Source organism: Soonwooa purpurea (assembly GCF_053891095.1).
The window spans coordinates 1-57,671 of sequence record NZ_JBSSMA010000015.1; the positions used below are offsets into that span (position 1 = coordinate 1).

Genomic DNA, 57,671 nt, shown 5'->3' on the forward strand with positions numbered 1-57,671 from the left:
GCCGATTTGCGAGTGCAAAAGTAAAAACTTTTTCCCAATTGACCAAATGTTTTTGAAAGTTTTTTTTAAAAAAATTTTCAAAACTATAATCAATCTCTAAATTTATTTCCATCCTCTTCTGCGCTGCAAAACACTTCTGATTTGCGAGTGCAAAAGTAGAGGCTTTTTTATTATCACACAAACTTATCGGAACTTATTTTTTAATTATATCCTAACTTGCTTGTTTTCAAGTTCGTTTTTTTTTAGAATCAAGAATCAAGAGTCAAGAACCAAGAATCAAGAATAAACATGAAACAATGGTATAAAAGGATTTAATGAATAATTCAACGATTAAACAATTCAACAATTATACAGCTTGACAATTGAACGCTTTTACAAATTTAAATTTATAGAGGTCCTTATCATTCATAATCTACAAATCCCTCCCCCTCGCAATAAGGATGGAAGCGGCATCCTTGTGGAGCGCAGCGAGGCGACGGTCTTCGAAAGGCGAAGCCTTGAGAAGATAGTCGTCCGAGCGGAGCAAGCAAGATACAGCGAACAGCCCGGCCGCCGAAAAGAATTAGAAAAGGAGGCGGATTGCCAGGAAAGAATTTATTTTGAAAAATATTGAGATATTCGGTTATACACCAAAATTGCAATACTAAAACCTAACATGTCAGCAAATAGGTCTAATATCTCTAACGATCGTCCATAACCCATTATCTCTTGAAAAATTTCGGTAATCAGAGCATAAGCAAGGCCTATTAATAGATAAGTCGTTTTTTTAAGATTGGGAAAAGCGATAAGAATACAAAATCCAAGAAATCCAAAGATACTAAGATGGAGGACTTTGTCGATACCCGGGAACATGAATGGATATTCTTTGTTTTCGACACCTGGACGCAAAAGCATATACGTAAGAAATGCCCAATAGATGGGCATTATATACTTACGAAATATGTTTCTATATTTATCCAATGATTGCTTGATAATCTTCTGCTGTTAATAATGAAGATAAGTCTGCACCTTCTTTCATTTGTAATTTGATGATCCAACCTTCTCCATAAGGATCAGAATTAAGCAATTCTGGTTCATCTTCTAGTTTTTCGTTGAACTCGACAACTGTACCATCTATTGGCAAGAAAAGATCCGAAACCGTTTTCACAGCTTCTACACTTCCGAATACATCGCCTGCTGCAAGGTCATCATCCACAGTGTCAACATCAACAAATACGATGTCACCTAATTCGCTTTGTGCAAAATCTGTAATTCCGATTATTGCGATATTATCTTCAAATTTTACCCACTCGTGGTCTTTTGTGTACTTTAGTTCTGTTGGTGTATTCATTACGATTTATTGTTTGATACAAATTTAATTAGATTTTTTTATTCTCCAATAATAAAAAGCTAAATTATAATGATTTGAAATTAAGCCTTAACTTGTTTAAAATCAAAAAGTATAGAATCTTTTATCAATGAAAAGCTAATAACTGAATTAATAGCCTAGTACTTTTTTGGATTCCACACCCGCTTTATTCATTGCTAACATACATTCTTTAAAATTTTGACCTCCATTTCTTAAATCCCAAAAAGGCAATAAAACGATTGTTGTTACATCGGTTTGCGGATCATGCATCATAAGAGAAAGATAACCTTCGGTTGCGCCATTGTGTCCGTAACCGACATTTTCCAGATGGAAACAGCCCAATGCATAATTATTATCCGCCAAAGTTGTTGCCGGACCTTTTTTGTTCTTCATAAGCTCGACAGATTGTGCATTGAGAACATTTTCAGCTTTCATAAGACTTCTGATATAAGTCGCCAAATCTTTCATGCTACCTATGCCATTACCTTCTGCTATTTTCCCAGACACATTTTTTTTGTCGGTTATCTCTTGCTTGTTATCTTCTAAAATAAATCCTTTAATGTAAGGGCTTGGGATTTGTTGGTCTGTTGCTATTTCGGGAAATCTAATCTGGAGTGGAACTTTTGTATTAGGTCCCATGATATAGTCGTTGAGATAATGTGTCAATGTTTTTTCCGTTCCTTTTTTTATGGAATAAATTCTACGAATGATTTCTCCTAAAATTGAATAACCTGTATTAGAATAATGATAATGTTCATTTGGCAATCCATAGGTAAGATTATTTTGTGTTAAAACATTAATATATTCTGAGGTGGAAAATTGATGATTGGGATTCGCGTTCAATATATATTCTTCATAAGCCATAACTTCTCCTTCTACATTGTAGCTCAGTTGGCTGGTATCGTTTGTTAAATCATAAACGCCTGCATTATGTTGTAATAACTGAAGAATAGTAATAGATTGTTTGTTGGGAAAATCCCAGTCAGACGTATTTGGGGTGTACGCAATATTGGTTCCTGGAATATTAGCGGTAATAAGATCATCGATATTCAGCCATCCATCTTGCATCATTTTTAAAATCGCAGTGGCCGTGAAATTCTTTGTATTACTAGCAAACCGAAAATTGGTATTTTCTGTTACCAAATCCCCATTTTTTCCTTTAACACTACTAAAAAATGTCCCTTTTGGGGAGATTGTATAAACACTCAAAGATGGGACATCATAATTAATTTTGGTTTGAAGTTCCTGATGCACTTCTTTAATTTTATCATCCAACTGCGTTTGCAGATTTTCAACATCATTATTATTAGTACAAGAAATTAGTCCTAATAGCAAAATGAATCCGAAATAAAGTTTGATTGTATTTTTCATGGAAGTTATTTTAAAGTAAATTTAAACAAAAAAAGCATCAGAAAATTCTGATGCTTTTTACTTATTTAATGTATTCTACTTTTAGAATCCGCCTCCGCTTCCTCCGAATGTGAAGGTTGCTGTAAGACCAGCTCTCACTGTGGATAGAGGGAAAGCTGTAGAAATTTTGTATTTCGTTAGCATTTGATCATAAAAGAATTTAAGATTGAAATTCTGTGACATGTTATAATCCGCAGATAGTTTAACCGTCATCAATCTTTGACCTCCTGTTACTTGAGAATCGTCAATCAAGATATTGGTAATTCTTGTTCTGTTATCTCTAATTGATAAATCCGCACGAATGTTAAGATCACTCTTAATATCTCTCGGTCTTCCTTTAAAGTTGATTTTTAGTTTTAAATCTTTAAGAATATAGCCATAACCAATAACATATTCAGTGCCTGTATCTTCCGTTAAAGTATGGTTAACCAATCCTAACATATAAGAACGATCCTTGTTGTATGACGCACGGAACTGCATGTTATTACGCATCGTAACATCAATACCAATCAATGGAGAAAAGGCTTCCACATAACCAACTTGAGAGAAAGTGTATGGATTAACATAGTTACCATTAACATCTCTATCGCCAGCAGAACCTCTGTTGAAGTAGTCAACATTCGATTGTACACCTGCCATAGTATACGTTGATGTATAACCGTGCAACACATCAAACTTCGAGAACTGGCTATTAACAATCGGGATATTTTTCAGTCCACTATACGTCAATTTCCAGTTAGGCAATGGGAAAGATGATTTTCTTACGCTTCCTAATTGTTTCGGTGACTTCCCTTCTATCGCAGCTTTGAAAGCAGGAATCAACACATAAGCGTTCGAAATATCATAGCCATCGGCATAACCCGTTGCAGTTGCAGCGCCTCCTAATTCTTGAGAAATAATTCTCGCATTTTCTTTAATCTTATCATAAAGTGCCGCACCATCTGTGAAAGCTGTCCCGAAAGTCCATGCCGTGCTGGAGTGTGTGATCATTTCGGAACCAAATGAGAAGTTAGGATCTAGATTGACATTGAAACCGGTCTGCATAAAATTACGCGTGTAATTCTGCATCACATTAAAATCAATTCTAAAATCGTTAATTGGCATTATCTGTAGGTTAGCCATTAGATTTTTGGTGGTCATCTCGGTATAGGCATCCGTCATATAATCCGATCTCGAAATCCACGATCTCTCAATTGCAAGACGACGAATATCCGTTTGCGACCCTAATAAGAAACCAACTGTTGGACCTCCTAAAGTTTGCCCTATACCGTAGAAATTAGGTGCAGACAATAAGCCTGGTAACACAATACCATTGTTCTCATTATAGTTAACATCCAATTGTTTTATCGATGTTAAAGAATAAGCAATTGCCTGGAATGGGCTCAGTTTATTTTTAAACTTATAGGATTTAAATTCTTTCTTTTTACCTTTTTTAAGGAAATTTTGCGAGTAAGCATTATTTAACGAATCAATCTCTTGCTTACGCTTCGCCATCTTATCATTGATATTTTGGAAGAATTTAAACTTGTTCAAAAACTTCGGAATGTCAACGGTAGATGTTGCAACTATTGTGTTGGTATTTTGTCCTATATTTCCTAAATCTTCTATCGCTCCAGTATCTGGATTTTGGAAAGATCGTAATGCTGTAGATCTTGCATTCCAGTTGTATTGGAAACCATAACCCAATTCCGCATTAATGAAATCCAAGTATGGTAAATACTCAAACGGGAAACGGTAATTCAACTGTACTCTGTGGTTGTATTGCACAGGACGCCCCGCTCTGAAAGGATTTGAGAAGATACTACTGGTGTTCATGGTGTTCACTGTAATATTATCATTCAAAGTTCTGGTTTCAGAATTGATTTCCATTTTTAGAGATTTAGTAAAATTAAATCCTAAACTATACTGCCATCCGAAATAGAAAGTTCTGTTACGAATTACATCAAAATTAGTATCCGCATTTCCACTCAACAACGCATCGATATTTCTAAATTCTAACTCGTTGTAGTTTCTGTCCAACATGGTTCTGAAAGACAATCTTGTCGGTACTGGATTGAAGTTAACTTCTTTGATCCATCTCAGATATTTGTAAGATTTCGCTGTGTCGCTAATCATCTTATTGAACGGACGCAAAACAAATGGTTTGAAATTGTAGTTATACTCCACTGAGCCTTTCAGATATTGTCTGTAGTTACGTTTTGTATAGATGTCACGGAAGTAATCATCGTTATAAATCGTTGTTAAAGACAAGTTTTCTACATCATAGAATTTCGGCTTTTTATTAGGATTCATACGGTCTTTACGCATGTTAACCACCCCGATGCTACGTTGCTGGCTGTAGGTTCTCACCACTTTTTTAAGTTCAGCCTCATTCGGGGATTTGTTCAACTCAATATCATTATCCAAAGGATTGTATTTTGGATCTTCAATCGTCTGCGTGTAAGAATAGTTTAACGGAATTTTAAGCCCTACTTTTTCTGGTAAGAATTTGTCCACGTTAACCGTTGTGTTGATGCTAAAAGTCGAATTCGCAGTTTGCGATCTTTCCGAAGGTTTTTGGTCTATCGCACCAAATCCAACCGATGAGTAAGCTGCATTGGCATTAACTAAAGCAAAATCTCCCAGGTTAAAATTAAGCGATGCGTTACCTGCATAGCCGCCTTTATTCTCGATTTCCGATAAACGAATCTCGTTAACCCAAAGCACCAAATCTTTTTGCTCGCCAGCTTTCAAACTTCTATTGGATCCTGCTCCATTGTTATTTCTAACACCAATTAAGATATTGGTAACATTCCCCAAACTAGGACGACCTTTTACATAGATTTTCTTATTCTCGCCATCTGGCTTATAGTCTGGATATTCGTAACGCGTATCGAATTTAATTCCTGGCGCATTGTCTTTCACCAATTCGTCACGTTTCATTTTAGCATTTACAAATTCTTCGATTGCTAAATTAACCTGGTTTTCGTTTGGCCAAATATCTAATGGTGAAGTTGCATTCTGCGCAGTATATTTTAGTGAGGCTTCGTATTCGTAATAGTTGTCCGTAGCATCTGATCCGAAACGGATGAAGAATTTAGCATCTGGATCAACACTTGTGTTCATTACATTTTTAAGGTCTTCTGCGTGTACAAATAGTTCTAATTTTTTGTAACGACGCATATCCAAATTGGTATTTTTGAAAACCCCTCTTGCCTCGCGACCAAGATTGTTAACCTTCATATACAATGACGCTTCATTTTGTCTTTGTGCACCTGCGTTGCCACTCAACACCTGACGGTCAACTCCTGGAGGCAATACATAAGGCGGTTTTGCCATCGCATTTTCTTCCAAGTTAACACTTCCTACATCGAAAGTACTAATGTTGTTAATCGATTGTCCTTCGTTAATATCGTCTTGAGAATTGTTATACGCAAGTCTGTTGGTATATTTTCGCCAATCTGATCTTACTAAATCTAACGTACCAAATCTTAAAGTGGATGTTTGTTCAAATCCTTTAAGAATCATTCTCGCGAATCTAACGTTATTAAGAATCGATGGATCAGCATTACCACCCACAGATTTGTCATCGTATTGCGAAATCGGCACACGGAATAAATACCATTTTACTTTTGAGTTTTGCCCGTTTTCAAACTTAACATTAACTTCTTTGATGTCTACGATTTTGTTATCCGCATCAAGCGCTAATTTATCTTTTGATAAGTCAATAGTATATTGGTTGTAATCTTCACTTTGATCCAAGTTATAATCTCTATTAACATCTTCCGCATCTGGTAACTGCGTCGCCACTTCCAAAGTGTTAGCTTGCGAGTTGCCTTGTGGGTTACGGAAATAACGGTAACGATCAATCAACGAAGATGCCATCGCTCCTTGGAATTTGTCCGACATATAGAACACAAAGTTATCCGACGCTGGATCCAACTCATTAGTTACTGGGTTAATGAATGACACACCGAATCTAGCAGCTTCCATATCGTCATTAAGACCATCATAACCCAAATCCTGCTGCGCTCTTTCATCACCTTCTGTTGAGAAAGCATACAAAATCGGGAATTGTGTTGGCTGATCTCCCCAATTAGAATTCGTTGTTTGCGTTTGGTTGGACGAACTTGGCATTCCATTTTCGTAAAGAAGTTTCCCATCTTTAAGAACATCTTCGGAAACGTTACCTAATTGCAATAATAATTTTGGATTCGCTCCAAGGTCATTACCATCGGCATACGGATCCATCATCCAGAATTCTACATATTCGATATTAGAATTAACAAAGTTAGAAACGCCTATAGAACGCATCAACCCTCCCCAACGCATATTAGCAGCTTCATCTAGAGGATTTACGTTATAAGGACCTCTTTGGTTCGGGTAGAAACTCACGTCAAAAGTCGTCATCATCGTCTGCTCTCCAGCTACGAAATCTCTTTCGTTGTAAAGTTCTGACATCTGCACACGACGCGAGCGGTGATTGGATAATACCTGTGCATTAATGCCTGATGGCGCTTTCCCTCCAACTCCATAGAATCTTGGGTCAATATTATACCAAGATGTTAAGCCTCTGCCGTAACCGTTTTCAAGATTATCATTAAGCCCTGCGTTTGCAAAAACTGGATCCGTCTTGTTAAGCTCTGGTTTTGATGCAATGCTCCACAGCGCTGGCTCTTTTAATGAAATTTTTGAGGTCGTTTGTTCAAAATCGTCGATGTAAGATTGATCGTTCGTTCCTTTATTTTGTCCCGGAATCAGGTAAGCTGCTTCTGCTTTAAAATTTAAATTAGAAGGCGCTTCTGTATTGATAAAAGGAATCTTGTCTGTTAATCTGGTTAAGAAAGGTAATTCATTATTATACAAAATATTGAAACCTGCCATCGTATTGTTAACCGCTTCTTGACCAAAATTCACTTTTTGAGTTAGAGGTCTTTCGCCATAGTTAACCAAGGTTGCACCAACGGTCAAATGATCATTAAACTTACGCTCCAAGTTTAATCCTAAGAAACGTTTTCTTTGTGTGTTAAAGGTCATTTGGTTCTCCATCGAGATATTAATCGCTTGTCCCGACTGCTTAACTTGTTCGTTAATAATGGTTACTGCTCCCAACATATAATCCACGGTATAGTCAACACCTTCTGTCAACTGTACCCCATTGGCCGTCACACGTACCGAACCTTGCGGAACGTTGATCGCACCAAGAGAAATACCTTGTCCTTGGGCACCTTTGTAACGTCCTTCTATCGTATATCGTTGTGCGAGATTACTTTGTTTCGCTGTTTCTTTTAACTGGGTATATAGATCGGTATAGACATAATCTTTGGGGTCTGCACTACCTATTTGACTCGCCATATAAGTACCGAATGGCTGAACTTTTGTAAAGATTAATTTTCCTTGTTCTGGCTCAATTGTTATTCCAGGTACAAAGTCAAAAATACCATCACCATAAACACCGTTCTCCAGCTGGATATCATTGTTAAGGTTAAGACGGTCCCAGTTAAGGGTTTTCAATAAGTTTTGGTCTGGCGTTGTAATCCCAGGCAAGTAGTTAACTTTACCACCACTAGCATTATCACGATAATAAACATTCAGTAAGAAATCTTCCTTTTGAATCTGATTAGCATTCATTGGATAAATGTTCTTCATCATCAACCCCCACATTGGCGATGTCGTTTTCACCATGGTATTCGATTTCAACATCTTCGTTACCAATACAGAACTTTCTTCTGAAAATTCGCCGACTTTATAAACCTGATCTGATCCCGTTATTGTATATGAGTAAGAAACCGCTAAGAACTGATTGTCATTCAACCTTTGATTAAGGGAAATATATCCCAATTGCGGATTGAATTTGTACTCACCTTGATTAAGACGTTTTGCTTTTCTATTAAATATAAAGTTTTCACCGTCAATATAAGGGACCGTTCCACCATTAGCATCTGGTAAACTTTGTCCATTAATCGTATTGTAAGCGGTGTTAACATCACGCAAACCAGCACCCAAACCTGTTACGGCACTGTACACACCATTCTGATTATTATTAGGATATCCCGATGGTCCATCTCCTAAATCTCGGATACCGACAATACTTTTTTGATCCTGAAGATTACCAGAACCTTGATCCAAAACCCAAACTTCGAGTCTGGTCACATTAATCCTTGTACTTAGTGTAGGATAACTTTGTAAAGTTCTATCGTAGTTATCGTAGAAATAATGTCCCAAAAAGTAGTGTTGGTTATCTTCATAGTCAAACGCATTAACTTTAAAAGTGCTAATCGCGCCACCACCTTGCACAACGATATTACGCGCTTCACCTTGTTGTTGTGAAAACACAAAAGTACCAGTCGTTTTGCCCAACTGGAAATCTGTCTTAAGACCAAAAAGCGATTGCGCGCCACGAATCAAACTTGTAGAAAGTGGCATGCTCACATTACCGAATTCCACTTTTTTGATGACTTTATCTTCGCCGCCCGTTGTTTTGTCTTCAAGACCTTTACTTTGAAGATCCTTCCAACTTCCTTTGGCCTGCCACATCAAGTTCATTCGATTTTCGAAAGCGAATCCACTTTGTGTATCGTAGTTGGCTTTTAATTGTAAATTTTCTCCTACTTTACCCGTTAAACCCAATTGCATTCTTTGTTGAATGTCAATCGTAAAGTTGTTTCGGTTTTGTGGCAAAATCATTGGGTTATCTATCTTTTGAAGAAGAATACCCAAATCGAAAGAAGCATAGCCTTGAGGGATTAATTCAATTTTGTTACTTCCAAAAATGTTTTCAAAAATTTTGTTCCGAATGGTAATACTCGGCAAAAGTCCTTTCTTCTTTGCGTCAGTTTGATCTTTTCTGTTCGCAAGATTATGCGTGTCTGACTTTTCTTGAAAATAAGATTTCAACTGGTTTTGTAGCATATAATTACGATACTGCTCAAAAGTCATCACCAATGGATTTCCGACAGTTGTATTTCCAATTTTCGGATACAAATAATAAATACCCTCTTTGACATCGTAGAAGGCTTCATACCGAATAGGACTCGCTAAATTAAAATGATTTTTGATATTGACAGTGTCATTTGTTTTCTCTTGTGCAGAAATAGTTCCGCTGCCGATTAACAAAAATAACAATGCAAAAAACTTATAAAAGTAAAACTCTCTCCTCACTATCTTTTCTTTTTACATCTGCGTTTGTCTTAAAAACACAAAAAAATGTTAAATGTTTTTCAAAATTTCTTTCACTAATTCTTCTACCGAGATTTCTAGATTTTTCTTTTGAATGCGGTCCGCAATCTTCTCCGACATCTTTCTCGAAATACCTAAAACCTCTAAAGCAGTTAACGCTTCATCTTTAACTTTATTATCTACAAACTGAGAAATATTTTCGGAAGAAAGCCCAAATTTCGCGACCTTATCCTTCAAGTCCACGATAATACGTTCGGCAGTTTTTGTCCCAATGCCTTTCACTTTTTGCAGAATTAGACTCTGGCTATTTTGGATTGCCGAAGCCGTTTCTTCTAGGCTAAGTGACGACAACAAAATTAATGCGGAAACAGCACCAACACCATTAACACTAATTAAGAGATTGAACATTTCTTTTTCCAAAAGACTGTTAAAACCAAATAACAAATTGGCATCTTCCCGAATAATTTGTTGTATATATATTTTGTGGGTCGCACCCAACTTCAACATTTGCGAAGTTTGTAGGCTAATACCAACATAATAGCCCACACCATTAACATTAACAACAGCATTAGTGGGTGTCAACTCCTCTACAAGTCCTTGTAATGAATAAATCATATGTTTATAAACAATTTGCTAATATATTAATTCGAAACGAGAATTAAAAAACCTTGTTAAAATTGATAAAAATTCTTAACAAAAAAAGCGAAACCTGAGTCCCGCTTTTCATATTATTTAAGAATATTAAAATTACTTTTTCAGCTCGCGACGTTGTGCGTCCAAAACAGCAATAGTCGCCAAGTTCACGATTTCGTCCACGCTAGAGCGCATTTGGAGTACATGGACAGGTTGTTTTAGTCCCATCAAAATTGGTCCGACTACTTGTGCCATCTTCATCCCACGGATAATTTTATAAGACAAATTTGCACTTTCTAAATTAGGAAAAACAAAAACATTAGCTGGTTCTGTTCCTAATTTTGAGAAAGGATAATCGCTCAAATGGTCGCTATTCATAGCAAAATCTGGTTGAATTTCGCCATCTACAATCATTTTTGGATATTTTTCATGAAGAATAGAAACCGCTTTAGCAACTTTTTTCGATGTATCAGAAATTGACGCAAAGTTTTCGAATGACAACATCGCAATTCTTGGTTCTATTGCAAAAGTTTTGACAGTTAGCTCTGACATTCTCGCAATGTTTACCAAATCTTCCGACGTTGGATTTTGATTAATTGATGTATCTGCAAAGAAAATCGGTTTTTTCTCTGTTAAAATCATCATCATTGCGGCGACTTTATCAACACCTTTTTCCTTTTCAACAACTTCCAAAACAGGTTTCAGAACGGATGAATAGTTTTTAGAAAAACCAACAATCAAAGCATCTGTATCGCCATGTGACAACATCAAAGGACCGAAATAATCTCTTTGGCGAACAAAACGTTTTGCTTTATACTCATTCATACCTTTGCGTTGGCGAAGTTTCCAAAGTGTTTCACGGTACTTTATTCGGTTTTCCTCTTGGTCTTCATCTACAGGATCGATAATTGGCACATCGATATTGATGTTGTATTTTTCCATCTGTTGTTTGATGAATTTCTTTTCGCCCAACAAAATTGGTTTGGCAATTCCTTCTTCGTAAAGAATTTGTGCTGCTTTCAGAACATTATATTCTTCGGCATTGCCTAATGTTACACGTTTTGGATTGGACTTGGCACGACTCTGCATCATACGGATCAGCTTTTCATCGCGACCCATTCTATCCAAAAGATGGGTTTCATAAGCTTCAAAATCCTGAATAGGACTTGCTGCAATACCACTTTCCATCGCTGCTTTTGCCACCGCGATCGATACGCGTGTCAACAATCTGTTATCAAAAGGTTTTGGAATAAAATAATCTCTTCCAAAATGTAACTGTTTTAGGTTATAAGCCAACTTAACCATTTCTGGAACTGGCTCTTTTGCTAAAGCAGCAAGTGCACGTACAGCTGCTAATTTCATTTCTTCATTAATTCCGTTGGCTTGTACATCCAAAGCACCACGGAAAATATATGGAAAGCCTAAAACATTGTTAACCTGATTAGGAAAATCGCTACGACCTGTTGCAAGAATAACGTCTTTTCGGGTTTCGATTGCCAAGTTATAGTCAATTTCTGGATCGGGATTCGCTAATGCAAAAACAATAGGATTGTCCGACATGCTCAACAACATTTCCGGAGTCATGACATTTCCTTTTGATAAACCGACAAAAACGTCAGCACCCCTCAAGGCTTCTTCCAAAGTCGCTAACTGAGTTTGTGCGATGAAATCTATTTTCTCTGGTGTAAGGTTGGTTCTTAAATGATTGATAACACCTTTGGAATCGCACATCAAAATATTATCTTTCGAAAGTCCCAATGCGATATAAAGTTTGGTACAAGCAATTGCTGCGGCACCTGCACCATTCACCACGACTTTAACATCTTCGATTTTTTTATCTGCAATTTCTAAAGCATTGATTAGCGCCGCTGCAGAAATAATCGCTGTACCGTGCTGGTCATCATGCATCAACGGAATATCTAGTTCATCTTTCAATTTTTGCTCGATGTAGAACGCTTCTGGCGCTTTGATATCTTCTAGGTTAATCCCACCAAAAGTCGGTGCAATACCTTTTACGATTTCTATAAATTTATCGGGATCTTTTTCATTAATTTCGATATCAAAGACATTGATATCTGCAAATATTTTGAACAATAAACCTTTACCTTCCATCACTGGTTTTGAAGCTTCCGCGCCAATGTCACCTAATCCTAAAACTGCTGTACCGTTAGAAATAACGGCCACCAAATTCCCTTTGGAAGTATAGTCATAAACAGCTTGTGGATTGTTATGGATTTCCATACAAGGTACGGCAACTCCGGGTGAATAGGCCAAACTCAGATCTCTTTGTGAAGAATGCGGTTTGGATGGTACAACTTCGATTTTGCCTTTAGGTTCTGCTCTGTGATAATCTAAAGCGGCTTTATTAAAGGCATTTAAATCCTTTTGATTTTGTTTCGACATTTTAATTTTTTTAATTAATAAAAAATTCCCTTCTTCAAATTAATTCCAAAAACTTAGGGTAAAAGTTTTGGCAAAATATAGTTACGATGGTAGTTGACAAGACTTTCTATCGGTCGTTGTACAATGTCACCAACTGTAAAATGAAACTCTGCTGCTACAGCTCTTAATATATCTTCAAAAAAATAAGCAATTGATCCGATAAAATTAAGCTCGCTATTGCGGCATTCTTTATATGGGAGTACTTGGAATTCTAAAAAATTCTTTAACTCTTTATAGACAAATTGTTGAAAATATGGATGTGTTTTGCGATCGACAATGAATCTTGTAAAATCTGCAAAATAAGCATTAACACGAGGATTATGATACATATTTTGCAAAAGATCTTCAATGTTTAATTGATAAATTTCTGCAAATTGATTGTGTAAATCCTGTGGTAATTTTTTCATGAAAAAATGGCGTACCAACTGCTTACCAAGACAACTGCCACTGCCTTCGTCACCAATTAAAAATCCTAAAGAAGGCAATTCGGTTCTCATCTCCTCACCATCAAAATAGCAAGAGTTGGAACCTGTCCCAAGAATACAAACAATTTCGGGCTTACCACGATAAGCTGCATACGCTGCTGCGATAAGATCTTCTTTGACGGTAACGTAAGCTTTAGTAAAAACTTTATTAAGTTCTTTCTGAACGATTTCTCGATTTTTCTGAACACCACAGCCCGAACCATAAAAAAACAAATGTTTGATTTCTGCTGCAACAGACATCAAAGCTTTATTATTTTCAACTTCTGGCGCGATAAGCTCTGGTGAAATAATATTGGGATTAAAACCTATGGTTTCCGTTTTAAAAACTTCTTTACCATCTTGTTCTAGAATAACCCAATCGCATTTAGTAGAACCTCCATCTACAATAGCAATCATATATATTTTTATAAAAAAATTAGGCCTGTAAAAGTAGGAAATTATTCTTTAAATAGCATATTAGGCTTCTGTATCCTTTGGTGTGATATTCGTCAGCCAGTTGTTAATCTCTTCTTCTAGATATTCGGCTTGCAATTGGATGGCGTTTATAAAATCATCAGGAATAGAGTTTTTCTCATCATTTTCAATTTCCCACAGTTCGGTGGACATCAATTCGTATTCTGAATATATTCTTTTAAAAGCAGAATTATTCTTTTCAAGTTCCTCAATCCGCTTCAATTGAGGCTGAAATTTCCGGTAATTAGGACGTTTTTTCATAATAAATATTGTATTGTAAGTGGTGTGAACTAAGTGTTAATACGATTTTCGCTAATGAACTGAATTCATAATAAAAACCAAATCATTTCCTTAATAAAGATACATATACAGAATTAATATCAAAGTAAAATAACATTTTTTTAACTTATATAAAATAACATTTCTGTTCTTTAAAAGGCAAAAAAGACTTTGATTATTAATTCTAAAAGACAAAAGAGCTCCTAAAAATTTTAAAATATTCTGAAACTTTTTTAGGAAATTTTAATATTTATTTCTTTAAAAATTACAATCAAATTTGTTTTAAATCTCAGAATGTTATGTTCTTAAAAAGTATTTAATTTTTTAAAACCTCATCTCCATCTGTACGATAATTTCTTAATTTAAATCTTCTTCAATTTTAAATATAATTAAGAACTTTCTGGTTTGGCTTTTTCATATTGTTTGGGAAAAGCACAATGTTCATCCCATTCAAAACTATTAATAACGGGAAAATATGGATTTCTCAAAAGTTCTCGACCTAGAAAAATAAGATCGGCTTCATTATTATGTAAAATAGCTTCGGCGGTTTTAGCATCTTCTATCAGTCCAACCGCGCCCGTTTTCATACCTGTTTTTTGTTTGATCTTTTGCGAAAATGGCACTTGATAGGAATTAAACAAAGTAATGCTAACACCATGAATATTCCCGCCAGACGAGACATCAATAAGATCAACAGATTTGGTTTTCAAAACCTCAGCCAGACGAACATTATCATCGATATCCCAACCGCCTTCCACATATTCTGACCCGGACACGCGCACAAACAACGCTATATTGTCATCAAGAACTTCGTTGACTGCATCTACAATTTCGATCAAAAATCGAATTCGATTTTCAAAACTTCCACCATATTCATCCGTTCTTAGATTTGATTTTGGTGATAAAAATTGGTGAATCAAATAGCCATGTGCCGCATGAATTTCGATGACGTTGAAGCCAGCTTCTACAGCTCTACTCGCCGATTTTTTAAAATCCTGAATTAAGGTTTTAATTTCAGCTATGCTCAATGCTTTTGGAAGTTCATCTTCTGGCGCATAAGCTATTGCACTTGGCGCGACCGTTTGCCAACCACCTTCTGACAGCTTTAGTTGTTGACTATTCCACATCGATCCTTTGCGTCCCGAATGTGCGAGCTGAATACCGATTTTTGATTTAGAATTTTTGTGCACGAAATCAACAATTCTTTTCAGAGCCAGCTCTTGTTCTTTATTCCAAAGTCCAATACAACGCGGGGTGATACGAGCTTCTGGGACAACGCCCGTTGCTTCCACCATTACAAGTCCTACGCCACCTTGCGCGCGACTTCCGTAATGAACCAAATGAAAATCGGTTGCCACACCATCTTTTGCAGAATACATACACATGGGCGACATCACGATTCGGTTTTCCAAGGTCAGTTTTCGGAAATCAATATTTTCGTATAGCTTCATTATTTTGCGAGTTCTTGCAATTTGGTTTTTAAGAATTCATTATTATCAAAAAAAACGGGGAAGCGCATACGTTTGTTATAACTTTCCCAAGTGCCTTCAAAAACGACAAGTGCCAAAGTATCGGTCAACGTCTTCATCGCTAAAGAGCCCGTAAAAATCCCCGTATGTTCGTGAAGTTTTTCTTCTTGAAATTCGAATTTATAAAACAAAGTCGCTAACTTGGGATTGTCGGATTGGGACTCCAAAGTCAATTTTCCATTAAAGTTGCAAATTGTGCCTTCCACATTGGATGTTCCTGAAACTGCAAATTCATTAATGTTATTATCTAAAGCTTCAGCTTTTATAATGTTAACAGAAATCGGCGTTCCGTTATTTATTTTTCCAATAAAAGCTTTTTCGTTATTGATAAGGTAAGCCTGCATCGCTTCCTTCGATTGAGAAAAAACCAAGTTAGAAATCGTCAATAAAAAAAAGAAAATTAATCTCATATTTTTTTAACTAAATTATAAAATGCCAAACTGCGCCAAATGATGATCGAGATGTTTGGCCATCATATTATTCCATTCTTGCGCATTTAGCTTTCCAAAACTAGCACTTTCTTTACCATCAAAAGCCGCTTCTCCGAATTGTTGTGTTTTTTGTATAAAACCTATCAAACGTTTTTTTTCAAAATCAAAATCTTTTTTATCTTTAATTAAAAACATAGGTCCAGTCGGCAAATTTTGTTTGTAAGCTAACTCATTGGTCACTTTTGGTTTGACAAATTTTTTCATCATCCATTTTGCAAGAAAACTTGGTTTTTTATGTTTTTGCGGTTCATAGACTAGCTCATAGGTTACATTACAATGGGCTAACATTTGGTCAACAGACATTTTGCCCCATTTGGCAGGCGTCTCTGGTGTCAATTGGTTGATGGCCTTGATGTAGGTATCAACATCTGATGTATTGAAGATATTTCGCATAGTATTTGATGTTATGAGTGTAGAAGTGTTTTTATCTTGTTTTGAAGTTCTAGGTTGGATTTTCTTTTTTTCCAAATCAAAACTGAAAGAATGCTTGCTAATATTAAGCCTAAAATTATGATAAAACTGTTAATTCTAGTTTGGCTTTCTTTTATGTTATCAACAGATTTTTTATTTTCTTTAAGAATATTGTCGATACTACTGTTAATTGAGTTGAGTTCGTTTTGCTCTCTTTTGAAGCGAGTTTGTAAGTACTTTTGGTTGTACTCGTTATAGTTATTAATATCATTAAGTGCCAAATAGTTTTCGGCAATAACTTTATAAATCCCTTCGTTAAGTAACAGATCACCAATATTAGATGCTAACTGATTCGCTTTTTCTAGTAGCTCCAAAGCTTCCTGATGTTTTCCATTCCTCATGTAGACATCGGACAATCCTTTATATGCAAAGGCCTCCAGACTATTGGCTTTTTCTTTTTGGGCAAATTCTATAGCACTTAGGAAAGATTGCTCGGCTTTTTTAAGATCTCCTAAATCAAAATAGCAATAGCCTATATTGTAATACACCACACTAAGGTTGGCATTAGCTTGTAAAGCGGGGGCTATTTTTTCAAGATTTTTAATAGAAACTAAAAACTTGCTAAGTGCTAACTCTGGATTTAGCTGGCTTTTATATATCATCCCGCGTACGGCATAAGCTTTTCCCAAAACCGAAAACTTTATTCTTGAGCTATCTGGCATTTTTCGGCTATGCTGATCGATCTGGTCTAGAAAGTTAAGACTTTTATTAAATACTTCCATCTGTTGATATTGTATCGCGATGGAAATGAGAATCTGAGCTTTGGTATCAGAGTTGGTAATATCTCCTAATAAGTCTTGCACTTTCAGAATATATTTCAGAGACTCATCAGAGTCGCGCTTTGCAATATATGCTTTTGAAAGGATAAGATATAGATCTGCTTTTTTGTCCACATCTGTCTCGTCTTTCAATAACTGATTAACAATTTTTATTGACAATTCTGGATCTCGATAGATGTTGTCTTTTGCTTTATTAAATTGAGCTTCGCGTGGATTGGCCGCCAACATTAACATGCCAAGACAAAGCAACATAAAGCAACTTAACATTTTTTTCATTTTGAAGATTGGTTAATTTGTTGGATATAGGCATTGGGAGACATTCCTGTAATCGACTTAAATACCGTTGTAAAGGCACTATGTGACGAAAAGCCAGATACTTCAGCCAAATAACTGACTTTGTAATTGAGATATATCGGGTTGGTTTTCAACATATATGCAATATAACTTACGCGCAATTCATTAATGTAGAGATTAAAGTTTTTGCCTTTGTATTTATTAATAATCTCGGAGAGATATTTGGTATTGGTCTCTAGTTGTCCTGCCAATACAGCAAGAGACATATCTTTGTTGAGAAAGCGATCGGACTTTTCTAGCTCGTCTAGTTTTTGCAAGATATCATCTTCTTTCTCTTTTGAGATAAGTATACTTTTCTTAGGTTGCTTAACAACTTCTTCTGGGATTATCTCAATATCAGAAATTTGTGCCTGTTCTGGGACATCTGATTCTTTTTTAGCCTCATTATTTTCTGATAATTTTTTAAAATATGATTTTTGATTCTTAAAAAAGTCGATTTGTTTTGTCAATTCATCTTTGCGACGATATTCATAAAAATAAAATGTAATAAGACTCAATACCAAAATCGAAAAACTAATGATTAAAAATCTTGTTGTAAAGTTAGCATCTTGTTGTGCTTGTTGGGTAGTTTGTTGTTCTCTAAGTTCTGATAACTTCAACAAATAACGAATACCTTCTTTTTGACTAGAGTCAATTTTGGTTTTACTATTTGCAAATAACTTTTCATAAAATCTGTACTTGGTCTCGTCTTGTAAGGCTAGATAATTTTTAGCCATCATATCATAGATTCTTAATTTCAAAACCAAATAATCTATTCCCTCAATATTTGATAAGGATTTTTCTAAATATTGTAGGGCTTCGGAATATTTTTTATCAATAAAACTAAGGCTTGCCAATCTTTCATAAACCAAACTGTACAAAAATACCTGTTCTGGATTATCATCTACCAACTTTTTGAGCCTTGTAAGATTAGCTCTTGCCTGATCCATTTTTCTTTGATTAAGCAAAAGAGATGTTGTCATAACATCGTTTTCGGTCTTGATAATAAAATTTTCTGCGGATATATTTTTCAGATAATTATTACTTTTTTGGAAATAGTTGAAGGCTTCTGTATTATTTTTATTAATCGAATAGTTAATCGCCTGTAACTGAAATACTTTCGCAAGATTAATGTTATAATTTTCTTCTGGTCGGTACAATGATTTTTCCTTCAATAACTCGCCTATAAGTCTTGTTGATTGTTTGTAAAGCTTCAGATTTTGGTATTGTTCGGATAATACGTAATCCCTAAAAAGATGTCCAAAATCGTCGGTTTGATGTCCAAAATGACTTTCTTTATCCAAAGACATTCTGACAGATTGCACATAATCTCCCTTCATGGTATAAGCCTGTGCCATCAGATTTTGCAAAACCAAGCGTTGTTCCTGATTTTGTTCGCTTAATGTAAAGCTTTGGATAAAGTTAATAGCCTCATCTGGGTTTTGATAGATCTTTTGGACACTCTTATCTACCAAAGAGGCGAAATCAGTGTTTTTTTGTCCGTTTAACAACGAAAACAGGAAAAACATAAAAAAAACAAAATTTTGGGAACGAAACATAGAACAAAAATAGCTTTTTATGTGATTCTATACTAATATTCTTAATAATATTTTTTCAAATTTGAGGAAGTTAAATTTATTTAAAATACTAACAATCAACATATTAAATATTTAACATTTTAAAATTTCGTGAATTATTAAAACCTAACTATTTGAATTAAATTTAATACTCGCTAAAATTGCTATGTCAATTAAAAGAAATAAGAAATGAAAAATTTTTACAAAATTCCATTTTTAGTATGTGCCCTATTGGGGATTCAAAATCTGTCTGCACAATTTTATAACCTAGGTCAAGGTATTTCCGTAACAGACGTTAACGACAACCTTGTAGCAGCTGCATCATCTGCCAATGTCAACAACATAAGATGGACTAAAGACACAGGTGTACAAATAATCGGTACAGTTACTAGAGACTTGTTAGCTGGTCAAAGATTGGTTGGCGCGGACAACAACAAAATAATTGGTTATATGACCAATCCCGAAACCAACCTTAACGAACCTTCTATTTACGATGCTACCACACAAACTTGGAAACATCTTGGCGGTATCTCTAGCAGTTCTGACGCTAGTAAAGCATCACCTTGGGGAATGTCTGAAGACGGAACAACTATTGTTGGCCTGGGCTGGACGAGTGCTTCCATAGGACATGCTACAAAATGGGAAATAAATGGCGAAACTGTAACCATAACTGATATGGGCAGTACCGAAACAGGCCGATCTAGCCGAGCTAATGCGATAAGCAACGACAAATCAACAATCGTTGGTTGGCAAGATGACCAATCTGGTTTTAGACAAGGCGCTTATTGGTACAACGGTGTACAAACCATAATCAAAAATACAGCAGGCTCTGCTGCTGGTGAGTCTGGAGCTGTATCCAATGATGGGAAAGTTATGGTGGGCGTAAATGGCTTTTATCCTTATGTTTATAACAGAGAAACGGGTATCTATACAGAGATTACACATCCAGACGCTGGTACATTCTTCCGAGGAGGTGCGACAAACATAAGTGGGGATGGCAAAACTGTGGTTGGCTACTTCCGCGGTTGGCCAGGTGGTCCACACTTTGGATATGGCTTTATATGGACCCAAGAAAGTGGACGCGTTGACCTTACCGAGTATGCACAAAGCTTAGGAATCGACACGCAAGGTCTTAGATTATCTTTGCCACTATCCATCTCTCCAGATGGAAAAAAAATTGCAGGTCAAGCAGTTAATCCTACAACATTAGCAGCCTATGGTTTTGTACTTGACTTGACAACTTATCTTGGTACAAACGCTTCTCAAAAGCCTAACATTATTAGCATCTATCCAAATCCTGCTAAAGATATTGTTAATATTGCAAACACTAAAAACACATCAAAAATAGAGATCTACAATATGACAGGTCAGAAAATTCTAACTTCGGAAAGTGCTAAAACATCAATCGATGTGTCTCAATTTCCAAAAGGGAATTATATCGTAACTATAACAGCAGATGGGAAAACAACGTCTCACAAGTTGGTGAAAGAATAAAAATATTAAATCATATTTTTTAAGTTTAGGTAAAAAAATAAGCGACAGAAATCTGTCGCTTATTTTATTTAATATCTTATCAAATACGAAATTATTTGATATCCATTTTTGTCCCAGCAGTATGACTGTTCATCTGTGGGGCATAATAATTTTGCAAAGTCGAAATCCCAGTTGAGAAAACTCCCGAAGCATTGGCTACCAAATCATATTCTAAAACATATTTTCCCTTCGGCATATATTCGATATAGAAATTAGTGGATGCATCTTTTGTTGATTGATAATAGGCCAAATTATTTTTCCATTGATAGCTAGAAATAACATCCAAAGGTTCTGTGCCTGCAGCACGCATATCTTTAAGATGAACATATTCCATATTACGATCGGAGTTGAGAATCATTCTCACCGTAATGTTGTCGCCAACTTTAAGAGTTGTTTTTTCATTAATCGGGATGAGCTCTTCACCATTCTCAGTTTTCACTTTTTTGAAATACTCTTTCTTGATCGAGATATAATTCTCTGAGGATTTTATTTTGTCCAAATCTTCATAGTATTGCCAGAACAAACCACCTTGTACAATACCTGGCCCAGGCTTGGTCACCGTAACTTTTCCTAAAGATTTGTCCAATTTACCAGAAGTGTCAATCATTTTGATATAGCCAGTCGCTTTTTGGTCGGCTTGTTTCATATCTTTAGTTCCCCAAACGATTGTCGCTTTATCACTTTCCGGTGTTGTCCAAGATTTACCAGAATTAAGAATTGTAAAAATAACTTCTGCGGTACTTCTTGAAGTTCCCCAAGAATTAACTTCTTTTTGGGTAATCAACCAAATTTTAAGATCTTCAATAAATTGTTGATCGTTTGGTTTCAAAACATTGAAAGCTTCCAACGCGCCAGCATGGTTCACCACTTTTGAAGCATACCATCCCCAATCATTAAGATTTTGTTTCCAATAGACACCTTGCGTCTTAGATTCTGTAGACGTTTCTTTAAGATAAGTCATCAATTTTGTAGACACATCTCTTAGACCATACTCATCGAATAACAATGCAGCACGATGCAATCCAAAGAATGAGAAATCGTCAATCTTCGCCGTTTTCGCTTTTTTAATAACTAAATTTTTAAGTGTTTTGGGATTAGCCGATAATGGATAATCTTTTTCCCAATAATGTCTTGCATCGAGATATTCCAAAGAAGCATTGCTCCAAGGATTTTCTTTACGAACATCCCAATATTTATTAATATTATTATCTACGAATGTGATAAGCTTGGTTAGCATTTGTTTTTGAGAATCCGACTGATAATCTTTAACATTATCTTTTAACCAAAGATTGAGCTTTCCTAGGTTTTTAAGAATATACAAAGACGAATAATAAGAACTCGGATAACCAGGATACCAACTAAATCCGCCATCTGGATTTTGCAATTGCAACAAACTTTCCCAATCTTGCTGAATACTATTACGCATCGTGTTGACATCAAAAAGTCGCACCAATTTTGACATTTGTTCTTCTTCATTTTTGCTGTCTAACATCCAAGGCGTTTCGTCGAGAAGAAGTTGTTTCAGCTCTTGATTTTTTTCAAGATTCGAGGTCAAAAGTCCTTTCGCTTGGTATTCGTCAAAAATAGTTTTCAGTCTTGGATTGGCTATGAAAACTTCCGAAGCAATAACATCCGCAAACCATTTGTTAAAGATAACATCCGCAGAATTTTTAGTTTCATTTTTAAGACTTGGCAACGCAAACATCACTTCCCAAATCGGGTTGGTTGTTAACTCCAAAGTGTGTCTAACATTAGAAACAGTCGAAGAATTATTGTTAAGCAAATTATCAATCTGGAAAGTTTTGGTTTCGCCTTCTTTTACAAAAACCGGAACCGCATCCGTCACCAACATACGATTTGGGAGAATGGCAATGGCTTTTTGCTCGCCATCCGAAAACTCGCCTGCTTTGGCAACGACTTTCAAAATGATAGAACTAACATCTTTCGGAACTTTTAAAATCCACGTTAAAGCATCGCTACTATTCCCGTTGAGTAAAAATGATTGTTCAAAATTATAGCCTTTTGTTGCTGTCATTTGGCTTAATCCAAATTTCTGCGTAATATCTTCATTGGTAAAAGCATCCAAGATTTTGATTTGTGCGACGCCATTCAGTTGTTTTGATGTTAAATTATTAAGTTTGCTTTGGAAATTAATTTCGTCACCTTCCCGTAGAAAACGCGGATAATTTGGTGTCACCGAGAAGTCTTTTTGTGTGATCATTGTTTTCTCAGCGTAAGCAGATTTTGCATCTTTGGTATGTGCCAACAACATCAGCTTCCATTTGGTTAAAGCTTCTGGCGTGGTGAATTCAAAACTGATATTTCCCATTTCATCGGTCACGAGATTTGGATAGAAAAATGCCGTTTCGTTGAGATTTTCCCGAATTTTTATTTTTTCTAAATCCTCTTGATCTGATTCTTTTTCTGAAATTTCGGTTGTTGAATACCCCAAAGACTTTTGTTGTCTTTTTACTTCGTAAGCAGAAACAACAACCTCTTCAACATCAGCAACAATCGTAGAATCTTTCGATCGCATTGACGCTTGTCCTCTAATAGCAACTGGTGGCGCAGGCACTGCATTTCCATATAATGCTTGAGATTCAAAAACAATTTGATCCCACATCCAGTTAAAATCTGGTTGACGAATCGATTTTGTTGTAAAATGTTTTTCTCTTTTGCTATAATACAATTGCTTAAGACCTGTATTTATTCTATAATCATTAATAATATCACTGCGATAATAAATATTGCTAAACGAATAACCATTCGCTGCAAATTTATCCAACGACATATCGTACATATTGGCAAGTACTTCTGCGAGCACTTTTTCATTTGTTGCACCAACGATTTTAAAACTCCATTTTTCTTTGGAATTCGGTTGCAATTTGTCGCGGAAAGTTGTGGTTTCTATTTTCAAGCCATCATCTTTTCTTTTGATTGGCACATACAAATTTTCGGTTTGTACATCATTAAACGCTGCCAAAACCACTTGAACGTTCAAGACTTCCGATTTTTGATTAATCTTAACTGGATATTTTAAAAATCCATTCGATAAAGATTTGCTTTCATATAAAGTTTTTCCATCGCCATTTTGGATATAAATATTGGCTATTGCATTTGGAATGGCCGAATAAATCAAAAGATTTGCTGTTTCTCCAACTTGATATTCTTTTTTATCAAAACTGGTATTCAGAAAAGTTTTTTGTTTCGGATCCAAACTGGTTTTGCTCCAGACCTGAAAATCTTGACTCGTTTTGATGCTGTCTTTTCCTTCGATATTGTAAAGCTCCAATCGGTAAAAACCTGGCGACAATTTTCCAATATTTAACAAAGAATCTTGCGCCATTTTGTCAAACAAAACCTGTTCGGTTTTCCAATTTTTAGGAAGTTCGGTTTTATCAAAACGATCGTGTGGAAACAATTTTTCAAACTCCGACTTTGATAATTGTGGTAAATCCTGAATTTGATTTTTAAACTGATTTCTGAAAATACGTTGTGGTTCTTCCAGTTTGCTCAGTTTTGTTTTGTAGGATTTTTTTAAGTTTTGGTTGTTGTAATTTTTGGTTTCAACGTTTACTTTTATCTCATCATCAGAAAATTGGTCTTTAAGATTCGTCGCCGTGATATAATGCGAAACCGAAGACACCGTCAAACGCGTATTTGCCGATTGCGTCTCGCCTGAAATATCCGTCGCGCTAGCATTAATATTAAATTCGTCAATCTGGATGCCCTCTAGTTTTTCGTTTTTCTTGAGATCCAAAACAATTGTGAATTCGCCTTTGTCATTGGTTTTTGTTTCACCTAGAATTGAATTTTCGTTATCAAAAATTTGTGGATACCACGAGAAATATCGCCAACGGATATTTTGCTTTTTGATTTCATAATTGATAGTAGCATTCGACAACGGAACTCCCGAAAACATGAGCGCTTTCCCTTTTAGTTCTATCTTTTGACCATATTTGTATTCGTCTTTGATCGGGTCAAAATTTAATTCAAAATTTGGACGTTTGTATTCTTCAACAGAAAATGCTTTCCCCGAATAAAGCTCAAGATTAGAATCATTAATGCTTAATCTAAATTGTCCATTAAGCTTTGATTTTGGCAAAGTGAAACTCCCGCTATAAGAACCAAATTCGTTGGTTACAAAAGTTTGGGCGCCCACTTCATTGGAATTAACATCCTCCAAAATAATTTTTTGTTTAATGCCCGACATTGTCGTTTCCTTATTATTTTCAAGCTTTGTATTAATGACTTTGAAATAAACGACTTGTCCAGGTCTATAAATCGCGCGATCTAGGAAAATCTGCGCACGATGTTCTTTATCGATATTTCTATTGTTGTAGTAATCATTAGTCGAGCCATAAGTGTGTTTTAATTCTACATCTCCAGTGTTAACATCTTCTATAACACTGAAACGATAATAAGCTTTTTTATCAGAAATAGGCATTTTAAAACTGGAATCTTTCGAAACAATGATGGGTTGAACCGAGGGAGATTGCGACTCAAAAGGAAACTCATGAACTTTTAGGTTGGGATTCTTAATTAGTTTTCCATTTTCAGAATTGATCCAAAAATATTCCCAATCTGTATTGTTATCATTAATTACATTTTTAAAAATAGATTTTGCGGCAGATACCAAAAAATAATTATCCCGCTGGTATGACATAGGCTTACCATCCACAAGATATTCGGTGAGATAGATGCCTGCTGGAAGCGCTTTTATTTCGAAAGCTGTTTTATGAGATTTATAATCATTCTTTGTAGGAAAATCAAAACTTTCTGTTCTTACTAAAACTTTTTTTATACTTTGATATTTGTTCGAATCATTAAACCTAGATAAATAGCCTAAAAAACCTTTGATATCCTCTTTGACTTGGTAAATTTTAAGCTGTGCTTTTTTGACATTTTTTGCTTCCACCAAAAGCTGAATCGGTTTGTTAGCCAATGTTGTAGATTCTAAATAGAAACTAGCATTCGGAAGAAGAATCTGGTTTTCCTGATTTTGAATATTTCCTAAAAAACCTGATTTGGGATACGCTGATTTTGCTTTTTTAATAATTTCTAAAGCTTCCGATTCTTTTTGATTTGAGATCAAATTTTCAGCAATTCGCGAAGCAATCATCACTTTGTAATCGCCTTCTGTAGAATCATTATATAGAGTTTGCCATTTTTCCTTTAGGCTTTTATCATTGGGATTTCGTCCAATTTGATAATCTAATTTTTGAGCTTTAAAATACAAATTGGCATTACCCGAAGTGGCTGCAATAACTTCATCATAAAGTTTAAGAATTGTTACCTCATTCGTTTCCAACTCATTTTTTGTAAACAAAGTGGAATTGCTCAAAAAGTTAATATATTGTCCACTTGCCCAATCCAACATCGTAGGATAATATTCCAAGTCGAATTTTGAATTGAAAATACTTTGGTAGGATTTTAAGCTAATCGATTTTAAAAGCTCTTTTTGTTTGAAAATATTTTGATATTCTTTGCTCAAATAATTTTTAAACCCAAGATTGGTCCAGGTTTCTATTTGGCTGACATCTTGGTTGTCGGTATTGGTTCTGGACCGAATTCGCCATTGCACCGAGTCGTAATAATCTCGGATAAACTCTGCTTTCAAAACTTGAAAAACCAAGGCTTCTTCACCAGAAAATAAACTTCCCGCTTCTTGGATTTTCTTAAAAAATTGACTCGACGTATCATTCTGCGTATCATCTAGCGTTCTTCGCATGATGCTAAATTCAGCTTTCAGCGATTTGATAAGTTCTGGAAGGTTTTTATCATTCATGGCTTGCTTTTGAATGTTGAGAATAATGGGCTGATTGGACTTAAAGTTTCCTTTCTGCGCTTGTTCTGTAAGAATTTTCCATTGTTGCTCGTAGAAATTTTGTCCATACAAGGTTGTGACAAAACTTGTCAAAAGCAACAATCCAAAAGTAGAAATCAGTTTTTTCATAAACTTTTATTTTTAAATTTTACAAAGCCACAATTTTGTTTACTTTGTAAAATAATGTCAGTTTTAAAATTAGCAAAAAAATATATTGTTGACAGCCAAATCTACGTATCCTTAATGGGAACCATGTTGGCGGCTTTTTTCCTTTTGGAACAAAACGCGTTCCGTTTGCCTAAGCTTTATCTTATTTTCCTGACATTTTTTAGTGGCTATCTTTATACAAAATACCAAAATCAAGAAAAAACATTTTACAAAGTATTAATTTTCAACAGCATTACAGGCATTATTTGCGTTCTACTGATTATCAAAAATCATAACCAGCAAATATTATTAAGGTGGCTTCTCATCGTTATTCTTGGACTTTTATACAACAGTAAATTCTGGGAAGCTACCATTCGGAAAATTCCTTTTCTTAAAATATTTTACGTTGGCCTGGTTTGGGGCTTGTGCTTTGGATTCTTGGGATTGGCAGAAGTTAAATGGGAAATTATTGGATTCAGTTTTTTTTATATTTCAGCTTTGGTTTTGCCCTTTGACATTCGGGATATGAAGTTGGATACAATTGTTACTTTTCCGAAAATAATGGGCATCAAAAACACCAAACTCCTTGCCTATTTCTTAATTTTGATTGCCAATATTATCAGCGTTTTTAGCTTTAAGACTGACATAAGAGTTGCTTTATTTATAACATCCCTTATCAGTTGTATTCTGATATATTTTGCGAATGATAAAAAGTCGGACGCTTACTTTTCCTTTGGGATCGAGTCTTGTTCTGGACTTCCGTTAATTATTTATTTCATTCAGAAAAGCTTTGACCTTTTTTAAGAGTCTGAATTGGCTTATCTTTGTTATTCCAAAAAATCAATACTTTGAGAATTAACAAACTCAGTCTTCATAATTTTAAAAACCACGAAAGTTTGCAACTGGATCTTAGCGCACAAATTAATTGTTTTGTGGGCAATAATGGTGTCGGTAAAACCAATATTCTCGATGCTTTGTATTATTTGTCAGTCGGTAAAAGTTTTCTAGGAAATTCGGATTTTAATAATATTAAAAATGAAAGCGATTTCTTCAGTATCGAAGCAGAAATTCAGAACGAGGAAAAAGAAGATATTTTAAAGATCATCCTCAGCAAAGACACCAAAAAAGTCATCAAAAAAAATGATAAAAACTACGATCGTCTTTCCGATCATGTTGGATATTTGCCTTCGGTTATTATTTCGCCTTATGACCAAAATTTAATTTCGGATTCTGGAGAAAGTCGTAGAAAGTTTTTGGATGCGATGATTTCTCAGACCGATAGCGACTATCTTTTTGCCTTAATACAATATCAAAAAACCTTACAACAGCGCAATGCTTTATTAAAATCCTTTGCAAAAAACAGATATTTTGACATCGAGAGTTTAGAAATTTATAATGAACCTCTGATAAAATTTGGAGAAAAAATATTTACCACACGAAAAGAATTTGTCTTGAAACTTAATCCTGTGATGCAACAATTTTATAAAAGCATTTCAGGAGGAAAAGAAGAAGTCACTATCACATATCAATCGGATTTGGAACAAGATTTCTCGGAATTACTAAAGCTAAACTTAGAAAAAGACAGAATTCTTACTTATACTTCGCGTGGCATTCATAAAGATGATTTGTTGTTTGAAATGATGCATTATCCAATAAAAAAAGCAGGTTCTCAGGGACAGCAAAAAACCTTTCTTGTCGCTTTGAAACTCGCACAAATGATCCGAATAAAAGAATTGACCAACAAAACGCCTATTCTTCTCCTCGATGATATATTTGATAAATTGGACGACAAACGCGTTTCACAATTGATAGATTTGGTAAATCAAGAAAATTTTGGACAGATATTTATCACCGATACACACAAGGAAAGGACAGAAAATATCATTAAAAACATCAACGCGAAAAGCAGTATCTACGAAATATAAAAATGCCAGCTAGTAACTGGCATTTTGCATATAATAGAATGGTTATTAATCAATTTAGACATTCATAATTTCTTGGTAAGAGGTTAGTAATAGTTGTCTAAATATTTTTGACAAAACTCCAAAAAAATTAAAAGCATTCCAAAAAAACAGGGTGGACATCGGGGTGGACAAATTATTTTACAAATAAATACCTATGATTATCAATATGATACAAAATAAAATCCTTAACATTTAATTATTTTTATTAACTAAATTTTATAATACATTTGTAAGTATGTTAAAAAACTACTCTTTTTTTATCCTTCTTTTATTTTGTGGAATCATAATTTCTGGTCAAAGAGCAAAAAAACATACTGTTCTAACTACGAATTATATAGAATCTGCAACAAAAATTGACAATCAAAAAGATTTAGAAACATACTTTTCTAATAAAACCACGATCAAATCGCAGGAAAAACAAATAATACAGAAAGTAATATATGCTGATTTCGTTTCAAAATCTTTGGACAAATACAATCCTGAAAGTACCAAACTCTATAAAGAAGCCATACAATTAAGTGAAAATATTTCCAATGAGAACTTCTTAATTTGGCTAAACAGTAAAGTTGGTTTTTACTATTACAATTACAACTTCTATCCCGAAGCAATGCCGTACTTCCTGAATGCTGAAAAACGATTGCAACACGCAACCGATATAGATATTATTGAAGCAGAATATATTTTAAAACTTAACGCCTACTTTTGGTCAACGATGGAGGACTATCAAAAAAGCAATGAATATCTCCTGCGCTTTTTAAAATTACCCCATCAAAAAGACAAAAACTATGGCGCTGTACTCAACAATATTGCCAATAATTACAGAAAGCTAAATAAAATTCCCGATGCGATTGCTTACCTCGAAAAAACAAAAATTGCTGCCTTAAAAATAAATGACAAACTGCGTTATGCAAAAGCCTTAGGTGATTTGGCAATCATCGAAGCAGATAAGAAAAATTACACAAAAGCAGAAGAACTTCTCAAAGAAGATATCAAAATTTCCCAATCCGAAAACAACGAGCGCAATACGATGTACGCCCAAATAGAACTTGGAAAAATATACGTATCAACACAAAGAAATGATGAAGCCAAAAAAATTCTTACCGACGCGCTAACCTTTATAAAAACCAAAACCTATCTTAATGGCTTTGAGCTGGACATTCAGAAACTTTTATTGCAAATTGCCATCGCTGACAAAAATGATGTGGCAGAACTTAATACAAGGCGCCGCATAGAAAATCTGAACAATGAAACAGCAATGGAAGAAGGTCCAGATGCTGTAAAAATGGTAAATTGGAAAAGCCAAAAAGAACGAGTTGAATGGAAGCTAGAAGCCGAAAAAAACAAAGCCGAAAAATCCGAAGTTATAAAATGGGCACTTATCGCTGTCAGTATTTTGCTAATTGGACTTGTTGTTAGTGTTTTCAGCCTTAATAAAAGAAAAGTAAGACTTTTGAAATTACATTATGAAAAACAAATTTTAGGTTTTAAACTAGAACAAATAGAATCGGACAAAAAAATACAATCCACCCATAATACTTTGGCAAGCTTCAAATCTTATTTGGTTGACAGAAACAAACAAATCAACAACATCGACACAGAAATCAACAAGCTAAAACAAAACAAAAAAGCACAAAATGCTTTGTCCGCAATGGAAGAACTTAAGATTTCACATCTGATGACCGATGAAAACTGGAATAAATTCAAAGAAATATTTATTCGGGAAGAAGAAGAATACTACGAATTTGTAACCAATAATTTCCCAGGACTAACCGAGTCCAATCTTAGAATCATATTACTCAATCAACTAGGACTTAGCAATATAGAAATTGCACAACTGCTAGGACTTAGTGTTGATGGTGTGAAAAAATCAAAACAACGACTTCGCAAAAAATTTGATAACAACGAAGTTTCTATTGTTTAAAGACTATAAAAAACTAGAATCAAAAGAAAAAGGCAACATATCTCTCACCGATTTGGTTTTAAAAATATCGCCTTCCAAAGAAGCAAAATAGATTTCGATAGGTTCATCTTGTTTGGCTTCGTATTCTAAAATACTTTGTCGACAAGCTCCACAAGGCGGAATTGGTTGCGAACTGATGGTGTTTCTTGGCGCGCCAATAACAAAAATTTTCTTGATGTTGGATTTTGGAAAATTAGCCGAAGCCCAATATATGGTGGTCCGTTCTGCACACAATCCAGATGGATAGGCTGCATTTTCTTGATTGCTTCCTGTAACTATTTCGCCATTATCCAGCAACAAGGCGCATCCTACCAGGAAATTAGAATAATTAGCGTACGCATCTTCGCGCACTGCTTTAGCAGAATCAAACAATTTCTTTTCAATTTCGTTCAAATCATTATACGAATTAATAATCTGAAAACTAATTTTGATTTCTCTTTCCATTTTTCAAAAATCGGAGGGTAAAAATACAGCTTTTTTATGAATAGAAAAAACTATTCATTCTTTATTAGTAGCGAAAACGGCGATTATCTTTTTTCTCAGACAGAATCTTCTTGGCATTCAGTCGTTTTTCAATTTGGCTCTTACGTGGTTTTGTCTTTTTACGTGGCTTTTGTATCAATATTGCTGCATTCACCAAATTAAGCATTCTTTCGATCACAATCTTTTTATTTTCTAATTGGGAGCGCGCTTCCGTTGAAGTTAGTTGTAGAATACTGTCATTATTAATTCTATTTCTGAGTTTTTCTAAAATTAATTTTTTTTGTTCTTCATTAAAAAACTGAGTTGCTGAGACATTCCAAATCGCCGTGACCGCAGTTTCTACTTTATTGACATGTTGTCCGCCAGCACCGCCACTTCGGGAGGTTTTAAAACTTAACTCACTCGAAAAATCGATCATTACAAAAGTTCTTTTAATTGTTGTTTTAAATCTAAACGGCTTACTTTTCCATTGGGCGTTCTCGGCATCTTATCAATAAAAACAATTTGCTTTGGACGATCCAATTTTCGCTCAAAACTAAGATTAAATATGCTGTTTCGAAGTTTGTCATCGTCTTGACCTTCTATTACCAAAATCATCTTCTCTCCCAGATGTTCGTCCTTTATAGACGTCACAACCAATTCTGCAGAAACCTCCTTCTTGAGAAAAGTCTCGATTTTTTCTGGAAAAATTTTAGCACCACCAGAATTAATTACATTATCAATCCTTCCTAAAAACCGAAATTGTTTGTCATTAATTATATCCACCAAGTCGTTAGTAATTAAAAGCTCTGAATTTATTTGTGGTGAAAATATTTGCAAACAACCACGAGTATCAGTAGAAATCTCAACATTTTCGAAACTTGTAAAATAATCTTCAGAAATCGGATAAATCTTTTTCAAAGCGATATGCGATAAGGTTTCGGACATACCGTAGGTTTCATATATAGTATGTTTTTCATTGTCCAGATGCTGACAAATTTTCTTTTTTAAACTTTCAGAAACGCCTGCTCCACCAATTATTAAATTTTTAATTAATTTTAGTTTGGTCAAACTATTTTCAACTTGTAAAGGTGTGAGCGCACAAAAATCAATAGGCAAATTCAACTGAGACAAAGCTTCGGTTTTGGGTGTGAAGACTTGTAACTTCAAACCTCTTTCTATTGCCCGTATCAACATCATTTTTCCAGAGATATACTCAACCGGCATACAAAGTGCTGCAGAATCTCCTTTTTTAATACGCAAAAAATCGCAGGTCATCTTTGCCGAAGCAAACATTCTCGCTTTTTCAACTTCAAAAAGTTTCGGAATACCTGTCGAACCTGAGGTTTTGACAGTCGTTTTTGTCTTATCGGATAAAGTTTCTTTCAAAAATTCAAAAACTTCCATTTCGAAGTCCGTTTCCGGACTCATTCTATCCAATTGAATATCAGAACAATCGATTAACATTGACTTTCTTTAAAATATTTATTGATAAAATTATGCATTTTTTTTGAAATAAAATTTGGAAGTTTAGAAAAAAGCTGTAAATTTGCATCACAATAATCAAAGAGACCCATGGTGTAACGGTAGCACTTCGGTTTTTGGTACCGCCTGTCGGGGTTCGAATCCCTGTGGGTCTACATTCAAGGAGAAATGATCATTTTTATCATTTCTCTTTTTTTTTTACACCATCTAACTCATTGTTTATCTGAAATATATGGTATGCTATTGAGTTAATTCGGGCGGTTCGATAATGTTTTCCGTCAAATTCCAATTTTTCAGGAAATATCGAACCAATTATTGCACGCTTTACCTCAATTTCCCCTTCTTGATAGTGTTTTCCGATATTTTGAAGTGTCTCTAATGCTTGTTCGAGCAGTTTATCTATATTGTTAATTTGAGGAACTGAACTTTTATTTAATTCTTCTTCCAATTTTGAAATCCGTTCTTTACATTCTCTTTTAATCTCCAGATATTCATCATCATCAATTATCTCACTAAGAAATTTGTTTCGAGCAAAAGATAGTTTGTTATTTAAAGTATCAATTTCATCAGATATTTTCTTTTTCTCTTTTAGTGGATCATTAATGAAGCTGTGATAATTTTCAGTCAAAAGCTTTTTAAGATATTTTTTAACTGGTGCATTCATTTCTAATGTCATTAATCCATCTTCAAAAACTTTATTGACGATCTCTGCTCTTTCTCTGAATCCGCAGATAGAATTACAATGATAATAATAGTATCTATTATTTCGACCTCTTGAAGCACTGGCGGTAAGTGTTTTACCACAGTTGGGACATGTTAAAAATCCACGAAGTGGAAAATTTTCCTGAACAGTGATTTTTGTGTTCGGTCTTTGAGGTCGTTTCTTTCCATCTAGTATCTCTTGTACTCTGTCAAAAAGTTCCTCACTGATCAATGGTTCATGTTGACCTTCAACAAAACAAGCTTCTTCATCCTTATGTTTTGGAACAAATACTTTACCGCAATAAATCGGGTTGCGAATGGCTATATGAAAGGATGTCCTGCTTACACCTTTTCTCAAAGACTCATTAATTTTTGTTCTTATCGAATTGCTTGCATAGATGCCTTTAGCCAATTCATTGAATGCCCATTTCATTTTTGTTGCTTCCGGTTCTTTGATTGCAATATACTTTTTACCATTCTCGGTTATCTTGTTTGCATAACCAAATGGGGCTTTTCCCATAACACGCCCTTCTTTGACAGCTCTTCTCATTCCATAAAATACGTTGAGTGCTCTTCTGTCATTTTCAACCTCGGGCGCAGCCAAATAGATAGCCAACATCATTTTGTTTTCCGGAATGGAAAGATCAAGCGGTTGTTCAACGGCTTGTAAATCCACCCCCAACTTTGAAAGGATGCTTATCATCTGATAGGCATCGCCTGCGTTTCTACTAAAACGATCCCATTTCGTAAACAAAATCACATTGGTTTTAGAACCTTTTTTCTTAAGTTCAACTAGAAGCTTCTTCCATTCGGGACGGTTAAAAGATTTTGCAGAATGGTCTTCATAAATAACATTTCCTACAGTTAAATTATTTTGTGAACAATAACGTCTAAGACGTTCTTCCTGATCTCTTTGGGAATAGCCCTTATCTGCTTGTTCATCTGTCGAGACACGTATATATAAATCTGCTGCTTTCATAATTTTAAAATTTAATTCCGTGGAATAATTGTAAGTGTGGTCAAATAATAAATTTCAAATTTATCAGATGGATATTCCATTACAGAGTATCATTTCTGATCAGTATCGAAATACCTTTTAATGACCATCAATGTAAGGTTGTAAAGAAACTCCATTACCAATTCAGCTTCTTCCTTTGTCAGCTCCATACCTTCAGTTCGGAAATATTCAATAACTTCCTCTATCGGTATTTTTTTGATTTCTTTTGCCTTAGACATAAATGCAGAATTTCTCTAAAAATAATTCAGAGAAATTCCATTTATTCCGTGATATGTATCTCACCGCATAGTTAGGCACAGAAAGTCTTCAATTAGAAAAAATTTATTTTCTAAAGGTCTATTTTGTTTTCTGATAGTATTGCACTTTTCGTTTTATCGCAGATTAAATTCATCTTAAGATCATCTAGCAATTTACCATCAACAACAGTTTCTTTGAGTTCATTCATCAGCTTTTCTACAATTATTTTCATAGACTTTACTTTCTCTGTGTCAACTTTTCCTATACTGTGATGCACGCTCATATTGTAATCAGTAAAAGAAAATATATTGCTAGAAAACTGCTCAAATAAATAGTTGTACCTATGTATGTCCTTATCAGCGTAGATACATAATTGCCAAAGGGCTTCGCTGGTCATATAGTTGGGAAGATAAAATGTTTTTGCATATATGTAAGTTCTGCAAAAGGACAAAAGAAACAATGCGAAGATATTATCTACTCCCTGATAATTTTCTTGCTCTCCATCAATCAATTTATAAAACTGTAATGTACTCTGTAATGTACTCTTATAATGGAAATACAGGTCACTGTGCTGCGGTTGATGAGGCATCTCCCAATGTGGCTCAGGATGAAATTTATCCGAGGAATAGACCAAATGTTTGCCTTGCATAGTGAAAACGAAGAAGCTTTGATATTGATATAGATTCTTCTGAATCCAATACCGATCGTGACCGACTAATAAAAATTTGTACTCTTTTCCAAATATACTCGTCAAAGAATGAGTAATCGCTTTTATTTTTTCATTGTTGATATTCAAACCAATCAAAAGTAAATAGTACGTTGTCACTTCTCCATAGGCTGTTTTATGAAAGAAATATATTTGTTCCAGTTCTGTAAAGGTCAGGATTCTGTCAATTGCCTTATTCAGTATTTCATCTGATCGATACTCTTCTATTGGGATTATATCCTGATCGACCGTGTAAATTTTATCATATTGTTTTTTAATTAGATGCTTCAAGTCATAGAATCGAGCTTCGATTAGTGTAAATAACGAATCTTCGATGATTCGTAATGATTCAAACATTTCTGTATTGTAAATCAGATCATCTTCGTTAATCGCTTTCTTTACTTTTGCGAAAAGTTCAGTTATAAAATATTCCCTTGGATTCTTTTTGACAAAATAGGATTGTAGTTCCGGAATATAAATAAACAATTGATTTATCCTTTGGTTCAGATCGATGTCACTTGTCATGTCTCCGCTATATAGTTCCTCTAAGTACTCCAAGTCATATTGGATCAGTTCTTCGAAAGAGGTAAAAACACTGTTGTATGAATCCTCAGCAATAAGTCTTTCAATTTTTACCCTACGAATTTCGTGATCGTGGTGGAAAGTATCTTCATAGCGATTGAATTTCTTCTTGTATTTTTTCCAAATCCTATCTATCAAAATTGATGATCTAGAATCTTCATTTTGATAGATTATTGAAGATCGCTGCCAATGGTACTCTATGAAAGGATGACCTTTTGATAATTGATATTCCAATCTTGAATAATCAATGAAATAAAAGTAAACATCATACTGATCTCTAAATTCTTTCACCCATCTTTTTGAACGCAATTTCGCTACATCTGCAAATTTATTGAGCTGAACCAAAAGGTGTGATCGAGTTGATTGCTTTTCTTTCTTATAGAATACCTGACCGATGGAATAATCCCTAACAATTTGCTCTAGTGTATTTCCAATAAACTCATTGGCGAGAATTGAAAACGGAGATTTATTTGGTGTTTTCATAGCTGAAGGTTTTTAGATTCAAAACCACTATCATAATATATAAAGATAGCTTCAATAAATAAACGAACCAAGGCAAACCACACCATCATGTCAATATGCTCATCCATTTTGGGGTCATTGTCAAATCCTACTGTTTGTTTCAAAACAAAATCAGGGTCTTTCATCTTTTCCTGATTTTTCTCAAAATAATCAATTCCAACAATTGATAATATCAGAAGAAACAATTCATTGATGCATTTCTCAGAAGTAGTTGAATTGATTATATACTGAGCACTATTAAAATTATCCACTTCATCTGTTACGGATTTGGATTTGACGGAATTATTTGATTTGTCATCAAAGTAAAAATGAATGAGCAGTAATATGCAGGACATCAATCCTGCCGTCTTGATATCCTGCCTGCTTGCATCTTTGAGCTCAATCTTTCCTGATAGCAATTTCCCCAATTCGTATTTTTGAATCAAATCTGGATAGCTATCGAGCAGTTCTGTGAGTCTGGGATTATTCAGTTGGTCACGCAGGCGGAATAAACCTAATTCAAGATCTTCTCCTTGAGAATTCTGAACCAGAATATTTAATGCGATCTCAGCTTGTTCTCTAGTTTGTACAAGCTGTTTCTTTTTACTAAAGGGTGTATTCTTTTTCATTTCAATAATTTTGCTTTAGTAAAGTTGACGAAGGAGTGAAGGATATTCTATTCCAGAAAGGGATATCTTATTCGAGATCGTCTATCGGTTTATTTTTGATCTTTTCTATTCCACGCTCGCGCATCAACTGTGCTGCATCAAGCATTTTGACAATATGGATATACGGTGTTATTAGATCAATGTCAACAAACTCTTCTATGAAAGGAGATGCTGACAGATGTAAAATCTCACAAAGAAAAAAATCAAATTCGGCAATGGTTTTTTCGGTAAATGCTCTTTGGAAAACAAGGAAAGGATTAAGATATTCGTCCTTTAATAAAGAAGCTTGATGCAGGTATGACCAGCTTTCGGATGCTTTTTTGATGTTCCATTTTTTGTCTTTGCGCTGTATCCTTACACAGGCTTTCAGGAAAGAGCGGAAAGCAGTATAAAAGACAAATAGCTGTCCCGGATAATCACTATTGTAGATTTCTTTCTTTTGGACAAACAGCATTGCGCCTGCCAAGATTTGCTTGTGTGAATCCAGGTCTGCATAATCAAAAAAGGAGTCGATTAGTGCAAAAGGATCCTCAATCTCTTCTGCTGACCAGAAAAAAGATTCCAAGGATATTTTAGACTTTTTCATAGGAAAAGGATTTAATATAGCGAACTAAATTCTGTTGTTGCCGTTGACTAATCTATTCTTTTAGTGAATAAAATATCCGTTATAAGGGATATTTTACAGGATAATTTTTTAACTTTACAACTCAGACGAATTAATAGAAATGGCTTTATCTTTAAGCCTTAAATTTTTGATAATTGCTATGGAACAGAAAATACATCAAGGAAGAAATGTAAAACGCTTTAGGGAAATGCTTGGTATCAAGCAGGAGGCTTTAGCTTTTGACTTAGGCGAAGACTGGAACCAAAAGAAAATTTCTTTGTTGGAGCAGAAAGATGTTATCGAAGATGATTTATTGAAAGCAATTTCAAAAGCTCTTAAAATTCCTGTGGAGGCTTTTCAGAATTTTGATGAACAGGCTGCAATAAATATAATTGCTAACACTATTACCAATAATGATAATGGAGCTGTTTACAATCATAATCCAGTATTTCAACCGATTGATAAATTAATACAATTGCACGAAGAAAAGATTGCTTTATATGAAAGAATGTTAAGAGAGAAAGACGAAATGATGGATAGGCTTGAGAAGCTAATCAATAAATAAAAATATAAGTAATTCGGGGTAATTACTTTTTCATAAGAAAGGCTCAACTTGATGTTGAGCTTTTTTTTGTGAAGTGATTGTGGTATTAAATACTTTCAAAAAATAATCAAAAAAATATTATTGAAACCTAGTAATGTATTAATTACTAAGTTTTCAGCTAGTAAGTAATAAGTTTTTATTATATTAGATTAACTAATAAATCTATTGAAACCTAATGTACTTACATAATATTAAACTGTGGAATTTTAGAAAATTTGGAACAGATGGAAGCTTTATTTTAGATAGGCCTAATTTAGATTTAAACTTTACAAAGGGCTTAAATGTTTTGATTGGAGAAAATGATTCGGGCAAAACAGCAATTATAGATGCAATTAAACTAGCTTTGAAAACACACGCCTCTGAATGGATTAAACCCGAAAGAGAAGACTTTTATAAAAATTCTGAACGATTTAGAATAGAGTTATTATTCAAGGATATAACTATTGAAGAAGCTAAAAACTTTACCGAATGGCTGTCTTGGGAGGGTGAAGGAGAGAATTCGGAGCCAATACTAATTATGTATTACGAATCAACCAAGATAAATGATAAAATTGTAACATTTGATCTAAAAGCAGGTTTGTCTGAAGAAGGATATACATTAAATTCAGATGCTAAAGAATTTCTAAAAGCCACATACCTCAAACCTTTACGAGATGCTAAATCAGAATTAATTCCAAAAAAGGCATCTAGATTATCACAAATTTTTGAAAAACACGAAGCGTTTAAAAATAAAGAAAACGATCATCTTTTGATAGATATTTTCAAAAATTTTAATTCAAGTATTGCCTCATATTTTAAAGGTTTAGAGAGTGACGAGACAACAGTTTTGAGTGACTTAAATGGCAAAGAACTTAAAGACGAAATAGATAAATACTTAAAATCTTTTTATGATAATTCTAAAGAGACAGATATAAAAGTTTCAGAAGCAAAGCTTAGAAATATTTTAGAAAAACTAGAATTATTAGTGAAAGATGAAATTAATGTCGGGCTAGGCACATTAAATAGACTTTTTATGTCATCCGAATTGGTTCATCTTAACAAAAGGGATTGGGACGGCATTCGCTTGGGACTTGTGGAAGAATTGGAAGCGCATTTACATCCGCAAGCTCAGATGCAAATCATAGAATCATTACAAAAACATACCGACATACAATTGATTTTAACGACTCATAGCCCTAATTTAGCATCAAAGGTAAAGTTGGAAAATTTAATTATTTGTACAAAGAATTACGCATTTCCTTTAGGAGAAGATTACACAAAATTAAAAAGAACTGACTATCCATTCTTAGAAAGATTTTTGGATGTAACAAAGTCAAATCTTTTCTTTGCTAAAGGGTTAATTTTTGTAGAAGGCATTTCAGAAGAAATTATTATCCCAGCTTTAGCAGATAAGCTTTTTGAATTAGGAGAAATAAGTAATAGCCTTACCTCTTCTTCTGTATCAATAGTACCTATAGGAAACACTGCATTTTTAAGATATTCCAAAATTTTCTTAAGAACTAAATTACCACACATAGATATTCCAATTAGTATAGTAAATGATTTGGATTTGCGACCTGTAGAATATGCGTACAAATATAATATCACTGAAGATAAACTGCTCGCAAAAAATATTATAACGAAATATAATCCGTCCGATTTTATAATACAAAAGAAATCCACCATAGAATCGCAATCGATCAAAGCATTTATTAGTAATTTTTGGACTTTAGAATATTGTATTGCAATGCACCCGATATTGAGAAAGATTCTTTTTAAGGCAATTGTTCAATGTCTAGAGGAGATAAGAGCTGATAACTATTTGGGAGAAAATGAAAGTAAAAAGGGAATAAAAGATATTTCTCTGCTTAATTACGAAAGAAGATGGAATGATTTTATTGCGAACAAAAGTGATGAACAGATTGCTTTTGATATTATGTATTATTTTATAATCGATAAAAAAGAAATTTCTAAATCAATGATTGCTATGTATTTCGCACAATTTCTAAAAACTGACATTGTTATAAGTGAAAACATTTTTGTGCGAGATAATCCTATTCAATATTTGGTAGATGCGATAAAATATGCTACAAGAAATGATTAATATTTCAGATAGTGACATTAAATATGCTGAAAGTATTTTACTCCCGGAAGGGAAAACTTTCGATGTACAGAGAGTTGATTTCATAAAGAACCTTGAAACATTAGATTTACAAGCCGTTCCGGGCAGTGGAAAAACAACAGTGCTTTTGGCTAAATTACTAATCTTAGAAACTAAATTACCCTTAGAAAGTAATAGAGGTATTTTAATTCTTGCACATACGAATACTGCGATTGATGAAATAAGAGAGAGAATTGGTAAACATTGTCCTAAATTATTTTCGTATCCAAATTTCATTGGAACAATCCAAAGTTTTGTCGATCAATTTTTAGCGATTCCCTACTATCAAATCAAATACAAGAGAAAAATTTTAAGAATTGACAATGAGATTTATAACGAGGCTGTAGAGAAAAATTTAAAATTAAATTTGTCAAATTATACAATACAACAGGCTAAGAATGCAAAATCTTTTCTTCGTGCAAATGTAGGGTTGCCGTATAAATACAGACTATTATATGATAATGGTTCATTAAAACTGCTAAGTGGCTTGAACAAATCACTTATTACAATAACAAAACCAAGAAGGGGAAAGAATTGGCAGGATTTTACTCCAGAAGAAAAAAATAAAGTCGCACAGTGGATGGTTTCTTTTAAAATAAAGATTCTAGCACAAGGTATATTACATTTTGATGACGCATATCTACTAGCCGAAATATATTTGAATAAATATCCTAAGATTAAAAATATAATACAGCGACGCTTTAAGTTTGTTTTTATAGATGAAATGCAAGATGTAGATTTACATCAATATAATCTTCTCGAAAAAATATTTTATGATTCCGACAAAAGTCTTTCAAAGTATCAGAGAATTGGAGACAAAAATCAGGCTATATACACAAATGAAGTTGCCTTGGAAGAAATTTGGTCTCTCAGAGATAATGATAGAATTAAAAATATTAATGGTAGCCAACGTCTTTCTCCTAAAATTGCAGAGCTTGTAAACTGTTTTGCATTAAGCAGAGAAGGAAATTTTAGTATTGAGGGACATAATGATTCTTGTGATTTAAAACCACATTTAATTATTTTTACCTCAGAAAACATTCAACAAGTAATTCCTAAATTTTCAGAACTAATACAAGCCTATATTACTTCTGGCGACATTTTAATTAATGCTAAAAACAAATATAAAGTCATAGGATGGACAAAGGAAAAGCCAACTGAAGGAAATAGGTTAGCTATTAAACATTATTTTGAAAATTTATCGACTGAAAACATAAAACAAAAGATAGACTATGAAAATTTAGATTCATACTTGGTTTTATTTAATCGTGAAAAGAAAACTTTAGAACCTATCCGGAAAAGCATATTAAATGCTCTTATTAAAATCTTAAGACTTGAAGGATTATATATGTCAAAAAGCGAAATGTTAAGAAATTTAGAAATTTCACATTATAATGAATATATCTCCTTGAAAAGAAATTTATATAATTGGAGTATAGATATTATAAGAAGAAAAGATGATGAAACCTACACTTCTATAAAAGCCTACATACCGGCATTTTTATCCTGTTTTGGAAAATCTGTGCAGGCTTCTAACGATTTTATTAATAATCAGTCTACAATAATTCCTATACAAGATACTGATAATGTTGTGGATCGAATTAGCACTAATAAAATAAATATTCATGGATTTGATATAGATATTTCTACCATTCATTCTGTGAAAGGTGAAACACATACTGCAACCTTATATCTGGAAACCTTTTATGGAAATGGAAATCATAATTATGAAAGTGAAAGACTTTCTGATCAATTCAAATTTATCAATTTTGATAAAACACAGAAAAATCACAGACAATCTTCTAAAATGGTGTACGTTGGATTTTCTCGACCAACAAATTTATTATGCTTTGCTGTAAATAAGCAAAGGTTTGATTTACATCTAAGTGATATCGATCAGCAAAAATGGAATATTATCGAGTTATAGACTTAAATCATGATGGAAGTCACAAAAAGAGAAAAATACATCGTTACTATTTTTCTAACCTAGAAAGACAATTTGTGGTTGATTAAAAAAACTTGAATACGAGGTTAAATTGTAAATATTTAATACCATAATTGATCAAATATAATTTCAAAAGAAAAAAAGAAAAAAAAGAAAGCCAATTGATCATCGTTGCAGATTTTAAAAAGCAAGTTTATAAAGAAAAATACGACCTAAAAGGTGGAGATTTTTCTTTATACCTTTAGGCTTGAACTTGTGTTTATAATCTGAAACTATTCCTTTGTTTTCTTTTTAATATTTTTTACAATCGTCTATTACAACCTGCGTTGTTTTTTCTTCTTTTGCTGTAAAGGAATTTGCTCCGAATTGTAATTGATCTCAGAATTGCCAAAATTTAAGAGGGATATTATTTGAGAAACACTTTCTGAATCTTTAAAAACTTCTTCAAATGCATAGAAAGGTATATTGTTCTTCTGTGAAACCTTCTTACAAACATTATTGATTTCTGCGATTAACTTTACTTTAGAGCCAGTAAATAGCTGAGGTAATTTTGTTTTCTCAAATTGTAATGTCTTGATTAAAGTATCCTTTACAGAGTCTAAATATTTTATTTTTTCACTTGAATAAATATTGTCGTTAGATAGAACGCTAGAAAATTTCTGTTTCAGATTCGAAATTTCTTTTTTGAGATCAAAATTTTTGCTTCGGAGTTCTGTTATCAGTTTGTTTTTGAATTCTAATTCCTGTTTGTTTTTGCTCAGCTGTATATTGTACGTGTTGAACGCTTTTTCGTAGTTGTCAAGAGTTTGATCGGTTCTAATTTTTTTAAAGCCTAAGAAATCACTTTCTTTTACAATCAAATCTTCAAACTTTTTGGAATTGAGCTCAGATTTTACATCATTTATCTTGTCATCTAGTGCTAAAAGCTCTTGTTCTTTTTTCTGGATCTTAAATTCTATTGCCTCCAATCTACCTTTTGAGCCTTCAATGCCTCTCTCCATTCCTAAGCATTCCGCAGTAATATCCTGCATTTTTGAATAGTGGAAAGATTGATGCTTTAAGGTTTTTCCAGTTTGCAGATCTTGCCAATCAGCAACAAGATGAGCGTGATAATTCGGGTTCCATTCTTTTGTTTCTTTATCATAATGACCCTCATCTTTATGAATAGCAATTTGAAAAATTCTGATTTGTAATTCTTCTTCCAATCTTTTGGATAAATTATGTAAGTCAAGCATTTTTGTATCTTCTTTAATCACAACAACAGCTTCTCTGATTGGCATCGCATTCTTCTGTAATTTTCTTCCGGATTTTTCTTTACAATAAGCTTCTATATTTTTTAATCTCTCTGAAATTTTTTCTTCTAACCAATACTCATTTTTGGAGCTCAAATCCTTTCGAATGTAATCAAAGGTTTTCTTTCTGGAGTTGTGGGCTTCGGAATCTGATTTCGCTGCTTTGAAATTAATTGAAGTCTTCATTGAAGATTAAATCTAAATTTTCTAATTTATCTTTAGTCTACCAATTGCTCATCAAATTATTGTTTGGCTTACTTTGTCTTAGAATTTAATATATTCCTCAACTTCGTAACTTCTTATATCCAACTATTTTTAGATCTTGATTATAAGAGGAATTTAATTAATATTTTCCATTTTAATAATTAGCGACAATTTTAATTTCATTATGTTTAACCTCAAATGAAGAAATAAAACCCTGATTATTAAGATTGTTAATAAACTCACGATTATGACTGTTAAAAGGGATTGTAGGTCTTTTTCTGCGTACAGCGATATCAGAATAAGGATAAGGTAAAATTTTTACCAAATTACTAATTTCTTCGATAGATATTTTGCTAAATTGAATATTAAGCAGTTTTATTCTATTTTCTAACGAAGTGGTATTTTTAAATAATCCTTCAAGAACCTGATATTCTAAAGGAATGTAAGAAGAGTTTGAAAGTATGCCGCATACAATAACCGAAATATCCTTATTATTAATAATTACATCAGAGTCCAGCAATTTTATGATTTCAATTTTAGTTTGGTGATTTATTTTACTAAGATTACCTAACAGTAAAATAATATCCTTTTCGTCCAAAGTATATTTTTCAAAATCTACAATGAATTTATTTTGATGCTTGGCTACAAGGTCTATATGTAGATGCGGAAATCTTTCTTTCAATAGATTATAATTCTCTTCAGATAATGTCAGAATATTTTCAACAAGATATTTTACCTTTTCATTGCTCAAATGCTCGAATGCAAGCTGATCTCTTGTATATAAACTATTTTCCAATAGTTTTTTATAGCTTTCATCTGACAAATCATTGCATAGTAGAATATTTTTTCTAAACTCTGCATAACCGAAATCTCCCTCCTTTTCCATTTTTTCCTTCGAAAGCTTAAGATAATTTTCTTCACTATTCAAAAAGTCTATCAAAGGTTTTTCCAGAGAAGAATCCCAATCAATATAATAATCAATAACATTTTCCCAATTGGGTACAATTTTATTGGACTCCACAAGCATTGTTTTTATTTCTTCATCTTTAATGTCTGAAATGGTGGAGATTTTAAAATTATATTTATTTATAATATCCTGTTTTAATTTTTTTTCCAGCATAAGATCATTAAGAAGTATAAGAAATGATTCTTCTGGTTCTTCAGAATTGCCTTCTAATTTTAAAAATACATTTCTGACATAGGCATTTGTATGTCCTTTTACGTAGCCAATAAGATGATCACATTTTGATAGAAGAACAGAATTAAAATGAGCCTTTTCTAAATCGGCAGCTTTTACTTCTGCACTGTACTCAAGTATCATAGCTTCTATATTTTCAGCATTGATCTGATAACTATCATTTTCATAAACGTAATCGAACAATCTTTTCGTCTCATCTGTAACAGGGTCTAAATCTGAAAATTTCACATTTAAATTTTTGAACAGCGACGAAATCTTTTCAAAATAATCAGTTTTATCAGTATTTTTTATCATCGACAAGAAATATGGCTTTTCTTCAATGAGATCCTTTAATAAATCATTATTTTGAAATTCCACGATATCTTCGTTCGGAACAAACTTTATTAAAAGTTCCAGATAAAAGTTCTCTTTTTCCTCAGTATAATTGCTGTCATTGTACAGGTAATCAATCAATCCTGGCCAAGACTTACAAATAGAAGGCATAAAAATTTCTACGGGAAAATCTTGTCGATGTATATACGAATCTATAAATTCAATAGACCTTTGCTTCTCGTTGCTTAAGACTTTTATAATGCTTTCATACAAAGGTTTATACTTATTATAATTTGCAGCAAGAAAATCTAGTAAATCAAAATTCAAAATTGTATCCCGTTTGAAGTATTTTTCAGGAATTTTGCTGATTATAGTCTCAACATTCGTCAAGTTATAATCAAACGTTAGAACTTCTCCACTCTTGACTTTCTTCTCGAAAATGAAATCTTCTTTGGTCAAACTTACCTCGTGGAATAAAGAAATGTAATCATTATAATTTTCATTAAGATATCCATTTAGCAATAAGTTACGCATCAAAGGACTCCCAGCAAAAACATCTAAATATGTGCTTATATCAATTTCTTCAAAAATTTGCTTTACATCCCAAGATTTAACCTCTTGTTTTCTGTTTTTAAGCTTCTCAATCTCCAATTTCAAATTCTGAATTTTATCATTGGTCTTGTTTATGATAAATTTCTCGCGCTCAGAATAAGTAAAATCTGCATTTACTTCCTGTTCAATTTTGGAGAAAGAAATATCAGTTGTATTTTTATATTTTCTGTATTCTTGATAGCTACCATAATCATTGTAGACCTGATAATAATTATAACTGATCTTTTCATCTTCTAGTAATTTTTCAAAATTTTCATCTTCTACAAGCTCGAAAAATTTCTTATTCCCATTTATATTTAAAGTTACAGCATCTGGTATTTTTTCTTGAATGAATCTAATATAAACAGCCCTTAGCTCTTTAACAGATAAATCATATTCGTTTTCAATATCCTTTATATTCTTTTCTTTCGTTTTAATTTGTTGATCAATTTTTTCAACTATACCAAAAATATATTGATTTTTGTTATTTATAAATTGGTAGAGCATACCTTCTCTTCTGTGTAACTTCATAAAATCATTAGGATACAGATTTTTGTAGGTGATGATTGCAAAAAGTTCCTCTGGCTTAGTTATAAATTCTGGGTTGAGAGCATCTCTGTATAAAACAAATTCGTGGAAAATATTGATGAGCAAACGCATATCTATATCATCAATGAAAGTGATAACGTCACTGATGAATTCTTGGGATAAAACAGATTCCAGTTTAGCTTCCCTAATAAGCTTTGATAACTGCTCATCGGCATTAGATGGATTAATAAAAGGAATTATCGGAATTATATATTCAAAAAACTTTACCCTTTCGTTCTTATCTTTAAACATATCATCCTTAATTGCATACAGAAAGTTTATTTTTTCATCACCTCTTTTACTTTGGATAGATTTGGAATTATTCAACAGAATATTTATTTCTCTAAGTTTAGTAAAAATATCAGTGCTTTCAAATCTGTCTAAGTCTTCAATGACAATTACATTGTAATCTGTCCTCTCGAAAAAGTACAGAATCTCTTCAAGATGTTCATTAAAAACAGACTTGTCAATATTATCACCTAATTCTACTTCTCCCTGAATATTTAATTTATTGATTTTTGAATTGCTGAATAATCGAACAACAGTTTTGGAAAACATTCCGATTCCAAAAAAGAATACAAGAAATACAAGTAATGCTATCCAGTCTATATTTTTCCATCCCACGATCCAAGTATCCGGATTAATTTTCTTTATATAATCAAATTTAAACAGTATGAAAATACTAGAAATCCATAAAACCAATCCGATAGCGATAGACCAAATCTTTCCAGTTGTATTATTAATAATTCGCTTAAATCTGGAATCTGGTATTTCATCAGGTTTTACGTGATAAAATATCTGCTGCAATATGCTTACTTCGAGCAATCTTTCCATATCATCCGTATTATTAGAATCATTGAAAGATGCTAAAGAAATATTGAGATATTTATTCTCCGGATTTAGATGCTGAAATGTTTTAATTATGGTACTCTTACCCGAACCATAAGCACCTGTAACAGCAATGTTGGTTATGGCAGGTTCATCAATTGCATTTTTAATAGCCGTAAGATAGGGCTGAACTCTTGCAACTTCTTTCTCATCGGTCAGCACTTTTGCTGCTAAAGAGCTTAAACTCTTTCTATCTGTTGTTTTTTGATCCTCTTTTAATCCGAATTTTTGAAGTAAAGATTTCAGCATAAAATAAATTTTTCATAGAATATTCAAAAAATATTCCTTTGATAATATCTTATTAATTGTCAGAAAGTTATCCTAAGCAACTGACTTTTATGTGTCATTCTGACCGATTTTGATAGAATAATATAGTATTACATTATAAAAATAAATTTTCTTAATCTAAAATCTTTTCAGTTCGGTATTATTTAAATTAATAATTTAAATAAAGATAGTAGCAACATACTAAAATATGATTGTTGGAATATTTAATTTTAGAATCATTCTCAAAATAAAATTTTATTTCAAACCTCGGAGAGCGAAGCAGCAACTTTGTTAGGACTTTAGGACTTTCAAAGTTGCGAATGAGCTCCTAACTTCTCCACGTAGTTGTAAAGTCGCACGCATTTCAATAAGCAATAAATCTATTCTTAAAACAATATTTTTGGAACATTACTTTTTACAAAGCAGGCTTGATTTTCATTAATGTTTTAAATGTGCAAAACGCAGCCACCTACATATTTTAGATTTTGTTTAAGGTTTCCTACTGAAAGATGGACTTCTTAAAATTAGTACATACTAAAGTAACTATTACCGGAAAAATTTGTAATTCCAATTACTAATATCTCCACCAATAAAAGGCTTCTACTTTAGACTTTCATCGACAATCGAAGTCAAATGTTTCCATGCACTTCCATTGTACAGGCATACATCATTTACAGGATTAATTTTCTGAAAAATGAATTATGCTACACAAGGAAACTGTTAGTAAGGAAATGTGGGAACTTCTACAAAAACTGATGAAAGATGAAATGCTAAAGGACTTCACTTTGGTGGGCGGTACCGCCTTAGCCTTGAAATTAGGGCATAGGTTATCCATTGACATTGATCTATTCACTACGAAAGACTTTAACTCAAAAGATTTAATTAGCTACTTGCAAAAAAAATATAAGGCTACAGATGAGATTGTTTTTGAAAATACCGTTATGACCTATATTGAAGACATAAAAGTTGACCTTTTAGCCCACAAATATCCTGTTATAGCAACCGATAAAATTTCAGAAAATGTTAGAATGATTTCAAATGATGATATTGGTGCTATGAAACTTCACGCAATATTTCAAAGTGGAGCAAGGTTAAAGGATTTCGTAGATATGTATTTTCTTCTTGAAGAAAATCCTTTAAAGTCATATCTAGATAGCTACCAACAAAAATATAATGGAAATTCAAATTTAGTAGCACGTTCATTAATTTACTTTGATGGTATTAGAACACAATATGATGTTTCAATGATTCAAGGCAAAGAGAATAATTGGAAGACAATGCAGGAAAGACTTAAAAAAGCTGTTTCAAATCCCAATCTTAAATTTGGAAGTTCACTTTCAAAAAAAGCCATTCCCATGAATAAAGGAAAACGATTTAAAAGGTAATTTTGTTGCGAAAAAGAGATAAAAACCTTATATTTATAGTATGAGAATAGAAGATAAAATATTACCTGATATTCATTCTAAATTCTTTTGGGATACTAATTTTAGCTTATTAAATTGGGAGACAGCCTGTGTGCCTATCATTTCTCGAATCATAGAAAGAGGAGGTCAAAATGAGATAGATGAAATTATAAAATACTATGGTCGTGAAAAAGTTGTAAATACAATTCGAGACGAAATCGATTTTTTGGCGAATTATGCAATTGACCGAGCAATCGACTTTTTTCCGGAACTTAAAAAAGAGGAGATGCATTGCTATATAAATAGAAGTGGTAAACCTTATCATTGGATTTAGTTTTTCGAAGCTTACTTCCGGAACTCAGCATCAATAATATTCTTGAGAAAATAATTTCTCATAATAAAAAAATTGAAAGGTGCTGATTTTCGTGAGGTACTATTCGGGGTAAATTAGCTTCTTTTTCCTTTTGAAAAAAATGTAAGTTGTCCGCTTCTTAGCGGACTTCTTACATTTTAAATAATTTTATTGGAAAAATGAGTTAATCTAACAAGTACAACTATCAACAAACTTCCTTGTATTGTCATTTAATCAATTACCATCATTTTATGAATAATTTCTGAGAAGTAAGATTATGCTTTACAAAGAAGCTAAAATTAATACGTTTGATTGCATTAATGTATATATAAAATTATCAAAGCCTGGCCGGCTTACCTACTGTAATCACTCGGTCTTTTAATATTTCCATCAATTATTATGACTGCTACCTTTGAGGCGTATGACAGATCAGCTTCTTCAAAACCATGAACAGGTGGTGAAATAAGACTGATATTATTTAACGGATTTGCCGGAGGATTGGTTTTTTCGGTGAGATCAAGGATACATAATATTGAGAGTTGCTTAATATTACCTGATGAATAAGCAATAGGCTGATTCATGTATTTCTCAATCATTTTTTTTCTATTTGATATTTTAGTCTCTACCTTTAATTCAGCAATTATTCCTTTAAATGAGATCTCTACTCTTCCTCCTGATAAATGACTTTCTTTTATAATTTGTTCTCCTAAATATGGAAGTCCTATTAAATGACGTATAAGGTCATCTCTAAAAACATCTTCACTCATAGAGCCTATGTTTTTATAGATACCTTGTTGAATAGAAAATGCTTGATAATTTAGAATGCCTGACAATAAGAATAAAAAATCTTCTTTTTCAGTTTTTTCAATGTTGGGCAAATCAATACCTATATTTTTAGAAATTTCAAAGACAGCTTTATTCATCATATTAAAACCGGTCAAGAACTGATTAGAATTAGGATCTAATACTTTAAGAATAAGTTGATCATACCCTATCAGTATAGGATACAATTTTTCGGATGGATTCTCAAAATAAGCAAGAAGTCTAAGAGAAATATTGTCGTCTATGCTATGCTGGGGATATTTAAAAACAATGCTACCCGATAATTCATAAGTAAGAACATTTTCCTTATACTCAATTATTGGAAGAGAAAGGATAAACCAGTCATTGCTTGTAGTGGACACAGGTTTGATAGTTAAAGATTTATAACCTTCCGGCCAATGATTGAAATCAATAGTTCCTGAGATTTTATAATTTATTTCGGGTTTTAAAATTTTAGGATTTGGCCACGGCTCTCCATCTATATATAGGCTTAGAGATAAAACAATCTTTTTTTCTTCATCTGATTTTGATTCTTGTTCAAACAAGTCTTTATTCAAAAAGCTTTGTTGAACAGGGAATTCAGATACCATTGGAAATGCTATTTCAATAAATTTACTTATAACCGCATTTACATCTTTTATCTCTTTAACAGAAGATATCTCTTGTGTTAACACATGAATATTTTTTTTAAAACCTTCAAGATAATTTAGAGCGTCAATATCTATTAGGCTTATATGATTTTTAGAAGCGTTTAAATGATTATTTACTTCTCCATCCAGTTCCTTTTTAACAAACTTTAAAAGATGAAAAATAGAAACCAATAGATATTTATAGGCAGAAAAAAAAGATTCATCTCTACTGCCCTGAGAATCTTTAATTAACTTATCTAAGGAAGTCAGAATGTTATCTTCTTCAGCAAGAATATGCCCAGCTTTAGAAATATTAAAATCAGAGAAAATATATAAAAGTTTATTCCTTAATTTTTTTTGAATATATAGTAATTCCTCGTTGTATTGCTTAGTTTTCATTGTTTAAAAGTGGGAGAATATCAAGGTTATCTTTAACGGCTAATTCAAGACGTGAAATCTCATAAAATAAACCATTAAATTCTAAAGCATCGATATTAGATTGATTTTTAGGAACTTTAGATTCAAAAATAAGACAGAGTGTATTAAGTATCTCATGTAGATTATAATATAATAAAACTTTTAATAATCTTAAGATTGTCCTGTAATCTTCAAATGCTATTCTGTTTTCAATAAACTTTAAAAATAATTCTTCGTTTTTACTTAATAGTTCATGCGATTTATTATATAGTGTATTAAAGAATGGCTCTATTATATCTTCATGATTATGAATATAATCTACTCTTAACTTACTTATGAAGTTGAGAGTTTGTTCCAACCAAAAATCTTCTAAATTCGGAAAATCATCAGAAATTCTATTGAGTTCTTTTACAAAATCTATAGCCACATAATATTCTGGGCAATTACAATATTTTTGATAATATTCTTTAATGATATTGCTCTGATTAGCACTATTTATTTCATTATTATAGTACAATATAATTTTCACTAAATCTTTACTATAATAAAAATCGCCCTCATTAAAATATGTTGCTTCCCAACTTATTATATTGATAAACCATTTTATTTTTTGCTTTGTATCTAAATATGGTAGTATTTTATATGAGAGCTCTATTACAGCTTTATGTACAATAACTCTGGTGTGTATCATATTCTTACATAAAACCTCTATATCTTCACTCTCGACCTGATCCTGAAACTTTGCCAAAATATATGAATATGCCTCTACTGCCTTTTTCCTGATAATAATATCCGAGTCGTTTAAAAAAACTTTTATTAAATCAATGAATGTCTGGGTTATTAATTGAGGGTAATCATTCAAAAGTTTAATAATAAAATTCATCCCTTGAGTTCTCACATGAATTGAATGGATATCTAAAATATGATTATGAATTTTTGGTAAATATTCTGCTATTTCAATCTGTTCTTTGGATGATTTGATTAAAACGGATATCAAAATACTTTTCAGTTCTCCATCTTTGTCGCTACTTAATCCATTCATTGTGTTTAAAAAATCCGAATAGTTTTGTCTAGTAGAATCTTCAATGATGTGTTTACTGATTATTGATTGAAGATCATTTTGTATTTTACTTTGCTTAATTTCCAAAGATTCAATTTCATATATATTTAAATGTTGAATAGGGTTAAAAGTAGAAACTTTATTTTCTTTCAATTCGTTTTTATAATAATTGAATGTTGCAATTTCACTATGAAAATTGATAAGTAGTCCAACGAAATTTTCAAAATAAGGCTTACATACTTCAAATCGTTCTCTTGTAATCCTGTCAAAAATTTCAACTATCTTTCCTCTTATTTTGATGTCTGTATTTTTTGAGGATAAATATTCAAATAATATTTCAAGTAGACTTTGAGCATCGTTAAAATTTCCTTTTCTAATTATTTTTTCAAATAAACGAAACAGTTCAACAAAAGCACCACTACTTAATTGTTTATATTTTTTGACCAGTTTATCAATAATAAAAGCTGAGTCTATCAGATATAATTTAAATAATGTCTCACAAGTCATTGCATCAGCAGAATCATTATAAGAATCATCATCTAACTCTAAAGATAAAATTATATTGTCCGTCAAATCCTTTACAAAGCTGTATTCATTATCCTTATCTAAAAGCTCTTGTAAAAAGCCATTGATATTTATCCTTGTGCTTTTGTCATTAATGGATAATTTTTCTTTAAGAAGTTCTGTTGTATATTTTCCATTCAGATTATGAATTCTTAAAAATAAATTTATACTATTAGGATAAGAATGTTTTTCTCCGTAATATCCTATTCCTCGTTCATACTCTAAAGAATCTATGATTGATCCTACCAAATCTGAATTATGTAAAAAATAATCTTCAGATAATACATTATTTAAAATCCCGGATGTTATATCTTGAAAATTGTGTTTTATACTTTCAGTCAACCTCTCAATGGAAAAACTCGAAAAGTCTTTATTTGTCTGTGAAATATTATATATCACTTCTAAAATTCCGTCATTAACATCATTATCATCCAAATATAAACATAAGTAATCAATAGAAATTTGATTAAAATAAAGAGGAGAAAGTTTGCTTGCTTCTATTATTGAAGAAATACTTTCCAATTTACCATCTTCCAATTCGTCCAACAATTTTATAACAGAAAGTTCCGGAATTTTAGTTTTATGTTTTTCTTTGAGCTTAATCTCTTCTATATATTTTTTAAAATCTGATTTCGCCTGTTTAGCATACTCTAGTTTTTCTGCCTGTTTATCTAAATATTCTTTTTTAGTTTTGATTACTTCACGTCCAAAGTTTTTAGATGTAATTTCCTGATGAAAAGAACAGCTTTGACAATTATCCAAAATAAAATCTCTGGCAATCCATTCAAAGTTAGCAGCTGTAAAAAATGAGTTTGTGTGAGGACATGAAATAGAAAGATTAGTAGGAAGTTTATACATTTCAGCAATTAATCCTGCCGATCTGTCTTTTATCTCTATATGTTTACACCAATTTTTAACTCTGGGAAGTAAAGACTTATTTCTTTCCCCTAATTTAACAAATTGATTAATTTGTTCATTTTCTGAATTAGTTTTAGACATTCTTTTAATCCTTTCTTAGGTGATTACAATTTCAACTTTCTTCATTGAGTTATACACTAAGTATTACCATAAATCATTAAAAACTCTTCTGCTTTCCATTTAAGATAATAGCGTAGTATCATCTATAATGTTGCTAATTTCTTGTAATACTAGAAATATTTTTAATTTAAAAATAGAACATTGTTTTTAATCGTTTGTAACTTTAATTGCAAAATCTAGCTAATTTTTACTTAAAGTTATAGATATGTCCTTTTTGAGGTCTTCCTCTTTCTTTACTAACAATTGTAGGCATTATCCAAATCAATTTTGCATCACTCAAATTTTCTCCAAATTTTTGGTTTCGCCAATGTCCTCTTCGCCAATGAGGAGCAACTTCTCCACCAGAACTATTAATAGATTTATTAGTTTTTAATTTATATCCAACATATTTGATTTTAGTAAATCCATTCTGTGAGATTTCTGAATATACAACTTCTTTTTTCCGTTTTGTATTTGCTTTTTCTAATTTAGTTTTTAAATAAATGGGTAAATCAATCGGATATTTTTCATCAATATCAACTTCCTTTGTAGTTAAATAAAGGAGACAATTAATGATAAAATTAATAGTTCTATCTACAAATTGCTTGTGAATACTATATAAGCCATCTTTGGTATTTTCATCTCTGTCATCGAAAATTGAACTACCTACAAACCCGCTTTTATCAAAATTTACTGCATCTTGAACAGTTCTTAGATTGTCTTTCCTATCAAGAAAAAGCAAAATTGAATGGAATCCTCTTTCGGTATCCCAGCATAAGTCCTTATTAATGGTCCAATATTTTTCAATATATTCTTTACTGACAAAATCAATATTTATTGCTCTTTCATAATCATCTCCATCGTGATATTCATCTCGGATAAATGCTCCTTCAATTATTTCAGAACTATTTTCTTCAAAAGGAATTTTTGCAGATGATAAATCAATATAAAAGTTTGAATAGGGCAATTTAATAAGCGAGATATCAATATCAAGAACATCAGTTTGTTTTAATAGTTCAGTTATATTTTCAGAAAAATGAAAAATGTTTCGTCCTTTTTCTTTCCATTCTTTCCAAATATAAAATTCCTGCAATAGATAGGCTCGTTTTACACCTTCTTTCTCGGAGACATCTCCAAGATCCAATTTGGTTCCCCAATTACCCTCGTCTTGATAATATGGCACTTCTTTCCCCCTGCAAAACTCCTGAAATCTCTTAACATTATTAAGATGCTTTTCAAGTTTATTTCCTGTTGCAAGTTGATTAGGATAGTATTCAGTGTATTTTTTTGACATAATTTAAACTTACAATGTATTGGTGAAGTATAGAATAAAGTTAAATAATTGCTTTTATTTTTAATAAATCAATTACCTTTTTTTAAATTTCAATCCACATCTCCTATCCTATATTTAACTATAGTTTTTTTCTAATGTTTTAAAAATCTCATCTATAAACATGTACCAATTATCAGTGTACTGCTTTAGATCTTTGATGTCGAATTTGAAATTATCGGTCGTGCGATAAGAGATTGACATTTCACCATTTTGCAAATTCATTGGAAATTCGACAATTAAATTTTCGTAATGCATTATCTGATTTCTTGGAAGTACAGCCAATTTTATCCATTGATGATAATTTTCAAAAATAAAACCAAATAATTCATCTTCAGATTGATGTTTTGCAACATAACTCATAAAGCCTTTGGTTTTCCCTTCCTCATTAATATGTCCAAATGTTGAACTGGAAGCAAATCCTTTGTAAAATATTGAAAGTATTTTTACAATTCTATCCAAAGACATTTTAATGTTTATTAATAAATTATTTACCTCAAGTTTTAAATCTAAGAGAGAATTGAACATACTATTTTGGTCAACCGTTCCCTTTGACATCATATCTGCCATTTTGGTTTCAAAATATTCTTCTTCAGTTTTAATGAGTTTTTCTAAAAAGAATTGTGGAGCAATATAATTAAACCTAAATTCAACTAAAATCAAACTTAATTTTAAAAATTCATCAGAACCATAAACCTTTCTGTTTATTGATTCATTTATTTGATTGAATTTTTCAATTCTTTGATTAAGGATTGTTTGTTTCATTTTCATTGTGGTTTATTGAGATGTTTATTCGTAATCATCGTTTATTTTAAGCAATTCAATAGTTTCAATATTTAATTCATTATCAATCAATAGTGAAACTTCAAAGGCTATATTTACAGTGTCAGAAACAGCAATAACATGATCATTCCAATCTAAATCAATAATACTGAAAGTTGTTTCATTGGTACTCCAATAATCACTTTTATCAACATAATATTCTATATCAACATCTATATTCATGATCAGGTCCACCAAATATTCTTGAGAATTAATCTTTTTAACTTCTAATTTTGATAATTCAAATTCTTCATTTATATAGCTTACAGTTGGATCATCATTTGACAATGGAGCAAATGAATAATAATTATAAATATAGTTTCCTTCAAATTTTTCTTTTAGGAATTTAAAAACAGCAGGAGTAATCGTAAAATCCCAAAACTCATTTTTGACCAGCTTATTTTTAAATGCTTCCGAATGAATGAAATAGTAATTCAAGAACTTATCTTTAAACTCAGATAGAGTTTCAATAATTTCAAACGATTCAGAATTTAAAGATTGATTTTCTAAATCTTCAATTAGATCACTATGAATATTATTATTTTCTGTGAAGTCTTTATGATTTTTTGTTATAAATATTAATTCTGGAGTTGCAGGAATTTCAATATCTTCATTAGAAATAAGACTTTTAATGTTTTCCCATATAAGATTGTCCCGATAACCTTTTTCATTTTCATTAAAAGGTTTTTTCTTTAGCATCGCTTTTTTTGCCAAATACTCGTGAGATGTATTTGGGTATTCTAAAATCTTAATATTATTTTCATTTATTGTTTTGCTTAGATAAGCTTTATAATCCTCGAATATTTTATCTTCTGTTTCCTTGCTAATAGAAATAGCTGTTTTTTGTTTAGATAATTTTTCAAATGATTTTACTTCTCTTGATATATTGGATAAGTTTGATTTTATTCTCTCATTATATTTATTGCAAACTTCATCAAGAACCACCTTCGGTATATATAAATCAATTTGACTATTTTTGGAATTTTCAAGTAACATTTTGGAAGGAATTGATTCCATCCAAAAATCAGAAATAATAATATTCGAATCAATTACAACTTTCATAAAAGTATACAAGAAAAAAATCAACAAAATTCAAAATAAGTCTAACTTACAAAAAATTGTAATTAAAAGTGCCATAACAAAAAAAATAATTAATGTAGCTTTACTTGATTTTTCTCTTTAATTTGTTTTACTATATTAAAGAATTGTTCTTTTGATGATATTTCTTCGTTCCATTTAAAATCATGGGAAAATTGTTCGTCCCATAGTTTTAATGCAATTAATGAAATGTCCCATATTATACTTTCTTCATTAATATGTAACTGAAGTATAGCATTTATTAATCTATCTTCTGTATTTGGGTGTGTAGTGGATTGTGTCGTCTGTTTGAGAAATAGTAGTGAAAGTACTCCAAATATAATACCTCCTTGTATAATCATATA

At 32.7% G+C, this 57,671-nt stretch carries 39 protein-coding genes and 1 tRNA gene (1 of these 40 running past the window's edge); 10 read left to right on the top strand and 30 right to left on the bottom strand.

Going from position 1 to position 57,671, the window contains the following annotated elements; all coding sequences use genetic code 11:
- Positions 1–594 precede the first annotated feature (594 nt).
- The 13 genes from ACVFVN_RS12415 to ACVFVN_RS12475 all read right to left on the bottom strand — a co-directional run bounded on the left by ACVFVN_RS12415 (position 595) and on the right by ACVFVN_RS12475 (position 19,340).
- Positions 595–924, bottom strand: a complete 330-nt coding sequence (locus tag ACVFVN_RS12415) for a VanZ family protein (protein WP_456235506.1) — start codon at positions 922–924, stop codon at positions 595–597.
- A 28-nt stretch (positions 925–952) separates the two neighbouring features.
- Positions 953–1,330: a glycine cleavage system protein GcvH gene (gcvH, locus tag ACVFVN_RS12420; RefSeq protein ID WP_456235507.1), complete on the bottom strand. Its 378-nt coding sequence runs from the start codon at positions 1,328–1,330 to the stop codon at positions 953–955.
- 147 nt (positions 1,331–1,477) lie between these two features.
- Positions 1,478–2,719 carry a serine hydrolase domain-containing protein gene (locus ACVFVN_RS12425; RefSeq protein ID WP_456235508.1) on the bottom strand — a complete coding sequence of 414 codons (1,242 nt, stop codon included), beginning with the start codon at positions 2,717–2,719 and terminating at the stop codon, positions 1,478–1,480.
- An 81-nt stretch (positions 2,720–2,800) separates the two neighbouring features.
- On the bottom strand, positions 2,801–9,898 hold the full coding sequence (gene sov / locus ACVFVN_RS12430) for a T9SS outer membrane translocon Sov/SprA (protein ID WP_456235509.1): 7,098 nt from the start codon (positions 9,896–9,898) through the stop codon (positions 2,801–2,803).
- A 48-nt stretch (positions 9,899–9,946) separates the two neighbouring features.
- Positions 9,947–10,531, bottom strand: coding sequence for a Holliday junction branch migration protein RuvA (gene ruvA / locus ACVFVN_RS12435; protein ID WP_456235510.1), 585 nt, complete (start codon positions 10,529–10,531; stop codon positions 9,947–9,949).
- A 132-nt stretch (positions 10,532–10,663) separates the two neighbouring features.
- Entirely contained in the window at positions 10,664–12,952 is a 2,289-nt protein-coding gene (locus tag ACVFVN_RS12440) for an NADP-dependent malic enzyme (protein ID WP_456235511.1), read from the bottom strand.
- A 53-nt stretch (positions 12,953–13,005) separates the two neighbouring features.
- Positions 13,006–13,872: a BadF/BadG/BcrA/BcrD ATPase family protein gene (locus ACVFVN_RS12445; protein WP_165136599.1), complete on the bottom strand. Its 867-nt coding sequence runs from the start codon at positions 13,870–13,872 to the stop codon at positions 13,006–13,008.
- A 60-nt stretch (positions 13,873–13,932) separates the two neighbouring features.
- A complete protein-coding gene (locus ACVFVN_RS12450; RefSeq protein ID WP_456235512.1) occupies positions 13,933–14,190 on the bottom strand; it encodes a hypothetical protein in 258 nt (85 codons plus the stop codon).
- A 407-nt stretch (positions 14,191–14,597) separates the two neighbouring features.
- Positions 14,598–15,659, bottom strand: coding sequence for an NADH:flavin oxidoreductase/NADH oxidase (locus ACVFVN_RS12455; protein WP_456235513.1), 1,062 nt, complete (start codon positions 15,657–15,659; stop codon positions 14,598–14,600).
- On the bottom strand, positions 15,659–16,147 hold the full coding sequence (locus ACVFVN_RS12460; RefSeq protein ID WP_456235514.1) for a hypothetical protein: 489 nt from the start codon (positions 16,145–16,147) through the stop codon (positions 15,659–15,661). Before ACVFVN_RS12460 ends, ACVFVN_RS12455 begins: the two co-directional genes overlap by 1 nt.
- 15 nt (positions 16,148–16,162) lie before the next feature.
- A complete protein-coding gene (locus ACVFVN_RS12465; RefSeq protein ID WP_456235515.1) occupies positions 16,163–16,621 on the bottom strand; it encodes a DUF1569 domain-containing protein in 459 nt (152 codons plus the stop codon).
- Between the two features lie 11 nt (positions 16,622–16,632).
- Positions 16,633–17,754 (bottom strand): tetratricopeptide repeat protein, encoded by a 1,122-nt coding sequence (locus tag ACVFVN_RS12470; RefSeq protein WP_456235516.1) that lies wholly within the window; start codon positions 17,752–17,754, stop codon positions 16,633–16,635.
- On the bottom strand, positions 17,751–19,340 hold the full coding sequence (locus tag ACVFVN_RS12475; protein WP_456235517.1) for a helix-turn-helix domain-containing protein: 1,590 nt from the start codon (positions 19,338–19,340) through the stop codon (positions 17,751–17,753). The genes ACVFVN_RS12470 and ACVFVN_RS12475 overlap by 4 nt, the downstream gene beginning before the upstream one ends.
- A 237-nt stretch (positions 19,341–19,577) precedes the next feature.
- Between ACVFVN_RS12475 and ACVFVN_RS12480 the strand changes: the two genes are divergently transcribed.
- Positions 19,578–20,882, top strand: a complete 1,305-nt coding sequence (locus ACVFVN_RS12480) for a T9SS type A sorting domain-containing protein (protein ID WP_456235518.1) — start codon at positions 19,578–19,580, stop codon at positions 20,880–20,882.
- A 91-nt stretch (positions 20,883–20,973) separates the two neighbouring features.
- Here the strand turns inward: ACVFVN_RS12480 and ACVFVN_RS12485 are convergent, their stop codons facing one another.
- Complete coding sequence (locus ACVFVN_RS12485) at positions 20,974–26,877, bottom strand: alpha-2-macroglobulin family protein (protein WP_456235519.1); 5,904 nt, start codon at positions 26,875–26,877, stop codon at positions 20,974–20,976.
- A gap of 54 nt (positions 26,878–26,931) precedes the next feature.
- Between ACVFVN_RS12485 and ACVFVN_RS12490 the strand changes: the two genes are divergently transcribed.
- From ACVFVN_RS12490 to ACVFVN_RS12500, 3 genes are all read left to right on the top strand, one after another.
- Complete coding sequence (locus ACVFVN_RS12490) at positions 26,932–27,699, top strand: hypothetical protein (protein WP_456235520.1); 768 nt, start codon at positions 26,932–26,934, stop codon at positions 27,697–27,699.
- Between the two features lie 44 nt (positions 27,700–27,743).
- Positions 27,744–28,820: a DNA replication/repair protein RecF gene (recF, locus tag ACVFVN_RS12495; RefSeq protein WP_165136579.1), complete on the top strand. Its 1,077-nt coding sequence runs from the start codon at positions 27,744–27,746 to the stop codon at positions 28,818–28,820.
- 274 nt (positions 28,821–29,094) lie between these two features.
- Entirely contained in the window at positions 29,095–30,780 is a 1,686-nt protein-coding gene (locus ACVFVN_RS12500) for a tetratricopeptide repeat protein (RefSeq protein WP_456235521.1), read from the top strand.
- Positions 30,781–30,783: 3 nt separating this feature from the next.
- Here the strand turns inward: ACVFVN_RS12500 and ACVFVN_RS12505 are convergent, their stop codons facing one another.
- The 3 genes from ACVFVN_RS12505 to ACVFVN_RS12515 all read right to left on the bottom strand — a co-directional run bounded on the left by ACVFVN_RS12505 (position 30,784) and on the right by ACVFVN_RS12515 (position 32,748).
- Positions 30,784–31,263 (bottom strand): cytidine deaminase, encoded by a 480-nt coding sequence (locus tag ACVFVN_RS12505; RefSeq protein WP_456235522.1) that lies wholly within the window; start codon positions 31,261–31,263, stop codon positions 30,784–30,786.
- A 64-nt stretch (positions 31,264–31,327) separates the two neighbouring features.
- Complete coding sequence (gene arfB, locus ACVFVN_RS12510) at positions 31,328–31,720, bottom strand: alternative ribosome rescue aminoacyl-tRNA hydrolase ArfB (protein WP_165136570.1); 393 nt, start codon at positions 31,718–31,720, stop codon at positions 31,328–31,330.
- Positions 31,720–32,748: an AMP-binding protein gene (locus ACVFVN_RS12515; RefSeq protein ID WP_456235523.1), complete on the bottom strand. Its 1,029-nt coding sequence runs from the start codon at positions 32,746–32,748 to the stop codon at positions 31,720–31,722. The genes arfB and ACVFVN_RS12515 overlap by 1 nt, the downstream gene beginning before the upstream one ends.
- Positions 32,749–32,850: 102 nt before the next feature.
- Here ACVFVN_RS12515 and ACVFVN_RS12520 point away from each other — a divergent pair.
- A tRNA-Gln gene (locus ACVFVN_RS12520) sits at positions 32,851–32,921 on the top strand.
- A gap of 26 nt (positions 32,922–32,947) precedes the next feature.
- Here the strand turns inward: ACVFVN_RS12520 and ACVFVN_RS12525 are convergent.
- The 5 genes from ACVFVN_RS12525 to ACVFVN_RS12545 all read right to left on the bottom strand — a co-directional run bounded on the left by ACVFVN_RS12525 (position 32,948) and on the right by ACVFVN_RS12545 (position 37,766).
- Entirely contained in the window at positions 32,948–34,447 is a 1,500-nt protein-coding gene (locus tag ACVFVN_RS12525) for a recombinase family protein (protein ID WP_456235524.1), read from the bottom strand.
- Positions 34,448–34,536: 89 nt separating this feature from the next.
- Entirely contained in the window at positions 34,537–34,704 is a 168-nt protein-coding gene (locus ACVFVN_RS12530) for a hypothetical protein (RefSeq protein WP_433979860.1), read from the bottom strand.
- Between the two features lie 110 nt (positions 34,705–34,814).
- A complete protein-coding gene (locus tag ACVFVN_RS12535) occupies positions 34,815–36,494 on the bottom strand; it encodes a hypothetical protein (protein WP_456235525.1) in 1,680 nt (559 codons plus the stop codon).
- Complete coding sequence (locus ACVFVN_RS12540) at positions 36,491–37,141, bottom strand: hypothetical protein (RefSeq protein WP_456235526.1); 651 nt, start codon at positions 37,139–37,141, stop codon at positions 36,491–36,493. The genes ACVFVN_RS12535 and ACVFVN_RS12540 overlap by 4 nt, the downstream gene beginning before the upstream one ends.
- Positions 37,142–37,208: 67 nt before the next feature.
- On the bottom strand, positions 37,209–37,766 hold the full coding sequence (locus ACVFVN_RS12545) for a hypothetical protein (RefSeq protein ID WP_456235527.1): 558 nt from the start codon (positions 37,764–37,766) through the stop codon (positions 37,209–37,211).
- A 178-nt stretch (positions 37,767–37,944) separates the two neighbouring features.
- Here ACVFVN_RS12545 and ACVFVN_RS12550 point away from each other — a divergent pair, with 178 nt between their 5' ends.
- The 3 genes from ACVFVN_RS12550 to ACVFVN_RS12560 all read left to right on the top strand — a co-directional run bounded on the left by ACVFVN_RS12550 (position 37,945) and on the right by ACVFVN_RS12560 (position 42,455).
- On the top strand, positions 37,945–38,349 hold the full coding sequence (locus ACVFVN_RS12550; RefSeq protein ID WP_201133353.1) for a helix-turn-helix domain-containing protein: 405 nt from the start codon (positions 37,945–37,947) through the stop codon (positions 38,347–38,349).
- Between the two features lie 214 nt (positions 38,350–38,563).
- Positions 38,564–40,471 carry an ATP-dependent nuclease gene (locus tag ACVFVN_RS12555; protein ID WP_456235528.1) on the top strand — a complete coding sequence of 636 codons (1,908 nt, stop codon included), beginning with the start codon at positions 38,564–38,566 and terminating at the stop codon, positions 40,469–40,471.
- The gene (locus ACVFVN_RS12560) at positions 40,452–42,455 is read left to right on the top strand and encodes a UvrD-helicase domain-containing protein (protein ID WP_456235529.1); all 2,004 of its coding nucleotides are present in this window, start codon (positions 40,452–40,454) and stop codon (positions 42,453–42,455) included. The genes ACVFVN_RS12555 and ACVFVN_RS12560 overlap by 20 nt, the downstream gene beginning before the upstream one ends.
- A gap of 332 nt (positions 42,456–42,787) precedes the next feature.
- Here the strand turns inward: ACVFVN_RS12560 and ACVFVN_RS12565 are convergent, their stop codons facing one another.
- Positions 42,788–43,951: a hypothetical protein gene (locus tag ACVFVN_RS12565; protein WP_456235530.1), complete on the bottom strand. Its 1,164-nt coding sequence runs from the start codon at positions 43,949–43,951 to the stop codon at positions 42,788–42,790.
- Between the two features lie 172 nt (positions 43,952–44,123).
- Positions 44,124–47,795 carry a YobI family P-loop NTPase gene (locus ACVFVN_RS12570; protein ID WP_456235531.1) on the bottom strand — a complete coding sequence of 1,224 codons (3,672 nt, stop codon included), beginning with the start codon at positions 47,793–47,795 and terminating at the stop codon, positions 44,124–44,126.
- 719 nt (positions 47,796–48,514) lie between these two features.
- Between ACVFVN_RS12570 and ACVFVN_RS12575 the strand changes: the two genes are divergently transcribed.
- The gene (locus ACVFVN_RS12575) at positions 48,515–49,198 is read left to right on the top strand and encodes a nucleotidyl transferase AbiEii/AbiGii toxin family protein (RefSeq protein ID WP_456235532.1); all 684 of its coding nucleotides are present in this window, start codon (positions 48,515–48,517) and stop codon (positions 49,196–49,198) included.
- A gap of 40 nt (positions 49,199–49,238) precedes the next feature.
- Positions 49,239–49,550, top strand: a complete 312-nt coding sequence (locus ACVFVN_RS12580; RefSeq protein ID WP_456235533.1) for a DUF6922 domain-containing protein — start codon at positions 49,239–49,241, stop codon at positions 49,548–49,550.
- 371 nt (positions 49,551–49,921) lie between these two features.
- On the opposite strand, the gene ACVFVN_RS12585 is transcribed toward ACVFVN_RS12580, so the two are convergent.
- From ACVFVN_RS12585 to ACVFVN_RS12610, 6 genes are all read right to left on the bottom strand, one after another.
- Entirely contained in the window at positions 49,922–51,418 is a 1,497-nt protein-coding gene (locus tag ACVFVN_RS12585; protein ID WP_456235534.1) for a hypothetical protein, read from the bottom strand.
- Positions 51,408–54,059, bottom strand: a complete 2,652-nt coding sequence (locus ACVFVN_RS12590) for a hypothetical protein (RefSeq protein WP_456235535.1) — start codon at positions 54,057–54,059, stop codon at positions 51,408–51,410. Before ACVFVN_RS12590 ends, ACVFVN_RS12585 begins: the two co-directional genes overlap by 11 nt.
- Before the next feature lie 226 nt (positions 54,060–54,285).
- A complete protein-coding gene (locus ACVFVN_RS12595) occupies positions 54,286–55,371 on the bottom strand; it encodes a hypothetical protein (protein WP_456235536.1) in 1,086 nt (361 codons plus the stop codon).
- A gap of 114 nt (positions 55,372–55,485) precedes the next feature.
- A complete protein-coding gene (locus ACVFVN_RS12600; protein WP_456235537.1) occupies positions 55,486–56,172 on the bottom strand; it encodes a hypothetical protein in 687 nt (228 codons plus the stop codon).
- A 24-nt stretch (positions 56,173–56,196) separates the two neighbouring features.
- A complete protein-coding gene (locus ACVFVN_RS12605; RefSeq protein WP_456235538.1) occupies positions 56,197–57,291 on the bottom strand; it encodes a PIN domain-containing protein in 1,095 nt (364 codons plus the stop codon).
- 89 nt (positions 57,292–57,380) lie between these two features.
- Positions 57,381–57,671 carry the final stretch of a hypothetical protein gene (locus ACVFVN_RS12610; RefSeq protein ID WP_456235539.1) on the bottom strand. It continues 675 nt past the right edge of the window, so 291 of the gene's 966 nt are visible here — the last part of the coding sequence; its start codon lies off the right edge, out of view; the stop codon is at positions 57,381–57,383.

Coding starts and splice junctions, on each gene's coding strand:
- ACVFVN_RS12415 (WP_456235506.1), bottom strand. CDS start 924: ATGCCCATCTATTGGGCATTTCTTACGTATATGCTTTTGCGTCCAGGT.
- gcvH (WP_456235507.1), bottom strand. CDS start 1,330: ATGAATACACCAACAGAACTAAAGTACACAAAAGACCACGAGTGGGTA.
- ACVFVN_RS12425 (WP_456235508.1), bottom strand. CDS start 2,719: ATGAAAAATACAATCAAACTTTATTTCGGATTCATTTTGCTATTAGGA.
- ruvA (WP_456235510.1), bottom strand. CDS start 10,531: ATGATTTATTCATTACAAGGACTTGTAGAGGAGTTGACACCCACTAAT.
- ACVFVN_RS12440 (WP_456235511.1), bottom strand. CDS start 12,952: ATGTCGAAACAAAATCAAAAGGATTTAAATGCCTTTAATAAAGCCGCT.
- ACVFVN_RS12445 (WP_165136599.1), bottom strand. CDS start 13,872: ATGATTGCTATTGTAGATGGAGGTTCTACTAAATGCGATTGGGTTATT.
- ACVFVN_RS12450 (WP_456235512.1), bottom strand. CDS start 14,190: ATGAAAAAACGTCCTAATTACCGGAAATTTCAGCCTCAATTGAAGCGG.
- ACVFVN_RS12455 (WP_456235513.1), bottom strand. CDS start 15,659: ATGAAGCTATACGAAAATATTGATTTCCGAAAACTGACCTTGGAAAAC.
- ACVFVN_RS12460 (WP_456235514.1), bottom strand. CDS start 16,147: ATGAGATTAATTTTCTTTTTTTTATTGACGATTTCTAACTTGGTTTTT.
- ACVFVN_RS12465 (WP_456235515.1), bottom strand. CDS start 16,621: ATGCGAAATATCTTCAATACATCAGATGTTGATACCTACATCAAGGCC.
- ACVFVN_RS12470 (WP_456235516.1), bottom strand. CDS start 17,754: ATGAAAAAAATGTTAAGTTGCTTTATGTTGCTTTGTCTTGGCATGTTA.
- ACVFVN_RS12475 (WP_456235517.1), bottom strand. CDS start 19,340: ATGTTTTTCCTGTTTTCGTTGTTAAACGGACAAAAAAACACTGATTTC.
- ACVFVN_RS12480 (WP_456235518.1), top strand. CDS start 19,578: ATGAAAAATTTTTACAAAATTCCATTTTTAGTATGTGCCCTATTGGGG.
- ACVFVN_RS12485 (WP_456235519.1), bottom strand. CDS start 26,877: ATGAAAAAACTGATTTCTACTTTTGGATTGTTGCTTTTGACAAGTTTT.
- ACVFVN_RS12490 (WP_456235520.1), top strand. CDS start 26,932: ATGTCAGTTTTAAAATTAGCAAAAAAATATATTGTTGACAGCCAAATC.
- ACVFVN_RS12500 (WP_456235521.1), top strand. CDS start 29,095: ATGTTAAAAAACTACTCTTTTTTTATCCTTCTTTTATTTTGTGGAATC.
- ACVFVN_RS12505 (WP_456235522.1), bottom strand. CDS start 31,263: ATGGAAAGAGAAATCAAAATTAGTTTTCAGATTATTAATTCGTATAAT.
- arfB (WP_165136570.1), bottom strand. CDS start 31,720: ATGATCGATTTTTCGAGTGAGTTAAGTTTTAAAACCTCCCGAAGTGGC.
- ACVFVN_RS12515 (WP_456235523.1), bottom strand. CDS start 32,748: ATGTTAATCGATTGTTCTGATATTCAATTGGATAGAATGAGTCCGGAA.
- ACVFVN_RS12525 (WP_456235524.1), bottom strand. CDS start 34,447: ATGAAAGCAGCAGATTTATATATACGTGTCTCGACAGATGAACAAGCA.
- ACVFVN_RS12530 (WP_433979860.1), bottom strand. CDS start 34,704: ATGTCTAAGGCAAAAGAAATCAAAAAAATACCGATAGAGGAAGTTATT.
- ACVFVN_RS12535 (WP_456235525.1), bottom strand. CDS start 36,494: ATGAAAACACCAAATAAATCTCCGTTTTCAATTCTCGCCAATGAGTTT.
- ACVFVN_RS12540 (WP_456235526.1), bottom strand. CDS start 37,141: ATGAAAAAGAATACACCCTTTAGTAAAAAGAAACAGCTTGTACAAACT.
- ACVFVN_RS12545 (WP_456235527.1), bottom strand. CDS start 37,766: ATGAAAAAGTCTAAAATATCCTTGGAATCTTTTTTCTGGTCAGCAGAA.
- ACVFVN_RS12550 (WP_201133353.1), top strand. CDS start 37,945: ATGGAACAGAAAATACATCAAGGAAGAAATGTAAAACGCTTTAGGGAA.
- ACVFVN_RS12555 (WP_456235528.1), top strand. CDS start 38,564: ATGTACTTACATAATATTAAACTGTGGAATTTTAGAAAATTTGGAACA.
- ACVFVN_RS12560 (WP_456235529.1), top strand. CDS start 40,452: ATGCTACAAGAAATGATTAATATTTCAGATAGTGACATTAAATATGCT.
- ACVFVN_RS12565 (WP_456235530.1), bottom strand. CDS start 43,951: ATGAAGACTTCAATTAATTTCAAAGCAGCGAAATCAGATTCCGAAGCC.
- ACVFVN_RS12570 (WP_456235531.1), bottom strand. CDS start 47,795: ATGCTGAAATCTTTACTTCAAAAATTCGGATTAAAAGAGGATCAAAAA.
- ACVFVN_RS12575 (WP_456235532.1), top strand. CDS start 48,515: ATGCTACACAAGGAAACTGTTAGTAAGGAAATGTGGGAACTTCTACAA.
- ACVFVN_RS12580 (WP_456235533.1), top strand. CDS start 49,239: ATGAGAATAGAAGATAAAATATTACCTGATATTCATTCTAAATTCTTT.
- ACVFVN_RS12585 (WP_456235534.1), bottom strand. CDS start 51,418: ATGAAAACTAAGCAATACAACGAGGAATTACTATATATTCAAAAAAAA.
- ACVFVN_RS12590 (WP_456235535.1), bottom strand. CDS start 54,059: ATGTCTAAAACTAATTCAGAAAATGAACAAATTAATCAATTTGTTAAA.
- ACVFVN_RS12595 (WP_456235536.1), bottom strand. CDS start 55,371: ATGTCAAAAAAATACACTGAATACTATCCTAATCAACTTGCAACAGGA.
- ACVFVN_RS12600 (WP_456235537.1), bottom strand. CDS start 56,172: ATGAAACAAACAATCCTTAATCAAAGAATTGAAAAATTCAATCAAATA.
- ACVFVN_RS12605 (WP_456235538.1), bottom strand. CDS start 57,291: ATGAAAGTTGTAATTGATTCGAATATTATTATTTCTGATTTTTGGATG.